Genomic DNA, 55519 nt, shown 5'->3' with positions numbered 1-55519 from the left:
GGACCAGATTGCCCGGCTGCAGAACCAGGCCCACAACCTCGGGGCGGCCGAGCTCTCCCGCGCCGCTGACGTCACTAATACCGCGCTCACGGACATGACCGGGGCCACCTCTCCGCGCCTGCACCTGGAACTGCTGTGCGCCCGCATCCTGCTGCCCAGCTCCGAGCAGACCGAGCGCGGCATTGCGGCCCGGATCGACCGCGTCGAGCGGCGGTTGAACTACGCCGGTAACGACGTCGGAGCTCCCCTCGCCGGCGCCCCCGCACCTGCCACCGTTCCGCCTGCACGCACGGAGCAGGCAGCCGCGCCACAGTTGCCGGCAGCGCACGTGCCCGCCGCACCTTCGCACGCCGCGCCGGCTGCCACGACCACCACCCCCTCCGGCCCGCGTCAGGACGAGCAGCCGCCGGCCACAGTCTCCGCGACCGCCAGGCAGGACGAGCCCGTCCGAGAACCGCTGACGGCACCACGGGTCAGCACCAGCGACTGGCCTGTGGACGAACCCGCGGCGGCCAGCCGGCCCGCCCCTGCCGCAGGTCCCGCCGCCGCGCCTCCGTCCCTGCCCGCGTCGGCGACTGCCCCAACGGTTGCCCCATCCGCCCCTGCACCGTCTGCCCCTGCACCGTCTGCCCCGGCGGCATCTACCCCAGCACCCTCCGTCCCCGCGCGTCCCGAGCCGGCCGAGCCCGGCCGGGCGCCTGCCGCTGTTCCCAGCCCCGCTCCCGGCTCCGCCGCCGGACCCGGAGCCGACGTGGAGGTTTTGCGCCGCGCCTGGCCCGAGATCCTGCAAACGCTCACCAAGATCAAACGCAGCACTTGGGCGCTGGTGGAACCCAACGCCCAGGTCGGCCACTTCGAAGACCACGTCCTGACCCTCGCGTTCACCACCGCCGGGCTGGCGGGCGCCTTCGGCCGGGCCGACCACGCCGAGAACCTCCGGCAGGCGATCCACAAGACCATCGGCATCGATTGCCAGATCCGGGCCGTGGCCGGCAGCAGCAACAGCCCAGCGAGCTCTGAGCCAAACCCAAAAGCGCCGCCGGCTAGCCCGGAGACCCCGGCATCGTCCGCAAGCCAGGCGACGTCGGCCGACGTCGCCTGGGGCCTGAGCCCGGCTCCCCAGCAGGCCCCATCTCCGGCCAACGATGCCGCTGAAGCCGTCCCCTCGCGGGTGGCCCAGGCGCACGTTCCCGCCGCCTCAATGCCTTCGACGCAACCCACTCCGGCCCCCGCGGCCCCGGCTCAGGTCCGTGCCGCCGCGCCGGCAGCGGAACCGCAGGCGCCTGCCCCCGCGATCCAAACTCAGGTCCGCGCAGCCGAGCCAGCAGCCGAATCGGACGGCCCTTCGGAGCCTTCCGGGTCCTACGCCGACGCCGATGACGACTGGGGACCGCCCCGGGACGAGGACGCCCCTCCGCTGGACGAGGAACCACCAATGGATTGGGACCCCTCGCCCGTAGCCACGCCGCGCCGCCCCGAGCCCGCGGCTGCCGCTACCGCTCCGGCCCGCAAGTCCCCTGCCGCGCCGGCGTCCAAAACCGTTGGTTCCCCGGCCCGGACACCGGGCGCAGACCCGGACGCGTCGGATGACGCGTGGGCCCGCGCCGTCGAGCAGTCACCCGGCGTCTGGACGGTCGGCACAGATTCGAACCTCGGCCGGTACACGAGCCCGGATGTCGAACCCGCTGCGCCCGAGCCCGAGCCGAAGCCTGTGCACTACGAGCCGGCGGCGGCACAGATCCCGGAGTACGCGGGTGTCGTGTCCGCGCCGTCCGGACTGGCCTCGGACCACCCGGCCCGGGCCGAAGCGGCTCCGGCTCCGGCGCCGGCGGTTGCGGAGTCTGTTGCGCCGCGTGTGGCCGCCGCTGCCGTAGCTGCCGTCGCGGAGGCTGTTGCGGTCACTGCCGTTCCCGAGGCCGCCGCCCCGGCAGGCCGGCAAAGCCTGTACCAGCGGCTGTCGAACAGTCCCGAGGCCGAGGCCGGGCGGGCGAAGGCCCCCACCCGAGCTGCCGCCGCGACCACCGTCTACGTACAGGACATCCCCAGCGCCGACGACGAAACGATCGAGGAATCGGGCGTCTTCGGCCGGGCCGCCGTCGAGCGTATTCTGGGCGGGAAACTGGTGGAGGAGCGCTCCCTGGATGGAAGCCCCCTTCCGCCCCGCTTCTAGCAGACCCCCTGCCGGCTGGCCCCGGCCCCACTCCAAACGAACGAGGACATTGTGTACGAAGGCGCAGTTCAAGAGCTGATCGACGAGCTCGGACGCCTTCCCGGAGTGGGGCCTAAGTCCGCCCAGCGGCTGGCCTTCCACATCCTCGAGGCTGATCCCCAGGACATGAAGCGGCTTGTCGATGCCATCACCACAGTGAAGGAACGTGTCAAGTTCTGCACGGTTTGCGGGAACGTGACCGAGCAGGAACTGTGCAACATCTGCCGCGACCCGCGCCGGGACCCCACGGTGATCTGCGTCGTCGAAGAATCCAAGGACGTCCTGGCGGTGGAGCGCACGCGGTCCTTCCGCGGCAGGTACCACGTCCTGGGCGGCGCGATTAATCCGATCGCCGGGATCGGTCCGGAACAGCTCCGGATCCGTGAGCTGCTGACCCGGCTCAACGACGGCGCCATTCAGGAAATCATCATCGCCACCGACCCCAACCTCGAGGGCGAGGCCACGGCGACGTATCTGGCCCGGATGCTCAAGTCGATTGGCATCGCCGTCACCCGGCTGGCGTCCGGCCTGCCCGTGGGCGGGGACCTGGAATACGCCGACGAAGTCACGCTCGGCAGGGCCTTCGAGGGCCGCCGCAACGCCCTGAGCTGAGCTGACGGATTCGTGGCAACCACCGGCAGCGGCACCCCGGCGCCGCTCCTCACCGGGCGCTTGCTGTTGCGTCCGTTGACAGCGGACGACGCCGGCGCCCTGCTCCGGTTCCGGGCCCATCCGGCGGCCACGCGGTACCTGTCCCATGGTCCGCTCACCCCCGCGCAGAACAGCGCCCGGCTTGAGCAGACACTGTCCGCGGCGGCATCCTCCACGGCCGAGTGGTTTCACTTCGGCTGGGCGATCGAGCTCCGGGCCACCGGTGAAGTCGTTGGCGACGCCCGGACCTGGAACACGCAGGAACCCCCGGCGCCCGGCCGGATTCCCGCAGACTCAGCCAGCCTGGGCTACGTTCTTCACCCGGAGCACCACGGGCTCGGTCTCGGCCGGGAGGCCGCCGGCGCCCTGGTCGACTGGCTTTTCGGCGCCCGCGGCAGCGAGACCATTTTCGCGGGAGTCTACGAGCCCAATCTCCCGTCCCGAAGGCTGCTCGAGGGCCTGGGCTTCCGGAAGGACCGCTTCTTCCCCGTTGCCGAGGACACAGCGGGAAAACAGCTACCGTCCTGGCGCTACCGGCTGGACCGCGGCTAGCGGACATGCCCCGCGCCCGCGCCCACGCCCAGCGGACATGCCCCGCGCCCACGCCCACGCCCAGCGGACATGCCCCGCGCCCGCACCCAACAATGGACACAATGCCCTCACGCCCACTCCTGCCCGCCAAGAATGAGCATGTCCCACGGAACGGGAGAGCATGCCCGCTCCTGGCCCGAGCTCCCCCACCTTGCCCGGCGGACATGTCCAGCGCCCCTGCCCGGGAATGGACACAATGCCCTCATGCCCACTCCAGCCCGCCAAGAATGAGCATGTCCCGCGGCAGCACTGAGCATGTCCACTCCTGGCCCGAGCTCCCCCACCCTGCCCCGGCGGACATGTCCAGCGCCCCTGCCCGGGAATGGACACAATGCCCTCATGCCCACTCCAGCCCGCCAAGAATGAGCATGTCCCGCGGCAGCAGTGAGCATGTCCACTCCTTGCCCGCAGCACTGGGCATGTCCGGTGGAGACAAAACCCGGAGTGTCTGCCATTCGGTCACAATTCAACGGCGCGGGCGGCACGGCGATAAACTGGGGTGAGAAGTTACGCCGTCGCGCCGTTTGGTTGCCTGGCCCAGAACCCCGATGATCCAGTGAGGGTGCGCGAATGAGTTTGCCCACTACCGAAGTCCAGCCCGGATCGCAGACGTTGCCCGTCTCGGCCGCCGCCACCAAGCACCTTGTCGTGAAGAAATTTGGCGGTTCCTCGGTGGCTGACGCAGAAGGCATCAAGCGCGTCGCCCGGCGGGTCGTGGATGCCCAAAACGCCGGCGACGAGGTCGTCGTGGTGGTTTCCGCCATGGGCGACACCACCGATGAGCTCCTTGACCTCGCCGGCCAGGTCACCGATTCCGCGCCCGCCCGCGAAATGGACATGCTCCTCTCCGCCGGCGAACGAATCTCCATGGCGCTGCTGGCCATGGCCATCAACAAGTTCGGCGCCTCGGCCCAGTCTTTCACCGGGTCCCAGGCCGGCATGATCACCGACGGCATCCACGGCAAGGCCCGGATCATCGACGTCGACCCGCACCGCATCCGCACCGCCCTGGACAAGGGGCACATCGCGATCGTGGCCGGGTTCCAGGGCATGAGCCACACGACGAACGAGATCACGACGCTCGGGCGCGGCGGGTCGGACACGACGGCGGTGGCCCTCGCCGCGGCGCTCGACGCCGATGTCTGCGAGATCTTCACCGACGTCGACGGCGTGTACACGGCCGATCCGCGCGTGGTCGCGTCCGCCCGGAAGATCGACCGCATCTCCAGCGAGGAAATGCTGGAACTGGCCGCGTCCGGCGCTAAGATTCTGCACCTGCGCTGTGTTGAATACGCTCGCCGCTTTGGGGTGCCACTGCACGTCCGTTCCTCATTCAGCCAGAACGAAGGCACCTGGGTTCTGCCCGGCGCCGACGACAAGATCACGACTCAAGAGGGAGTTGCCTTGGAGCAGCCAATCATCTCCGGTGTGGCACACGATCGGTCCGAAGCCAAGGTCACGGTTGTCGGCGTACCTGACATCCCCGGCAAGGCAGCGGCGATCTTCCAGGTCATCGCGGACGCCCACTCGAACATCGACATGATCGTCCAGAACGTGTCCACCCACGGCACGGGCCGGACCGATATCTCCTTCACCCTCCCGATCGTCGAAGGCGCCGAGGCCCTGGCCGCCCTGCACGCCGCGCAGGACCGGATCGGCTTTGAGAGCATCGAATATAACGAGAAGATCGGCAAGCTTTCGCTGATCGGCGCCGGCATGCGCTCGCACCCGGGTGTGTCCGCCCGCTTCTTCGCGGCCCTCTCCGAGGCCGGCATCAACATCAACATGATCTCCACCTCGGAGATCCGGATCTCCGTGGTCACCCACGCGGATCTGCTCGACGACGCCGTCCGCGCCATCCACAGGGCCTTTGACCTCGACAGCGAGGACGAGGCCACGGTCTACGGCGGCACCGGCCGCTAGCCGCACCTGCGCATCCGGGCGGACCCCGGACCGCATAAAGACGGGGAAGGGAGCGGCACCTGCCGCTCCCTTCCCCGTCTCCGCCCGTCGTCGGCCGCTTCCCCACAACTCCGGCCGAATTCCCACGTTTCCGGCCGCGTACCACGCGGCCGCCCGGGACGCCCCCGGCACCCGGAACCGGCGAAGCGGGCCTCGTCAGACCTCTTCTTTCCCGAGATCCGTTTTCCGGACAGCGTAGTGGTGTCCGTGGTCGTCCGTCTCGATTTCGAAACCTGCCAGGTCGTCTTCCGAGGCGTGCTCGAAGTCGTCGTGCTTGTGAACTACAGGCGCCGCGGTGTCGCCTCGATTTGCGGGCCCGAACAGCAGCCTCAGCTTGTCGGTCTTTTCCATGAAAGCTCTGACAGCACGTGTCACTAGTCCCACCCCCTTTCCTCGTCCCGGATGGTTCAGGATGCTGCACAGCGGTGTGTCAGTGCCCTCATTTTACGCCCGGCAGCGGGAAATGGCCCGGGTGGGGTGGCGCTAAAAGGGACCTAGCGCAGGGATTTGTCGTCAGGGTTTCGGGGCACCACATAAGTGCTGCCGTCGGGCCGGTGCAAGGTCTCCCACTGTTCAGTTTCAGCCTGCCGCGCCGCCAGCAGCCGCCTGTTCTGGTCGGTCATCTCGTGGCCGAGTGAACTGCGGTTGGCCGGCCCGAACACCGCCCGGAACTTCCCGGTGGCCCGCATGAACCTCTCGACGGCGTTTTCCTTGGCCATGGCTATCCTTTCCTGGGAGCAAGACAATGCTCCCAGTGTACGCTAATCATTAGTGCACTAATCATTCGAAGGAGTCGGTGTGACCCAAGGAACCCCAGCAATTCAGGGCGGCCACGCCACGAACGGCCTGCCGGACGCCCAGGCAGCGCAGGACGACCTCCTGCTGGAACAGCAGCTCTGCTTCGCCCTGACGGTGGCCTCCCGCAGCGTCGTGGGCGCTTACAAGCCCGTCCTGGACAGGCTCGGCCTGACCCACCCGCAGTACCTCGTGATGTTGTGCCTGTGGGAAGCGAGCCCGCGGTCGGTCCGCGACATCAGCGACGCCCTGGCCCAGGAGCCGGCAACCATCTCGCCGCTGCTGCGCCGGCTCGAGACGGCCGGCTTCATCACCCGCCAGCGGATGGAAGGCAACGAGCGCACCCTGGATGTCCGGCTGACGCCGCGCGGCGCCGCCCTTCGGGAGCAGGCCACCGAAGTCCCGGGCATCATGATGGCCCGGCTGGGCCTGACCCGTGAACAGGTCGGCCAGCTGCACGCCACCATGATGGACCTGATCGCCGCCACACGGCCCGGCCCGGAGGACGCGCCCCGGCGGTAGACTGGGCAAAACAGAGGAGGACTGCTGATGCGCACGCAATCGGGCCGCCCGGCACTTGTCCTGGCGGCCGTCCTGATGGCCGTGGCCGGACTGGCCGCCTGCACGCCGAACGGCGGGCCCACACCTTCTCCCTCCCCCAGCACGACGTCGGGCACCCCCTCCAGCCCGTCACCCACAGCGCCGTCGGGCTCGCCGTCACCGGAGACGGAGACGACCTCGCCGGCACCGTCCCCCTCCGCCGTCCCGCTGCCGTCCGGACCGGGCAAGGGCAACGCCGAACTCGCCATCATGGTCAAGCCGAACGAAGCCGGCACCGCGGCCAACTTCACGCTGGTGTGCCAAAACGGGGTTCCGGCGGCCGAAAGCCAGCACCCCAACGCCGCCGCCGCGTGCATCGCCATCAAGAACAACCCGGCCATCCTCAGCCCCGCCCCGCCCGCCAAGAACCAGACCTGCACCCAGCAGTACGGCGGCCCGCAGGTGGCCACAGTCACCGGCGTCGTGGATGGCAGGGCGGTTCAGGCGAGCTTCAGCCTGACAAACGGCTGTGAAATCGCCGCCTGGAACGCCGCCAAAGATGTTCTGGGCTCATCCGGCGGGGCGAGCTAAGCCCTTGCACCTCCAGCAGGAAGAATGGCTGCCGCGCCAGACCGCCCACGTCCAACATGTCCGCCGCTACGCGGACCCCTACCTCGAGCGGCGCTCCGCCGGCCGGAAGCACCCGGTGGAGGACTTCCTGTTCACCTACTACACCCAGAAGCCCGGTCAGCTACTGCGCTGGCACCCGGGCGCCGGCGTCGTGCTCTCCGGCCCCGAGGCTGAGGCGCGGACCGGGTGGAAGTATTACCGCGCGGCCGACGCCGCAGAACTCGCGGCCGCCGGGCTGCCGGCCGAGTCGCCGGCGGTGACGGTCGACGTCGACGCCTTCCTGAGGGAGCGCCGGGAGGCACTGCAGTTCGCAGGGATCATCCTGGCCGGGACTGCCGCGCGGCCGGCCCAGTTCGGCTGCTTCGGGCTGCACGAGTGGGCCATGGTCTACCGGCAGGACAAGTTCGATCTCCGGCACGAGTACCTGCAGCTGCGGCTGGGGTCCGGGCGCACCGACGAGGTGGTGGAGGAGAACCGGATCCGGTGCTCGCACTTCGACGCCTTCCGCTTCTACACCCCGGACGCCGTTCCGCTGAACAGCATGGTTCCCAGCCGGGAGAACCAGCGCACCATGGAGCAGCCGGGCTGCCTGCACGCCAACATGGACCTATACAAGTGGGCCTACAAGCTGTCCCCGTTGCTGCCCAGCGAGCTCGTCATGGACTGTTTCGAACTCTCGTGGCGGATCCGGGCCATGGACATGCGGGCGTCGCCGTACGACCTCGCCGACTGGGGGTATCCGGCGATCCGGATCGAGACACCGGAAGGTAAAGCCGAGTACGTTGACTATCAGCGGGCGTTCGCGGCCGAATCGCAGCAGCTGCGGGGGCGGCTGCTGCAGGAGCTAACGCCGCAGCTCAACGCCGCGGCCGAGTCCGCCCCCACCACCGCAGACCGGCACACGGAACCGGACAACAGCTTGAAGGGACCGTCATGACAGACACAGCCAGCCCCCGCGACGACCGGCACGGGCCCAACGACGTCGAGCTGACCATTCGCCTCACCGAGGCTCCCGGCGCGCCCGAATACACCTTCAGGCTGGAAGCCGGCGACGGCGCCGCCTCCGCCGCATCCACCCTGCCGGATCCCGCCGCCGCCCTCGCGGCCGTCCGGCGCCACGGCGAGGCGATCTTCTTTCCCAAGCCGGGGCCGCCGAAGATGTGCACGCAGCAGTACGGGGGTCCGCAGGTCGCCGTGGTGACCGGCTGGTTCCTGGGCCGGGAAGTCCACAGCACGTTCAGCCGCACCGATGGCTGCGAGATCGCCCGCTGGCGGGCGATGGCGCCGCTGCTGGGCGGGGTTGCGGGATCCACCGGGGCAATCTGAGCCTTCACGGCACGGACGCCCGCGGCCCCTGGGCTCTCCCGGCTCCGCCGGCCGGCCCGGGACCGGGTCCGCCCCGACCTTTCCCGCGCGCTCGGCTCTCCCGGCTCCGCCCCCGGCGGATTAAACGGCAACGGCCGGCGGTGTGAGCCGCCGGCCGATGCCGTATTTTGGTGCTGCTTCTGCCTAGATGGCGTAGTTCGGGGCGAAGGACTGATCGCTGTTCTGCATCTTGCCCTGCTCCTCCTTCACCTTCTTGCCCTTGTCCTTCTTGTCCTTGTGGGAGTTGTCGCCATCGGCGTCGTCACCCGGACCGTCATTGGAATCCTGGTCCTCGGAGGTCGGCGGGACCACGACGGTCCCGGCCGGGGTCACCAGGACTGAGACGAACGTGGGATCGCTGGCACCGGCGAAGGTGACCCGGCCGATGTACGAACCGACCTGAAGCCCATCCCAGCTCAGCGTGACCTTGCCGGCCTTGCCGTTGGCGAGCCGGAGCGGGTTCGGGCTCAGCGAGGCCTTGCCCTCGACCTTGCCGAGCACGGCGGCGTCGACCGAGGCCTTGGTGGCCTGGTTGTTCGGGCTGGCGTACAGGTTGGCGTAGATCGTGTACTTACCCGGGGTCGGGTTGGGGATGGACACCGATTCGCTGGCCGACGACGTCGCGACCGTCAGCGGACCGTTCGGGGTCATGACGTACATGTCGAAGTCAGCCTTCGGATCCGCGGAAATGACCGAGAACTTGGCCAGCGGGGAGCCGGCCACGACTGTGACGTCCTTGACTACGTTGGAGGCATCCGGGCCGCCGGTGAACGGACCCGGGACGAGCTCGGCGGCCGTGGAGTCGGCCTTCGAAAGACCGTCGAGGGTCATGTTGGTCGGCGCGTTCGTGCCCGAGACCACCTTGATGGCACCGGAACCGCTGCCACCCTCGGAGGTGAAGGCGACGTCGGACAAGGCCACGACCGACTGCGGACGGACCGCGATCGGCGACGCCACATTCTTGTTGGCGCCCTGCCAGCTCAGCGAACCGGTCGCGAACTTGCCCAGGGGCGCGCCCTGGTTCTCAAAGGAGACCTTGAACGTGCGCTTCTCGCCGGCGGCGCGGAAGTTCAGAACAGCCGGGGTCACGCTGACCTTGATGCCGGGAACGTTGAACTGGGCCTTGTAGACCCCCGGGGTCAGGGCGGTCAGCGTGCGGGTGACCTCGATCTTCCCGGCCAGGTTGCCCAGGGCGAAGGAGGGCAGGTTCATGTCCCGCGCCTTGGTGGTTCCGTGGATGAACTCCAGGTAGTCGGCCTCGCTGGCGTCGTAGACGAGGCCCGGATCCAGCACGCGGGCCGGGTCCACCTGGCCTGCGCCGGTGGCAAAGACATCGGTGTTCTTGGATCCGTCGGCGTTCTTGACGTCGCTAGTGGTGGTCATCATCGCGGATTTGACCGCCGCCGGGGACCACGTGGGCTTCATGGCCAGGATCAGCGCGCCGAAGCCGGCTACGTGCGGGGAGGCCATTGAGGTGCCGGAAAGGAAACCGAAGTTGTCGCCGCCGGTGCCGATCGGCGAAACGCCGGCCAGCACGGCCACGCCGGGCGCCGCGACGTCGGGCTTGAGGAGGTCGGAGCCTTCAGCGAGCAGCGGGCCGCGGGAGGAGAACCCGGCGATCTGCGGCTGCGCCTCGAGGGGCAGTCCGGTGGTGTCCTTGTTGACCAGGGAAACCGTGATGGCCGGATTGGCCGTGACCTTGGCCTTGATGGCCTCGGTGGCGGGCGGGTTCACGTGGACGGTGGGGACCGAGTGCTTGTCCGTGTCCAGTGAGGAGACGGACAGGTTCACGAGGATCATGCCGACGCCGCCTCCGCGCTTGACTTCGGCGCTCTTTGCGACGCGGTCCACGACGCCGCGGTCACAGACCACAACCTTGCCGGCGATTTTGGCCGGGTCCAGCGAATCGGGGCCGCACAGATTCGGGCTGGCCTTCCCAGCGGCTCCTGAGTTGGCTGCCAGCACGACGCCGGCATTGGAAACCTGGCCGTTCATGATGCTGGCGCCGCGGTATTTACTGCCGTCGGAGAACTCGACCGTGCCCTGCAGTTCCTGCGAGAAGCTGGTGGCCGCGACAGTGGTCAGCCAGGGCGCGCCATGGTTGACAGTGCTGGCAGTCGGGCCGGAGTTGCCGGCGGAGACGGCGACGAAGATCCCGGCCGAGGCGGCGGACATGAACGCCAGGGAGACCGGATCGGTGGTGGTATCCGTGGCGCCGGAGATGGAGTAGTTCAGGACGTCCACGCCGTCCTCGATGGCTTTGTTGATGGCCTCGACAGACGCGGACGAGTAGCACCCACCGGAGTTGGGATCGTTGTCTTCCCAGCAGACCTTGTAAACGGAGAGCTTGGCGGCCGGCGCGATGCCGCTGGTCTGGCCGAAGCTCCTGCCGTCAACCATGGCCTCGACATTGGCGTTGCCGGCAGCCGTGCTGGCGGTGTGGGTTCCGTGGCTGGCGGCGTCGACCGGGGACAGCCGTTCGCCCGGAGCCCAGTCTTCCGGCGGGACAGTGGCCGCGAAGTCTTCGCCAAAGTAGCGGGCGCTCAGGACCTTGGAGTTGCAGGCGGTGCCGTCGAAGTCGGTGCCGACCTGGCATTCGCCCTTGAAGGTTTCGCCGTCGGCTTTGAGCATCGCGATCTTGCCGTCCGGGGTGCGGTACGGCACGCCGACGACGGGATTTCCGGTGAGGGGCTTGACCTCCTGGCCGGCAAAGTAGGCGCTGGAGGGGGTGTAGCCGGTGTCAATGACGCCGACCACGACGCCCTTGCCGGCCGCGTCCTGGCCGCCGAACTTGGTGTTCCACGTGCCGTTGGGCCCGCTGAGCTTCAGGAAGTCGGCGGTGGAGTAATCGGGTGCGTTCTCCGTGTCCGGCGCGACGACGAGGACCGACGGGTCCCGGGCCAGTTTCACGGCCTGGTCCGCGGTCAGCTTGGCGCTGAAGCCGTTGAGGGCTGCGGTGAACTGGCGCTGCATCTTGACGCCCTGCTGGCCGGCCACCTGGGCCTGCTTCTGTTCCAGGTGGGCCTTGTACTGCTTGACTTCGGCCTTGGTGGCATCCAGTTTCTTGCCGGAGGCAGGCTTGGTGGCCGGCAGGCCGGCCGTCCCGCCGTCGTAAGTCGCGGAAGGCTTCTCCGCCATGACCACTATGTAGCGGCCGTCCTTGTAGTTGTTCGGATCAATATTCTTCTGTGCGACGCCGGCTACGCCCGGGCCTTGCGCCGGGGCCGCATTGGCGGGGGCGATCGCGATGCTGGACAGAAGAACCGGCAAGCCCAGGGTCAGTGCCGCGGCCCTCCGGAGTCCCCCGCTTCGAAGGAAGCTCTTTCCTGGTGATGTCACGAGTGTTTGAACCTTTCGTAAAGGAACGGCCCGACTCCAACGCCGGGCCCAACGGACTGGCGGGAACTCACCGGGCGGTCGCCCGGCCCGCCCCCACGGATACCAGCCGATTCATACAGTACAGACCGAGAGCGAGATATGACATAGACCACAAGGAGGTATTTAAAATTTGTCACGCAATACGACACGATGCGATGGCGAGGATGCTGAACTGCGTCAATTGGACTCCGGCGGGCACAGTGCCTACGCCAGCATGCGCCGGCTCAGCGCCGGAGGCCGCGACGACTTACGATCTTCGGGCCCGCCGCCGGCCCGCTCGTGTTCCGCCGGCCTATTTTCGGGGAGTCCGGACCACGTCGCTGATCCATGCGCGGGTCTTCTCATCCAGGGGGCCGGCCACCTTGGTCGCCTTCGCCGCACGGTCAGCCTTGATCTTCTGCAGAACCATCCGGCCCAGCCCGGCGAACACTGCGACGGCCACAACAGACAACACCACGGATTTCGGTTTCTCAGCCATGCGCACATCCTACTGACCCGCGGCAGCCCCGACCATAGGGCGCAGCCGCCCCCGCGACGCCATCTCCCCAGCTCAAGGACCTGCCGAGGAGGCCGCGTTCACACTCCCCGCCCGAATACGGCCGGACGCACGGTGGCCGGTAGAATGGGCATGCAAGCTCGCGGAGCGCCCTTTCACGCTGTATTCACCAGTCCAACACACAGCGGATCGGCGTGAGACGGCACCACTCCGCTGCGCCCTTACCCAACGCTCACGCACAGGAGTTGCCGGATGCCCCGGATCGTTGTCGACGTCATGCCCAAGCCCGAGATTCTGGACCCGCAGGGGAAGGCCATCGTCGGTGCTCTGCCCCGGCTGGGCTTCACCGCTTTCAGCTCTGTCCGCCAGGGCAAGCGCTTTGAACTCACGGTCGACGGCGAGGTGACCGAGGAGATCCTGGCCCAGGCCCGCGACGCCGCGGAGACCCTGCTGTCCAACCCGGTCATCGAGGACGTCGTCAACGTCGAGGTCGTTGAGGCCTGAAATGACTGAACTCCCCCTGATCGGCGAGGCCGTCGCCGTCGCCGCCAACGCTCCTGGTGCTCGCAGGCTCGCGGGTGCGAAGATCGGCGTCGTCACCTTCCCCGGCACCCTGGACGACCGCGACGCCGCCCGTGCGGTCCGTCTGGCCGGCGCCACCCCGGTGGAGCTCTGGCACGCCGGCACCACCCTGGGTGACGTTGACGCCGTCGTGATTCCCGGCGGGTTCTCGTACGGCGATTACCTCCGCGCCGGCGCGATCGCCCGCTTCGCGCCGCTGATGTCCAGAATCATCGACGCCGCCAATTCCGAGGCCAAGCTGCCCGTGCTGGGCATCTGCAACGGCTTCCAGATCCTGACCGAGTCGCACCTGCTGCCCGGTTCCATGATCAAGAACGACCACCTGAAGTTCATGTGCCGCGACCAGGTCCTGCGCGTGGAGAACAACACCACCGCCTGGACCGGGGACTACGCCGCCGGCCAGGAAATCACCGTGCCCCTGAAGAACCAGGACGGCCAGTACATCGCCGACGAGAAGACCCTGGACGCGCTCGAGGCCGAAGACCGCGTTGTGTTCCGCTACGTCGGCTTCAACCCGAACGGCTCCCGCCGCGACATCGCCGGCATTTCCAACGCCGCGGGCAACGTGGTGGGCCTCATGCCGCACCCCGAGCACGCCGTGGAGGCCGGCTTCGGTCCCGAGCTCGGCTCCGGCACCGAGGGCCTCGGGTTCTTCACCTCTGTCCTGAACAAGATCGTGGGAGACAACAAATGACGGAGACACCCGCAGTGGCGGCACCCGCGGAGACCGCCCGGAAGTTCAACATCGACACCGTCGAGAACGCGGCCAAGACCCCGGACACCGAACTCCCCTGGGCCGAACTGGGCCTGAAGCAGAACGAGTTCGACGAGGTCGTCAAGGTCCTGGGCCGCCGCCCCACCGGCGCGGAACTGGCCATGTACTCGGTGATGTGGAGCGAACACTGCTCCTACAAGTCCTCGAAGAACCACCTGCGCCAGTTCGGCGACAAGGTGACCGAGGAAATGAAGAAGGACATGCTCGTGGGTATCGGCGAAAACGCCGGTGTCACCAACCTGGGCGACGGCTGGGCCGTGACGTTCAAGATCGAGTCCCACAACTCGCCGTCCTTCGTGGAGCCCTACCAGGGCGCCGCAACCGGCATCGGCGGCATTGTCCGCGACATCATCTCCATGGGCGCCCGCCCGGTAGCGGTGATGGATCCGCTGCGCTTCGGCGCCATTGACCACCCGGACACCGCCCGCGTCATGCACGGCGCCGTGGCAGGGATCGGCGGCTACGGCAACTCGCTGGGCCTGCCCAACATCGGCGGCGAAATGGTCTTCGACTCCGTGTACCAGGGCAACCCGCTGGTGAACGCGCTGGCCGTCGGCGTGATGCGCCACGAGGACATCCGCCTCGCGAACGCCTCCGGCAAGGGCAACAAGGTGGTGCTGTTCGGTGCCCGCACCGGCGGCGACGGCATCGGCGGCGCCTCCGTGCTGGCCTCGGAGTCCTTCGATGACACCAAGCCGTCCAAGCGCCCCGCGGTCCAGGTGGGCGACCCGTTCGCCGAGAAGGTCCTGATCGAGTGCTGCCTCGAGCTGTTCAAGGGATCCCTGGTGGAGGGCATCCAGGACCTCGGCGCCGCCGGCATTTCCTGCGCCACCTCCGAGCTTGCCTCCAACGGCGACGGCGGCATGGAAGTCGAGCTGACCTCCGTGCTGCTCCGCGACCCCACCCTGACCCCGGGCGAAATACTGATGTCCGAGTCGCAGGAACGCATGATGGCCGTGGTCACCCCGGAAAACATCGCCGCGTTTGAAGCGGTCATGGACAAGTGGGCGGTGGAGTACTCCTGGCTGGGCGAGGTGACCGACACCGGCCGCCTCATCATCACGTGGGAAGGCGAGGTCATTGTCGACGTCGACCCGCGCACCGTGGCCCACGACGGCCCGGTCTACGACCGACCGTATGCCCGCCCCGAATGGCAGGACGCCGTCCAGGCCGACTCCTTCACCGGGTCCGTGCAGGACGCCGGCCGTCCCTCCGCCCCGGCGGACCTGGCCGCCGCCATCACCGAGCTCGTCGCCTCCCCGAACACGTGCGACAAGTCCTGGATCACCAAGCAGTACGACCGCTATGTCGGCGGCAACACCGCCATGGCGTTCCCGGACGACGCCGGTGTGGTCCGGGTGGACGAGGAAACCGGCCTCGGCGTGGCCCTGGCCACCGACGCCAACGGCCGCTACACCTACCTGGACCCGTACCACGGCGCTCAGCTGGCCCTGGCCGAGGCCTACCGCAACGTCGCCACCTCCGGTGCCGTGCCGATGGCCGTCAGCGACTGCCTGAACTTCGGCTCCCCCGAGGACCCCGACGTCATGTGGCAGCTCGCCGAAGCCATCCGCGGCCTGTCCGACGCCTGCATGGTCCTCGGCATCCCGGTCACCGGCGGCAACGTCTCGCTGTACAACCAGACCGGGACCACCCCCATCCACCCCTCCCCCGTGGTGGCAGTGCTGGGCAAGTTCGACGACGTCGCCCGCCGCACGCCGTCGGGCTGGAAGGAAGACGGCCAGGCCATCTACCTGCTGGGCACGACGGCGGCAGAGCTGGACGGTTCGGAATGGTCGAACATGCGCGGACACCTGGGCGGCCTGCCGCCGAAGGTTGACCTCGACGCCGAGCGCGAACTGGGCCAGATCCTGATCAACGCCTCCCGCGACGGCATGGTGGATTCCGCCCACGACCTCTCCGAAGGCGGCCTCGCCGCGGCCCTCGTGGAGTCGTCCCTGCGTTACGGCGTGGGCGCCCGGATCGCCCTGCAGGACGTCCTGGACCGCGACGGCGTGGACCTGTTCACGGCGCTGTTCTCCGAAACCCAGGGCCGCGCCGTCGTCGCTGTGCCCCGCTCGGAGGAAATCCGCTTCACGGACATGTGCACCGCCCGCGGCTTCGCGCACGTCCGGATCGGTGTGGTGGACGCCGAGGGCGGCACGCTGGAGATCAACGGTGTCGAGACCATGAGCCTCGACGCGCTCCGCGAAGCCCACGAGGCGACCCTGCCGAAGTACTTCGGCTAAGCCCCACCGCTCAAAGCAACGCGGGGTCACTTACCGCCCATAAATCCCCTCGGGATGGGCGCTAAGTGACCCCGCGTTGTTTAATCGTCGCTGCGGAGCTCCCGTTGCCGTGCGCTGAGGAGTTCGAGTTCGGGCCGGGCCGCCACGAAGCGTTCGACGGCGGTCAGCACCTCCACGACGTGTGCCCGGTCTGCTGCCACCAGGCCGGCGCCCAACTGCGTGCGCCGGTACTGTTCGTGGTCCCCGACCTCGGCCACGGAGACATCAAAGCGGCGCTTCAGCTCCGCAAGCAGCGGCCGCACCATGGAACGTTTCTCCTTCAGGCTGTGAACGTCGCCCAGAAGGATGTCGAATTCAATCCAGCCGATCCACATGCCATAAGCGTATCCATTGCTCCCCAGCTGCCCCCTAGCCTCGCAAGCCCGGCCAGGGAACCCTGCCGGCGTGGGCCCACTGCAATCGATGCCGGTTAGATGGTGAGCTCGCCCATCCGGTCCCAGCCGTCGCCGTCGAGCTGCCGGCTGATGATCCGGGGCGTCTCGGCCAGCGCCTGAGGCATGTCCGCCATAGCCTGCTTGAAGTGGGCGCTGTTCACGTGGGCCCCGGCGGCGTCATCCTTGAAGGCCTCAACCAGGACGAATTCATTGGGGTCCTCCACACTGCGGGACCAGTCGAACCACAGGTTGCCGGGCTCCTGGCGGGTGGCCTGGGTGAAATCGTTCACGAGTCCCAGCCAGCGCTCCGACCAGTCCGGCTTGACCTTGAATTTGACGACGATGAAGATCATGGGCTAAAGCCTTTCATTGGTTTTCCGGAGGTTCCATTCTTCCAGCATGACGATGCCGGGTCACATGGCCAGTTGGCGGGTCAACAGGCCTTGATGGCCTCGCGGGCCAGTTCCTGCTGCCGCGGGGTGCCGATCCGGTCGGCCCACTGTTCGGCGAGCTGGAACTCCACCATGGCCTCGGTGCACCGGCCGGCGTCATGCAGCGTCCAGCCGAGGTTGTTGTGCAGCGAAACCACCCACCGCTTGGTCCGCTCATCGTGAACCGTGGACGCGTACTCCAAGGCGCTCCGGGTCCAGGTCTCGGCGTGGGCGGAGTCGGCAATGGCGAGCATGTGCAGCGCGTCCACGGCCAGGAATTCCTCGACCAGGTAGTCAGCCAGTTCGGCCGCCTGTTCAAACAGCGGCACGGCCATCTCGGGGTGGCCGCTGGAATTGAGCACCCGGCCGCGTTCGAGCAGCACCCGCACCGCGACGGTCGGCTCGTCGGCATCGACCGCATCCAGCAGGGCGTCGGCTTCCTCGTAGCGGCCCTGCAGCCCGATGGCCCGGCCCAGCTGCGTGGTGAGTTCGGCGCGTTCGTCGGCGTCGTAGCGTTCATCGGCGGCCGCCGCCCGGAACCGGGCTTCGGACCCGGCGGGGTCGTCGAAGTTCCACAATTCGTCAAGGGTTTTCTGTTCCAGCATCCATCTGCTCCTGATCAGCTTTCACCTGCGGCCAGTTCGTGTGCACTCCCAATGTAGCGGGAAGTGACATGCCTTTGTGCCCGTCCCGTGAGGGCGCGGCCGGCCGCGTAGAACCAGTTGGACGGCCGGCTGAAGGCCGTGATTTTCAGGAACACCCGGCCGGCGGCGTCGACCTCCACTTCGAAGGCCTCCTCGCCCCGCACGGGATGACCGGGCAGTGTGCCGTACCCGAACCCGGCTCGTTGCGGCCCGTCGCCGGGCACCGGCCGGCGCACCCACACCACCTCGCAGGGCGCGTTGATCCGGAAGGGTCCGACGCCGAATCCGCTCACCACGCGCGCGCCGGGCACGACGGCGTCGGAGTCGGTGCGGACGCGCAGCCCGGAGCGTCTCTGCAGCTGCCAGGTCAGAATCCCCTGCGCCACCCTCCGGTACAGTGCCGGGCCGTCGCCGAGGTACGCCCGGGACACCAGGCGGGGAAAGCCCGCCGGAGCCTGGCCGTGCTCAGTGGAGCCAATGCCCGGATAGTTCAGCCCGTCCCGCGCGCCGGCACCGGGATCACCGCTCATGTGTCCTCGCCCCTGGCCAGTCCCGCCCAGCCCAGCTGTTCCCGCTGCTTCCGGCTGAACGAGGCGACCACCAGGTCATAGGAATCCTCCACCATGTCCCGGATCATGCCGTCCGGTAACGATCCATCCAGCCGGACCCCGTTCCAGTGCGTCTTGTTCATATGCCAGGCGCCGGTGATTTCCGGGTGGATGGCCCGCAGTTGTTCGGCCAGGGCCGGCTCGCATTTGAGGCTCACGGACCAGTCTGCCGGGTCCATGGCCGACGCCGCGAACATCTTGGCGTCCTGCCTCGTGCCGCCGGCGATCCCCGCCCGCACCTTGAAAACCGATGTCTCCGGGCCGAAAGGAAAGTCCTCAAACGCACCGGGGAAGCTCAGGCAGATCTCGCGGAGGGTGGCAACGTCCATGGCACGAGCCTATCCGGCTGCGGCCTGCCCGGCTGCGCGGGCTATCCGGCTGCGGCCTGCCTCACCCTGCCTGCGCGGCGGTGCGGGCGTCGCCGATGCTGTGCAGCCCTTCCGGGGTGGTGCCGTTGACTTCGTAGTCGCCCACGGTGCGGGCCTTGAACACGGCGGGGTTGTGGGTGGAAACGGTCCTGGCGTTGCGCCAGTGCCGGTCCAGCGATTTCGACTTCGACGTGGCGGACGCCCCGGTGACGTCGAAGAGCTGCTGGGCCGCGAACTGGACGAGTTCGGGCACCAGAAGCTGCGCCTTTTCCACCGCGATCTCGCCGCGGACGTAGCGTTGTTCCGGGGTGAGATCCAGGTTCTGGTCCGCGCCGGCGTCGAGCTCCCGGGCGGCGGCCAGCACCACGGATTCCGCCGCGAAGACCTTGGCCGAGAGCTGGCCGATGAGCTGCAGGATCAGCGGGTCGTGGCGGAACAGTTCGCCGGAGCCGGTGTTGAAGGTGCGCTTGCGGTCGCGGACCAGCGCCCTCGCGTCGGCCAGCGCCGCCCGGCCGATGCCCGCCAGGACGGCGAGCAGGACCAGCTGGAAGAAGGCCGGCTCGTGTGTGGTGGATTCCGAGCGCCGGATGATGTTGGTGTCCGGCACCACGGCGTCACGGAAAATCGTGGTGCCGGTGCCGGTCAGCTGCTGGCCGAACCCGTCCCAGTCGTCGAGGATTTCCACTCCGGGCTGGGTGGTGCTGACCACGGCGTACTGGCGGCCCTCCACGCCCTCGGTGCTGGCCATGACGGCAATCCACTCGGCGAAGATGGTGCCGGTGGTGTAGTACTTCCTGCCGTTCAAGAGCCAGTCCCCGCCGTGGCGCGTCAGCTTGGTTCCGGTGGTGCCGAGGACATTGCCGGATTTCTCCGTGGCGGCGTTTCCAAAGATCTCGCCGGCCACCACTTTCGGGTACCAGCGGTTCCGGAAGTCCGCGGATTCCAGGCCGACGGTTTCCACGAACGCGAAGTGCGAGCGGTAGAGGTGGGCCACGGAGGAATCCGCCTCGGCGAGTTCGATGAGCAGCCGGAAGAAGGGCTCAAAGCCGATGCCGTCGCCCCCGTGTTCCGTGGGCACCCGCAGCCGGCCGAAGCCTTCCTCGTTCAGCCAGCGGACCTGTTCGAAGGGCAGGACCCTGTCCTGCTCGCGGGCCAGCGCGCCCTCCGCGATCCGGGCAAACACGGGCCGGAAACGCTGCGCCAGCCTCTCGTAGGCGGCTTCGGCCGACGGCGCTGATGGTGCTGATGGTGCTGCGGGGGCTGTGGTCTCTGGTGCGTAGGACATGCGTTCCCTTGGTTGCTGGTGGCCGGGCTAGAGCTTGGCGGCGTCGGCGGCGGGATCCTGGTCCCAGGGGGTGGGCAGGATGCCCTTCTGGTAGCTGGCAAACCAGGCCTTGACCTCCGGTGACTGGAAGGCGGCCTTGAGGGCCGCGGCCTTCTCCGACCCGGCAAAATCCTTCCGCCCGGCAACCACGATCCGGAACGGGACCTGGTCCGCATCCGTTTCGAAGGCCAGCGCGTCGTCCTTGCTGTGCCCGGCATCCGCGGCCATCCGGGCGACCAGGAAGCCGGCGTCGACATCAGGAAGGGTCTTGGCGAGGGACTGCTGGTCCACTTCCACGAACTGCAGCTTCTTCGGGTTGGCCGCGATGTTCTTTTGCGAGGTGTGGATCACGGTGGCGTCAGACAGCTCCAGCAGGCCGGCGTCGCGCAGCATGAACAGGGCACGGCCGTTGTTCGCCGGGTCCACGGGAATGCCGATCTTGGCGCCGTCCGGGAGCTCGTTCAGGGACTTGTACTTGTCAGACCAGATGCCGCCCGGGGCGCTGTAGACGTAGAACAGTCCCACGTTCTCCAGGCCCTTGTCCTGGTTGAACTGCTTCAGGTAGGCGTTGTGCTGGAAGAAGTTGGCGTCGAATTCGCCGTTGGCCACGGCCAGGTTGGGCTGGATGATGTCCGTGACGTACGTGGGCTCCAGGGTCCAGCCCTGGGCCGCGAGCAACTTCTGGGCCAGCTTGGTCGGTTCCTGGTACGGGGCGGACTCGGTGACGATAATCTTGATCGTCTTGCCGCCGCTGGCGCCGGCGCCGCCGGGGTTGGTGAGGCCGCAGCCGGTCAGTGCCGCGGCGGAGACAGCACCGGCACCGGCGAGGGCATATTTGAGGAAATTTCTACGCTGCATGGTCTTGGTCCTTTGTGGTGGTTCGCGCTGGGCTATGACTGGGCGGTAACGCTGGCGGGCTGGTTTTCGGCCGCCGCGGAGAATTCGGTGAAGGCTCCCCGGAAGGCCGCCGCGGGGTGGCGTCCGTTGAGCCGCGGCCCGGCGCCGAAGAGCTTCTCGCGCAGGGTTCCCGGCGCGTAGCCGGTCTGGGCGAGGCCGCGGCTGCGCAGTTCCGGCAGCACACCGTCGATGAAGTCGGTGTAGGAGCCGGGGATGGTCTGGTTGATGATGTTGATGCCGTCGATTCCGGCGTCCTGCCACTGCTCGAGACGGTCGGCAATCTGGTCCGGCGTTCCCACCACCCGGTTGGCCCGGCTGCGGTAGAGCGCAATGTCGCGGAGGGTGGGGTTGCCGCCGCGGACGGAGGCGCGGATAGCCGTGAGATGTCCCTGGCTGCCTTCCGTTTCAAGGTCCCCGAGCGGGGTGTCCAGCGGCAGGCCGCCGAGGTCGACGCCGAACCCGCCGCCCACGTGGGCCAGCAGGGCCTCAATGTCCAGGCTGTCCTCGAGCTCGTCGGCCTTGCGGTGCGCCTCGGCTTCGGTGCCGCCCACCACGAAGTGCATGCCCTGGAGGAACTTCACGTCATCCGGATGGCGGCCGGCGGCAACGGCCTGTTCCCGGACGGCCGCGGTGTACTTCGCGGCCACCTCGGTGCTCGGCGCGAGGGTGAAGGTGGCCTCGGCGTTGGCGGCGCAGAACTGCTGGCCGCGGCCGGAGCTCCCGGCCTGGAAAAGCACCGGGGTGCGTTGCGGTGAAGGGGCCGCGAGGTGGGGTCCGTCGATCGAGTACCGGGGCCCGCGGTGGTAGATCTTGCTGACCTTCTCCGGGTCCGCGTGGACCCCGGTCGCCTTGTCCCGGAGCAGCGCGTCGTCTTCCCAGGACCCTTCCCACAATTTGTAGGCGGCCTCGACGTATTCGTCCGCCCAGTCGTAGCGTTCGTCATGCTTGGTCAGCTCGGTGGCGTTGAAGTTCCGGTGCGCGTTTTCCAGCACGCTGGTGACGATGTTCCAGGCCACGCGGCCGCCGCTGATGTGGTCCAGCGTGGACATCTGCCGGGCGAACTGGAACGGATGGCTTTGAATCACCGACGACGTCGCGGCCAGCCCGATCTCCCGCGTTCCCGTGGCGAGCGCGGACAGCAGAATGAGGGGGTCGTTGGACGGCACCTGCAGGCCCTTTTTCAGCAGAGATGCCCACCCGCCGTCGTAGTCGCCGTAGAGACCGACGACGTCGGCGAAGAAGATCGCGTCAAACTTGGCGTCTTCGAGCTGGCGGGCCAGGTCGATCCAGAGCTGGAGTTCGTTGAACCGGTGCTGCTGGGCTTCCGGGCGCCGCCACTGGCCGCCCATGATGTGGCTGGACGTGTTCATCACGAAGGCGCTGATCAGCAGGCGCGGACGGGGTCCGTCGAAACGGATACTGGGTGTTGAAGTCATGGGATGCTTTCCGCTGTGGGAGGTGGGACGAGGGTGCTGCCGGCGCTCAGAGGCGCTTGTCCAGGCGCCGGGCAACATAGGATCCGCCCAGCTGAACGATGGTGACCAGCAGGATCATCAGGACAATGGCGGTGATCATGAGCGGCGTTTCGTAGCGGTAATAGCCGTACCGGATGGCGAAGTCGCCGATTCCGCCGCCGCCCACCAGTCCGGCCATCGCCGAGTACGAGATGAAGCTGACGGTCATGATGGTGATGGAGCTGACGAGTCCGGGCTTCGCCTCCACAATCAGGACGTCCCGGACGATCTGGGACCTGCTGGCGCCCATGGACCGTGCCGCTTCGACCACTCCGCCGCCGAGTTGGCTCAGGTTCTGTTCCACGAAGCGGGCGAAATACGGAATGGCGTTGAGGGTCAGCGGGACAATGACGGCGGCCGTGCCGATGGTCGTGCCGACAATGAACCTGGTCACGGGAATGATCGCGATCAGCAGGATCAGGAACGGGAACGAGCGGAGCAGGTTGACCAGCCCGTCCAGGACCCGGTGCAGCTTTGGCCTGTGCTTGAGCCCGTTGGGACCGATGGTGTAGAGCAGGACACCCAGCGGTGTCCCGAGCAGCACTGCCAGCGGGATGGCCACCAGCAGCATGGTGAGGGTCTGTCCCATGGCGACGCCGATTTCGGGCAGGACTTCCAGGATGCGGTCAAGCATTGATCAGGCCCTCCGACGCGGCTGTGGTGTGGGTGCCCCTCCCGGAGCGGTCCAGCTGGATCTCATCGGAGACCAGGTAGCGGCCGATCGACGTCGCCGGGTGGAAGCCGGGGCGCTGGAGTTCGGCGAGGTCGAGCTGCTCCACCACCCGGCCTTCTTCCATGACCGCGACGTTGTCCGCGATGGCCTTGATGACATTCATCTCGTGGGTGACCACCACGATTGTGATGCCGAATTCGGCGTTGACGTCGGCCAGGTATTGCAGGACCGATGACGTCGTCCGGGGATCCACGGCCGACGTCGGCTCGTCGCAGAGCAGCACTTTGGGCCCGGTGGCAAGGGCGCGGGCGATCGCCACCCGCTGTTTCTGGCCCCCGGAGAGTTTGGCCGGATACGTTCCCGCTTTGTCGGCGAGGTCCACGATTTCCAGGGTTTCGGCGGCCCGCCGCCGGCGTTCCGCCTTCCCGACGCCGGCGAACTTCAGGGACAGCTCCACATTTTCCTGGGCTGTGAGGTTGTTGAGGAGATTGAAGTGCTGGAAAATCATGCCGATGTCATGCCGCTTGGTCCGGAGCTCGGCGTCGGACAGGGTCACCAGGTCCACGCCGTCCACCAGGACGCGGCCCGACGTCGGGCGCTCGAGGAGGTTGATGTTGCGCAGCAGCGTGGATTTGCCGGCGCCGGAGAACCCGATGATGCCCTGGATGGTGCCCCGCCTGATGTGCATGCTGACGTCATCGACGGCCGTGAAAGGTCCCGCGGCCGAAGCGAATGACGTGCTGACGTTCTGGATCTCGATCACAGGCCCCCACCTGCTCGGGGCCGCGGCGCTGCCGCTGTCTGCGTGTTCATGATTTCCTCCGGGCTCGCCCGAGGAAAGCCCTGGGTCCTGGCTTCCGGGCAGCGCTGAGCGAAGCCGGGGAGCCTCAGAACACAGTGGTTCTCCATCGGTCCTGGCGGTAGCACCGTCCTCAAAGGAGGGGGTTGCTGCGGCGTCACGGAGCCAGATCTCTCAGCCGCTCGGGATGGTTACGAGTCCATCTCACACGGCAGGAGGCCGGATACAGAAAAAGCCGGTCACATTTTGTAACCGACTCTTCCCGATCTGTTGATCGTCATTCCCGGGCCGTTAGATGCCCACGCGCCAGCCTTCGCGGGCGGGGCACGCGTTCACGACGACGTCCAGCCCGGCGGCCTTGGCCCGGTCCGTCGCGGCGTCGTCGAAGACGCCCAGCTGCAGCCAGACGGCCTTGGCGCCTACTGCGATGGCCTCGTCTATGACTGCGCCCACCCTGTGGGAGTTGACGAAGCAGTCCACGACGTCGATCGGGTGCTTCTCCGCCGGGATGTCAGACAGGGAACGGTACCCCTTCTCGCCGTGGACATCGTCGCCCGGAAGGTTGACCGGAATGATGGTCATGCCCATCCGGTCCCGGACATAGAGGGAGACCTCATACGCCGAGCGCCATTCGTTGGTGGTGAGGCCGACCACCGCCCACGTGCCTTTGGTTCGCATGAGGCGGTCAATGACTGCCGGATCGTTAACATGGGCCATGCATCAACCTTACTCCTGCGACCTTTCCGGGCAATTGTCGAATAAATGAATGATTTGGGCAGGACCCACGCCGGGTGAACGAATATTACGGCGCTCCCGGACGCCGATTTTGCGGAATCGTGCATCTGAAGTTCTAGTAGGTAGTGACCATCCCGAGCGGCCGAGAGACCTGGATCGATGACGCCGCAGCAACCCCCCGGTGACGTGAGACGACCATTCCCACGCAACCGCTCCGCCCTCCTTCGGTGAAATTCGAGGGAGCCGGAGCAACCAAGGGTGCTACTGCCAGGACCGATGGAGTGCAGCAATGACCCCTGAGAATTCTTCCGCCCTGCCCACCTTTGCCCGGACTGCGTCCGAGGCATTCCCACAAACCACTTCGGACGCGACGGCGAACGAAGCAGGGCTGCGTGACGCGCCCGGCTCCTCTCGCGGCTCTTCGGGGTGGTCCCTGAACGAGTCCACGGACGGCGCAGTGCACGGCGTCCCCGCCGATGGGCCGGCGCGTCACCGCAGCACCACCTTCGGAAACCACCTTCCCCGGCACGGCGGCGCCGTGACCGCGGGAACTGTCCAGGCAGAGACGGTTGCGTTCTGGGAAACCCAGGCTCTCCGCCTCGACTGGGCGGACCTGCCCGGCGGCGCGACGGAGCAAACCAAGCCCTGGCACACCGCGCACCGCCGGATCCCGGCCGACGTCGAGGCCGGCACCGGACCTCAGATCACCTGGTTCGAAGGGGGCAGGCTCAATGTCGCCTACAACTGCGTCGACCGCCACGTAGCGGCGGGGCGCGGAGACAAGGTGGCCCTGCACTTTGAGGGCGAGCCCGGCGACCGCCGTGCCGTCACCTACGCCGAACTCCAGCGCGAGGTCTCCAAAGCCGCCAATGCCCTCCTGGATCTCGGTATCACCAAGGGCGACCGGGTGGTCATCTACCTCCCCGTCATCCCCGAAACCGTGATCATCACCCTCGCGGTGGCCCGGATCGGTGCCATCCATTCCCTGGTCTTCGGCGGATTCTCCGCCGAGGCCCTGAAGTTCCGGGTGGAGGACACCGGCGCCAAGCTCCTGGTCACCACCGACGGCCAGTTCCGCCGCGGCACCGCCGTGCCGGTCAAGGACAACGCGGACGCCGCCGTCTCCGGCGACAACGCCATCGAACACGTCCTGGTGGTCAACCGGACCACTCCCGCGGACGAACTGGACACCGTTCCGATGACCGCCGGCCGCGATGTGTGGTGGCACGACGCCGTCGGCACCGCCTCCGAGACTCACGAAGCCGAGGCGTTCGATGCCGAGACGCCGCTGGTCATCATGTACACCTCCGGCACCACCGGCAAGCCCAAGGGCCTGGTCCACACCTCCGGCGGCTACCTCACACAGGCGTCATGGAGCTTCGAGCACCTGTTCAGCAACCCCGACCCCGGGCTGCGGGAGGAGGACGTGCACTGGTGCACGGCCGACCTCGCCTGGGTCACCGCGCACACCTATGAGCTCTACGGCCCGCTCTCCAACGGCGCCACGCAGGTCATCTTCGAGGGCACGCCCAACACCCCGCACCCGGGCCGGCACTTTGAGATCATCGAACGCTACGCGGTCACGCAGTATTACACCGCGCCCACCCTGGTCCGCTCCCTCATGGGCTGGTTCCCGGACGGCGTCCCGGACACGTACGACCTCTCCTCTATCCGTCTTCTCGGCACGGTAGGCGAGGCCATCAACCCCGAGGCCTGGCGCTGGTTCCGGACCAACATCGGTGCCGGCACCGCCCCCGTGGTGGACACGTGGTGGCAGTCCGAAACCGGCGCCACCATCCTCTCCCCGGCACCGACGGACGCCGCGTTCAAGCCCGGCTGCGCGGCCCGCCCGCTGCCCGGCGTCAGCACGCGCATCGTGGACGACGCCGGCAACACGGTGCCGCCCGGCGTCCAGGGTTTCATCGTGGTGGACTCCCCCGGCCCGGCGATCGCCCGGACGGTCTGGGGCAACCCGCGCCGCTACTTCGATTCGTACTGGCGCCAATACGCCGAGCAGGGCTGGTTCCTCGCCGGTGACGGCGCCAAGTATGACGACGACGGCGACATCTGGATCCTCGGGCGGGTGGATGACACCCTCAACGTCTCCGGACACCTGCTCTCCACCATCGAGGTCGAATCGGCGCTCGTCACCCACCCGGACGTGGTGGAGGCCGGCGTCTGCCCGGTCGCGGACGCAAAGACCGGCCACGCGATCGTCGCGTTCGTGGTGCTGAAGGATTCGGCGGCCACCCCCGACATCCAGGGTGTGCTGAAGGCGCACGTCGCGAAGCAGATCGGGCCGATCGCCAAGCCGCGGGACGTCGTCGTCGTTCCCGATGTGCCGAAAACCCGCAGCGGCAAGATCATGCGCCGGCTGCTGACCCAGCTGTTCGAAGGCACAACGCTCGGCGACACCACCTCGCTGCAGAACGAACCATCCATCGCGGGCATCCAGGATGTGCTGCGCGACCGCGCCGCGGAATTCCTGGCAACAGCAAGCCCCACCCGGAAGTAAAGGAACACCCATGACTGAGATCAGCAACGTCGCCCGTCTTTCCGAACCGCTCAAGTTCGCCTACTGGGTCCCCAACGTCTCCGGCGGCCTGGTGGTGTCCACCATCGAACAGCGCACCGGCTGGGACTTCGAATACAACAAGAAGCTGGCCAGGATCGCGGAGAACTCCGGCTTCGAATACGCCCTGACCCAGACCCGGTACGCCGCCTCCTACGGTGCGGACAAGCAGCACGAGGCCACCTCGTTCAGCCTGGCGCTGCTGGCCGCCACCGAGCGCCTCAAGGTGATCTCCGCCGTCCATCCGGGCATGTGGCACCCCGGGGTGCTGGCGAAGTACATCATCACCGCGGACCACATCTCCAACGGCCGCGCCGCCGTGAACATCGTCTCCGGCTGGCTCAAGGACGAATTCACCAACTTCGGCCTCGAATGGCTCGAACACGACGAGCGCTACGTCCGCACCGAGGAATTCATCAAGGTCCTCCGCGGGCTCTGGACCGAGCAGGGCTACAGCCAGTCCGGCAAGTACTACAACATCACCGACTTCACCCTGAACCCGGCACCCGTGGACGTGCCGGGCCGGGCGCACCCGGAGATCTTCTTCGGCGGCAACTCCACGGCCGCGCAGGCCACCGCCGGCCGGGTGGCTGACTGGTACTTCTCCAACGGCAAGGACCTCGACGGGTTCAAGGAGAACATCGCCGGCGTCGTGGCGGCGTCAGGTGCCGCCGGTCGCGGCACGGAAGGTGCGCTCCCCTCTCCCAAGTTTGGCCTCAACGGCTTCGTGATCGCCCGGGATTCCGAGAAGGAAGCCCGCGACACGCTCCGCGAGATCGTCGAGAAGGCGCACAAGCCCGCCGTCGAGGGGTTCCGCGCCGCCGTCCAGGAAGCCGGGGCGGCCACCAAGGACGGCAAGGGCATGTGGGCCGACTCGAGCTTTGAGGACCTGGTCCAGTACAACGACGGCTTCAAGACCCAGCTGATCGGCACCCCGGAACAGATCGCCGAGCGGATCGTGGAGTACAAGAAGATCGGCGTGAACCTGTTCCTGACCGGCTACCTGCACTTCCAGGAGGAAGTCGCCGCGTTCGGCCAGGACGTCCTGCCGATCGTCCGCGAACTCGAGGCCGACCTCGCCCGCAAGAACGGCACCGAACTGGACCTGTCCCGGACCCCGGCGGCAAACGCCGGCACTACCAGCAAGCTGGTGAACGCGTAATGGCTGACCGCAAGTTCGGATTCCGCACCCGCGCGCTGCACGCCGGCGGCACCCCCGACGCCGAGCACGGCGCCCGCGCCGTGCCGATCTACCAGACCACCTCCTTCGTGTTCAAGGACACCCAGGACGCCGCGAACCTCTTCGCGCTTCAGAAATACGGCAACATCTATTCCCGGATCGGCAACCCCACCGTGGCCGCGTTCGAGGAGCGCATCGCCTCCCTGGAGGGCGGAATCGGCGCGGTGGCGACGTCGTCGGGGATGGCGGCGGAGTTCATCACCTTTGCCGCTCTGACCCAGGCCGGAGACCACATCGTGGCCGCCTCCCAGCTCTACGGCGGCACGGTGACCCAGCTGGACGTCACGCTGCGCCGCTTCGGCGTGGACACCACATTCGTCGCCGGCACCGATCCGGCGGACTACGCCGCCGCGGTGCGCGGGAACACCAAAGCGATCTTCGTGGAGGTGGTGGCCAACCCGTCCTCGGAGGTCCAGGACCTTGCGGCCCTCGCGAAGGTGGCGCACGACGCCGGCGTCCCGCTCGTCGTCGACGCCACCTTGAGCACGCCCTACCTCGTGCGGCCGATCGAGCACGGGGCGGACATCGTGATCCACTCCGCCACCAAGTTCCTCGGCGGCCACGGCACCACCCTCGGCGGCGTGATCGTCGAAAGCGGCCGCTTCGACTGGGGCAACGGCAACTTCCCGACCATGACCGAGCCCGTGGCCTCCTACGGCAACGTCTCCTGGTGGGGGAACTTCGGCGAGTACGGGTTCCTCACCAAGCTGCGCTGCGAACAGCTGCGCGACATCGGACCCGCACTGTCCCCGCAGTCGGCGTTCCAGCTGCTGCAGGGCGTGGAGACGCTCCCCCAGCGCCTCGACGAGCACCTGAAGAACGCCCAGGCCGTGGCCGAATGGCTGGAAGCGGACGAGCGCGTGGCCTACGTGAACTTCTCCGGCCTGCCCTCGCACCCGCACTTCGAGCGGGCGCAGAAGTACCTGCCGCTGGGTCCGGGCTCGGTGTTCTCCTTCGGCGTCAAGGGCGGGCGGGCCGCGGGGCAGAAGTTCATCGAGTCCCTGCAGCTGGCCTCACACCTGGCCAATGTGGGCGACTCCCGGACCCTTGTCATCCACCCCGGGTCCACCACCCACCAGCAACTGAGCCCCGAACAGCTCGAGTCGGCAGGTGTCCCCGAGGACCTGGTCCGCATCTCCGTGGGCCTCGAGGACATCGATGACATCCTCTGGGACCTGGACCAGGCGCTGGACGCCGCCTCGGAAGCAGCAGCCCCGGATGCATCCGCAGAGGCTGAAGCCTGCACGATCGGAGCGAACTGATGAGTGTTGAAGAACGGACCTGGACCGGCCCCTCGGCGCCGGAGCGCCTGAACCTGCTGCGGCAGGCGAAGTCGATCGCGATTGTGGGCGCATCGGACAAGCCCTCGCGCGCGAGCTATTTCGTGGCCACCTATCTGCAGTCCTCCACCCGGTACAAGGTCTATTTCGTGAACCCGGTGGTGAAGGAAATCCTGGGTCAGCCGACGTATCCGTCGCTCGCGGACCTGCCGGAAAGCCCGGACATTGTGGACGTTTTCCGCAAGCACGGCGACTTGCCCGGCGTCCTGGACGAGGCCATTGCCGCCGGCGCCAAGACCCTCTGGCTGCAACTGGGCTCCTGGCACGAGGACGTTGCCAAGGAGGCCGAGGCCGCCGGACTCGACGTCGTGATGGACCGCTGCGTGAAGATTGAGCATGCCCGGTTCCACGGCGGCCTGCACCTGGCCGGGTTCGACACCGGCGTCATCTCTTCGAAGCGGCAGGTCCTGGCCTAAACAGCAGCAACAGCCCAACTCGAGCCGCCGCGAACCAACCACCCGCCAACCAACCCGTTGCGCTATCACTTTGGGTCGTTCTGAGCGCTCAGAACAGCCCTAAGTGATAGCGCAACCGGGTTAACAAAGTGCTTTAAGGGCGGCTTATGGCTGGCCGGGCGCCTTGGTCGGAACGACGCCCGGCAGGGTTGGCGTGATGTGGCCCGGAACGCGCGGCAGATCCTTGCCTGCGTTTCCGCCGCCGCCCGGAAGGTCGGGTGATCCGGGCAGCCCCGGCGCTCCGGGCCGCTGCCCGGGGGTCGGCAGGATGCCGTCGCGGCCGACGGCGGGCGGCGTGGCGGGGGGCGCGTGTCCGGCCGCCGGGGCGCCCGGGGCGCTGGAGCTGCTGGGCGTCGATGCTCCGGACGGGTCAGCACCGGGCGTGCCGGGCGCGCCGTGACCCGGCGTGGCGACAGGCGCGGGAAGGGCGGGGATGGTGGACGGCGAGGGCTGGACATGCTCGGGGGCCGGTGCGCCGCCGTGGCCCGGAGTCTGGAAGATGACCCCGACGGTGTGGCTGACGCTGTGCCGGAAGTCCTCGCTGGATGCCGCCACGGCGCCGGCACCAAGGGTCATGGCACCCACGACGGCGCCACCGACGATTGCCAGCCGGCGCTTCCGGCCGCGGCGCTCGGCCAGGCTGGTGACCCCGACCGGCAGCGATTCATCGGCATCATTCTTCGCGGACACGACGGTGGGCAGCGCCGTCGTCGTGGCTGTGTCAGGGGCGGCGGCAAGACCGGTTGCTCCGGCTGTTCCGGCCGCGAGCAGGGCCGCGAGGTCGGCGCGGGGCGCGGGAGCGGCATCCGGGACCACGGCGCGGAGCTGTTCCAGCGCGCTCCGAAGCTCGGCCGCGGATTCGAGGCCGGAATCGCCCAGCATCGCCTGGATGCTGCCATCCTGCTGGGGGTCGCGGGTGCCGGTCATGATGCTGCGTGGTCCTTTTCGGTTACGAGTTCGCGCAGGGCACTGAGCCCGCGGCGCTGAAGCTGCTTGATGGCACCCGGCGTCTTGTCCATGATGCCGGCCACCTGTTCGATGGAAAGGTCCGCGACGATCCGCAGGACCAGAACTTCGCGCTGCTCCTCATTGAGCCTCGCGAGGGTGTCCGAGATACCGCCCAGGGATCCGAGCGCTTCGTCCTCGGCGGATGCCGAGTACCGGGCGTCGTTCAGGGGATCGTATTCGGCCAAATGCGGAGTGCGTTCTGCCCGCCTCCTGTAGTCGACCAGCCGCGCGTGGGCGACGGAGAAAATGAAGGTCCTCAGACCTGCGTGACCGCCGCTGACGCCGGCCAGCTTTGGCAGGACGTCTACGAACACATCCTGGGTCAGGGCCTCGGCGTCGTCCACGCCCCGGGCCCGGAAGTAGCCCAGCACGGCCGGGGAAATAACCGTGTACACCGCGCTGAAACCTGAAGGGTCACCAGCTAAGGCGGCTGACAATTCGTCATCGCTTAGCTGCTGTGCCAAGAGGCTGTCCTTCCGTTACTGCTGGGGTGCGGCCCCCGCAAGTCTAGCGGCCGCACCTCGGAGCCCTCCAAAGTGAGGGCTCCCTCCTTGCTTTCAGACCCGTGCCGGGTCCAGGCTAAACAGCCGAAATTTACTTGTCGTGCTGGGGCAGCTCGACCGACGGCTGGGCCGGAACAGCCGGCTGGGCCGGAACAGCCGGGGTTGCCGGTATAGCGGGGGTTGCCGGAACGCCCTTGGCACCGGGGACGGCCGGTGTCGCCGGGGTCGCCGGAACTGCGGCGTGGATGTTGGCGTTGGCGCGTGCCTCGCCGGCAGCACCCTTGACGCTGGCGTCGCCCTTGACGGTGGCTCCGTCCTTTGCGTCGGCGGAGCCGTCGACGGCACCCTCGGTGCCGTCCACGTCGGCTTCGGCGTCGCCCTTGGCCTTGCCGTCAGTCGACGGCGCGGCCGGAACTGCGGGGACGGCCGGCTTTGCCGGGAGCGTAGGCGTGGCCGGGACAGCCGGCGTGGCGGGCGTAGCGTGGCTCACTTCAGCCTGCTCGGTGCCGGACATCTGAGCGGCATTGGCCAGTCCGATGCCGGAGAAACCTCCGACTGCCAGAATGGCGGCGCCGACAGCGATCTTGGTGGTCTTGCTAACACTCTTCATTACAGACGTACATCCTTTGTTTTTTTGGTTTGAAGGCGGGCTGAGGCCTCATGGGGGCAGTTGACAGCCCACTCTCGCCAGAAAAGGCTGGCCGGCGCCCATGGGGGCAGGCGCCGGCCGGCACTTACGGTGGAAGGCCAGCCGGTGTCTGGTGGGGGGTCCAAGACTCCGGAGGCGCTTACAAAGGAGTAATCGCTGGGCGGGCCCGAAAGGTTACGCACCAATCGGAAATTTCTTGATTTCTTTTTTGAGCCGGCGCTGCAGGGGCTTAACGACGACGGCGGCGGGCCCGCCAAGGAACCCGCCGCCGTCGTGCGCCGCGTCAGGACCGGAAGAGCCCGCTGTAGGCATTCAGGGCGATCTGGCCACCCAGGTGGGCGTAGAGGACATTGCTGCCGGCCGGAATTTCCCGGCTTTTCACAAGGTCGATCAGCCCGGCCAGGGACTTGCCCTCGTAGACGGGGTCGGTGATCATGGCCTCGAGCGAGGCGCCCAGCCGAATGGCCTCCAGGGTGGAATCGACGGGAATCCCATAGAGGTCCCCGGCCCAGCCCTCCATGACGTTGATTTCCTCGTCCCGGAGTTCCCTGCCCAGGCCGATCAGCTCGGCGGTGTTCCGGGCGATGCGTTCCACCTGGTCACGGGTCTTCGCCAGGGTTGCCGACGCGTCGATGCCGATCACGCGGCGCGGTTTGTCCTGGCCGGCAAAACCCGCGATCATCCCGGCGTGGGTGGAGCCCGTGACGGTGCAGACGACAATCGTGTCGAAAAAGATGCCGAGCTCGCGCTCCTGCTCTTCCACCTCGTAGGCCCAGTTGGCGAAGCCCAGACCGCCCAGCCTGTGGTCGGAGCCGCCGGCCGGGATCGCGTAGGGCTTGCCGCCGGCGGCCTTGACCTCTTCGATGGCGGTCTCCCAGCTGCTGCGGATGCCGATGTCGAAGCCCGCACTGTCCAGCCGCACGTCGGCGCCCATGATCCGCGAGAGCAGGATGTTGCCTACCCGGTCGGACAACGGATCGGGCCAGTCGACCCAGTTTTCCTGGACCAGGCGTGCTTTGAGGCCGAGTTTCGCGGCCACCGCCGCGACCTGGCGGGTGTGGTTGGACTGGTAGCCGCCAATCGAGACGAGGGTGTCCGCACCCTGCGCCAAGGCCTCCGGGACGAAGTACTCCAGCTTGCGCGTCTTGTTGCCGCCAAACGCGAGGCCGCTGTTGACGTCCTCGCGTTTCGCCCAGATCTGCGCCCCGCCCAGGTGTGCGCTGAGCCGCGGCAGCGGATGGATGGGGCTCGGGCCAAACATCAGGGGGTAGCGTTCGAAATCGGTGATGGCCATCGTCGGTCCTTCGCTCGCGGTGGGAAACAATCACAGCAAATATGCAATATATTGCATTGTCGGACACTGGCTCCGGAAGGGCAAGAGGGATATACGATATGTTGCATGCCCGTACCCTCGCTCGCCGGAGTCCACAAGCGGCCGCTGCTGCGGGACAACGTCTTTGAATCGATCCGTAACGCGATCGTCGACGGCACCTTCGAGCCCGGCGAACGGCTGAAGGACGCCGAACTGGAAGCGTGGCTCGGCGTCAGCCGGACACCCATCCGCGAGGCGCTGCTGCGGCTGGAACGCGCCGGCCTGGTGGTAGCGCTGCCGGGCAAGGCGACCATCGTGGCCCCGTGCGACCCGGCGTCGACGCTCAGCACGCAGCAGGTGGTGGCGGGACTGCACGAGCTGGCCGGACGCCTGGCGGTCCCGCTCCTGGCGGAGGAGCACCTCGCCGCCATGGCCGGGGCCAACGCGCGCTTCGAACAAGCCCTGCAGGCGGCGGAGGTCGAGTCGGCACTGCGGGCCGATGACGATTTCCACGCCGTCTTTGTCACGGTCAGCGGCAACCCGGTGCTCCGGGAACTCCTGGAACAAACCACTCCCGTCCTGCGCCGGGTGGAGCGGATGCGTTTCGGCTCCTTTGCCGCCCGGGAATCGGTGGCTCAGCACGCTGAAATCATCCGGCTCGCCCGCCTTGGCGACGCCGAAGCGGCCGCCAGGGCGTGCCGGGAGAACTGGCTCTCGCTGCGGTTCACGTCCGCGGAAGACCCCGCCTAGGACCGTTGTGGTCCCGCCTGGGCCAGGCGTGACTGCTGCCCTAACTGCGACGGCTGCGGCCTTAACCGCGACGGCGGCGGGCCGCCCCTGCAAGGGCGACCCGCCGCCGTCGTACGCCGGTTGGTGACACGTCAGTCGGTGCCGGCCAGTGTCAGTCGTTGATGAGGTCGTTGACCACGATCGTCTGGTCGCGGTCCGGGCCGACGCCGATCGCGGAGAACCGCGTGCCGGAGAGCTTTTCCAGGGCCAGGACGTAGTTCCGGGCGTTCTCCGGCAGGTCCTCCAGGGTACGGGCGCCGGTGATGTCCTCGGTCCAGCCTTCGAAGTATTCGAAGATCGGCTTGGCGTGGTGGAACTCGGTCTGGGTCATGGGCATTTCGTCGTGCCGCACACCATCGACGTCGTAGGCCACGCAGACCGGGATCTGTTCGATGCCCGTCAGCACGTCCAGCTTCGTGACGAAGTAGTCCGTGAAGCCGTTGACCCGGGAGGCGTGGCGTGCCAGCACGGCGTCGTACCAGCCGCAGCGGCGGGGACGGCCGGTGTTGACGCCGAACTCGCCGCCGGTCTTCTGCAGGTACATGCCCATCTCATCGAACAGTTCCGTCGGGAACGGCCCTGCGCCCACGCGGGTGGTGTAGGCCTTGATGATGCCGATGGAACGCGAGATCCGGGTGGGGCCGATGCCGGAGCCCACGGAGGCGCCGCCCGCGGTCGGGTTCGAGGACGTCACGAAGGGGTAGGTGCCGTGGTCAACGTCCAGGAAGGTGGCCTGGCCGCCCTCCATGAGGACCACCTTGCCCTCGTCCAGGGCGGTGTTCAGGACGTAGGTGCTGTCGATGACCAGCGGGCGGAGGCGCTCGGCGAAGGACAGGAAGTACTCCACGATCTCGTCCACCTCGATGTCCCGGCGGTTGTAGACCTTGACCAGGAGCTCGTTCTTCTGGCGCAGCGAACCCTCTACCTTCTGGCGCAGGATCGAGGCGTCAAAGACGTCCTGGACGCGGATGCCGAGGCGGGCCACCTTGTCCATGTAGGCCGGGCCGATGCCGCGGCCGGTGGTGCCGATGGCGCGGCTGCCGAGGAACCGCTCGGTGACCTTGTCCAGGACCTGGTGGTAGGGCGCCACGAGGTGCGCGTTGGCGGAGACGCGCAGCTTGGAGGTGTCCGCGCCGCGGGCCTCCAGTCCGTCGATCTCCTGGAACAGGGCTTCCAGGTTCACCACGCAGCCGTTGCCGATGATCGGAACCGCGTTCGGGCTCAGGATGCCGGCCGGAAGGAGCTTGAGCTCATACTTCTCACCGCCTACGACGACGGTGTGCCCGGCGTTGTTGCCGCCGTTGGGCTTGACGACATAGTCGACGCGGCCGCCAAGCAGGTCAGTGGCCTTACCTTTGCCTTCGTCGCCCCATTGGGCTCCGACGATCACGATTGCTGGCATGGGATCCTCCCCCATTCGTTCGGGCCGAACTGCGTTTAGTGACCAGGCGGTCACCGCAGTTCAGCGCCGTTCATGAGAATGCCCCGAATCTATCGCTGTGTTCGTATCCAACGCCAGAGTTCCGGGGCTCTTACCACCCAAGTTTAGCCGAAATCGGTGCCCGGCATCGCTTTGGGTCCTTGCTTGGACGCGCCGCCTAGGTGGTGAACGCCAGGGCGGCTTCCGCGAGGAGGGCCACGCGTCCGCCGCGGCGGACGAGCCGTTCTTTTTTCCTGGCTTTCGTCGTAGCTGCATCATCCACCAGCTCAGGCCCGACACATAGCGGGCACCACTTGCGGGACGGCGCGAGGTGGAATTGAGTGGGAGTGAGAATCCCGAGCGGCCGAAAGGAAACCGCGCCATGCCCCGGACCACTGACCACATCCGTGTGACCCATGCCGGCTCATTGCCCCGCACGCCGGAGCTGATCGCCGCAAACGAGGCCAAGGAAACCGACGGCATCACGCCCGAATTCCTGGACCTGCTCGAAACCTCGGTAGTGGACGTCGTCCAGCGCCAGAAGGAGCTGGGCATCGACATCCCCAATGACGGCGAGTACGGGCACACGATGTCCAGCTCCGTGGACTACGGTGCCTGGTGGAATTACTCCTTCTCACGGCTCGGCGGCCTGGAACCGACCGACGTGGACCGCTGGGCCGACGCCACGGTGCACCGCTCCTCACCCGGCCACATCGTCCTGACCTCCTTCCCGGACCGCCGGGACCGGCAGAAGTTCGATGACGCCTACAACGACCCCTCCTCCGGGATCCTGGCCCACCGCAAGGCCGTCACGCAGCCCAAGGTCGCCGGGCCACTGACGTACACGGGCCAGGAGCTCGTGGCCTCGGACGTTGCCAACCTCAAGACCGGCCTGGCCGCGGCCGGGCTCGCCGAGGGGTTCATCGCCTCCCTCTCGCCCGGTTCGTGCGCCCGGGTGGCCAACGATCACTACGGCAGCGACGAGGAACTCCTCTACGCCTGCGCCGACGCGATGCGCGAGGAATACAAGGCCATCATCGACGCCGGCCTGACAGTCCAGCTCGACGACCCCTCCCTGGCCGAGAGCTGGGACCAGATCAACCCCGAGCCGAGCCTGGCGGACTACCTGAAGTTCATCCAACTCCGGGTCGAAGCAACGAACTGGGCGCTGCGCGGTCTTCCCCAGGAGCAGATCCGGCTGCATGTCTGCTGGGGTTCCTGGCACGGCCCGCACACCACGGACATCCCGTTCGCGGACATCGTCGACTCAGTCCTGCAGGTCAATGCCGGCGGCTACTCCTTCGAGGCGGCCAACGTCCGGCACGAGCACGAATGGCGCGTCTGGGAGGATGCGAAGCTTCCCGAAGGGAAGGTCATCATCCCCGGCGTCGTCTCACACGCCACCAACGTCGTGGAGCATCCGGATCTCGTGGCCGACCGGATCGTGCGCTTCGCCGAGCTCGTGGGACGTGAAAACGTGATTGCGTCCACCGATTGCGGGCTGGGCGGCAGGGTGCATCCCCAAATCGCCTACGCCAAGCTGGAGGCCCTCGGCGAAGGCGCACGCCGCGCCACCCAGCGGCTCTGGTAGCAGCACCTGGCTGGCGGGGTCCAGGCCGGCGCCGCATTTCGCGGGGCTTGATAGACTGATAAGGATCGACCAGGAATCGGTCCACACCACATTTTCAAACCACACCATTGCTCCGCATGCCCGTATTCGGCGTGCCTGCATCCGGTGTGGCAGCTTTGCCAATCCCGCAGGAGACCCAGCAACATATGACAGCCCTGGCCACCGAAAATTTCCGCGAAGAGCTTCTGAGCCGCCGGTACGAACCTAACGTCGCCCCCGTCAACGAGCTCCTTGACGTCCTCCAGGCAACCAAAGCTGGCACCGCTGTCCCCTACGTGGACCCCATGCACGACGTCGACGAGTGCCGGATCATCAGCCTGTACTCCAACATCGGCACCGCTGACGCGTCAGGCTTCATCACCGCCGGCGACGACGAGGCCGCCACCCGCATGCTGGGCATCCAGTGGAAACTCGGCCTGCGCCCCGAATTCGTCATGCCCTGGAACGTCCACCCGTGGCACGTCCCCGGCGAGCCGAACGGCAAGTTCACGCCGGACCAGATTTCCGCGGGCCTGAAGCCGCTGCTGAAGTTCCTGGCCCTCGTTCCCCGCGCCTCCGTGATCGTCGCCCACGGCACCGAGGCCAACCGCCTGGCCAACCTGCTGCTCAAGACCGAAGTGCCCATGATCTGGCGCCGCGGCCTGAAGACCTACAAGGTCCGCTCGCTCAGCGGCCGGGCGTTCGCCGGCACCCCGGCCCGGCAGGAAGAGTACCTGGCGGAGATGCACACCGCTTACGCGGACGCCATGGCCCGCACGGGCCTGGCCAAGGCAAGCTGACCCACGCACGCACAAACGACGGCGGGCTCCCACCTCAAGGTGGGAGCCCGCCGTCGCACGTTAACGCGTTAACACGTTAATCCGTCGCTTAAACCGCAACGCGGGGTCACTTACGGCCCATCCACCGTGGTGGGATGGACCGTAAGTGACCCCGCGTTGCGTCGCCTGGTGGCGCCTCAGCCCTCGGCTTCGATGGCCGCCTTCGCGCCGGGATCGGAATCCTTGAGGAACTTTTCAATCCGCTCCGGCTCCTCGGGCTCGCCGATCGCCGCGGACGCACGGCCAAGCGAGTAGAGGGAGCGCAGGAAGCCGCGGTTGGGTTCGTGCTCCCACGGGATCGGCCCGACGCCGCGCCACCCGTTGCGGCGCAGCGAATCCAGGCCGCGGTGGTAGCCGACCCGCGAGTACGCGTAGGAATCGATGGTGCGGCCCTCGTTCCAGGCCTCCTCGGCGAGGATGGCCCACAGGAGCGAGGAGGTGGGGTGCTTCGCCACGAGGTCCACGGCTTCCTGGCCGAGCGCGAGATGCTGGTAGATTTCGCTCTCGGCAGGCAGGAGCGTGGGCTCGGGACCCATCAGGTTTTTCCGGAACTCGTCGGACATGGCTAGAAGGTCTTGCCGGTGGAGCCCAGCTGCTGTGCGGCCTCGACCACGCGGGCGGCCAGGCCGGCCTCCGCCGAAGCGCCCCAGACGCGGGGATCGTAGAGCTTTTTGTTGCCGACCTCGCCGTCGACCTTCAGCACGCCGTCGTAGTTGCGGAACATGTGGTCCACCACGGGGCGGGTGTAGGCGTACTGGGTGTCGGTGTCGATGTTCATCTTGATGACGCCGTAGGAGACGGCGTCCGCGATTTCCTTGTCCGAGGAGCCGGAGCCGCCGTGGAACACGAGGTCGAACGGGTTGGCTTTGCCGATCTTGGCGCCGACCTGTTCCTGGATGTCCTTGAGGATCTCGGGGCGGAGCTTGACGCCGCCCGGCTTGTAGACGCCGTGCACGTTGCCGAAGGTCAGCGCCGTGATGTAGCGGCCGTTTTCGCCGGAACCGAGCGCGTCGATGGTGGCCAGGGCGTCCTCGACCGTGGTGTAGAGCTTGTCGTTGATGGCGTTCTCGACGCCGTCTTCCTCGCCGCCCACGGTGCCGATCTCGACCTCGAGGATCATCTTGGCGGCCGCGGTGCGCTCGAGCAGTTCACGGGCGATCCGCAGGTTTTCCTGCAGGGTCTCGGCGGAGCCATCCCACATGTGCGAGTTGAAGAGGGGGTTGCGGCCTGCCTTGACCTCGGCCTCGGAGGCGGCGAGCAGCGGGAGCACAAAGCCGTCCAGCTTGTCCTTGGGGCAGTGGTCCGTGTGCAGGGCGATGTTCACGCCGTAGTTCTTCGCGACTTCGCGGGCGAACGCGGCAAAGCCGAGGGAGCCGGCAACCATGTCCTTGGTGGCGGCGCCGGACCAGTAAGCTGCACCACCGGTGGAGACCTGGACGATGCCGTCGGACTCGGCCTCGGCGAAGCCGCGCAGGGCGGCGTTCAGGGTCTGGGAGGACGTGACGTTGACCGCCGGGAAGGCGAAGCCGCCCGTCTTTGCGCGGTCGATCATCTCGGAGTAGATCTCTGGGGTTGCAATGGGCATGCTGACTCCTAATGTGAATTTCGTCTACGGGCTGGTGATCCTGGAGGGAACCTCGTCGGCTAGGAACCATCCTAGTCATTCCTGCGCCGGGGCCGTGTCTCCGGTCACGTGGCCCCTGTAACACTCGCGGCCGGGCGCTTCGGTCATGGTTCCGGCCTGCCGCCGGACTGGCCGGCGCCGGCCCCGCCGCCGGCGTTGCGCCCGCCGCCGGCGTTGCGCCGGGCGCGGGCGGTGCGCCGGCCGCTCGCGGTGCGCGTGGCGCGGGCTTTCCGGATCCGCAACGTGATCACGGCTGCCACGACGACTACCGCGACCACCGCGGCGACGCCGCGTCCGGCAGATGTGGCTGCCGCTTCGTAGGAGTTCCCGGCCAGGTAGCCGAGCAGGACAAATCCTGCACCCCACACCAGGCCGCCGGCGGCGTTGAAGGCCAGAAACTTCAGGTAGGGCATCCGTGAGCTGCCGGCCAGTGCGGGCATGACGGCGCGGAAAAATGCCACAAACCGGCCCAGGAACACCGCCGAACCGCCTCGGAGGCGCAGGAAATCCTGGGCCTTTTCAAGTCTGGCCAGACGCCTGTTCATGACTTTCAGACCCAGAAGTCTCGGTCCCAGGTGTTTGCCGACCTCGTATCCGGCCGAGTCCCCGATGATCGCGGCCAGCACGACCACGACCATCACGGACCACAAGGGCAGGACCCCGCGGCCGGCCACGACCCCGCCCAGAACCGCGGCGGTCTCCCCGGGCACAACGAAGCCGACGAAGAGGGCGTCCTCGGCGAAGACCAGCAGGCCCACGATGATCAGGGCCAGCAGCGGGTCTACATTCAGGACGCTGTCCACAAACCCGCTCACCGGGTTTCCGCTCCCCTGCCGAACGGGACGGCTTCATCCGACGTGCAACGGTGATGTCTTCGGTTCCGGTCCACATCCTTCTCCTCGCGCGTTCGCCTTGCACCGACAGCGTCTGCTGGTTTGCGATCCACGTCAACGGCTCGCTTGTCGGCACGGAACCCCGGGCCACGGACGCCTAAGAGTGGCTTTAGCCCGGGAGCTGGCCGAACACGTGGCGGCGGATCCAGGCGTGCATCGCGATCGCGGCGGCGGAGGCTGCGTTGATGGAACGGGTGGAGCCGAACTGCTCGATCGACAGGGTGTCCAGCGCCGCTTCGTGGACTTCAGGGGTCAGGCCCGGGCCTTCCTGGCCGAACACCAGGACGCAGTCCTTGGGCAGTTCGTAGGTCTCCAGCGGCACCGAGTCCGGGAAGATGTCGATCCCGATGATCGCCAGCCCCTCCCCCTGCGCCCAGGCCACGAAGTCCTCAACGGTGGGGTGGTGGCGGACGTGCTGGTAGCGGTCGGTGACCATGGCCCCGCGGCGGTTCCACCGGCGTCGTCCGATGATGTGGACTTCCTTGGCGAGGAACGCGTTGGCGGTCCGGACCACGGTGCCGATGTTGAGGTCGTGCTGCCAGTTCTCGATCGCGATGTGGAAGTTGTGCCGCTTGGAGTCCAGGTCGGCCACGATCGCCTCGTGCTTCCAGTAGCGGTATTTGTCCACCACGTTGCGCCGGTCGCCGTCCGCCAGCAGGTCCGGGTCCCAGTGCCCGCCCTGGGGAAGTTCGCCTTCCCAGGGTCCGACGCCGACCTCCGCCTTCGGTTCCGGCCCTTCCTCTGCGGCGGGGAGGGACGGGGCGGGGATCTCGGGTTCAGTCACGCCTCAACATTAGACTGGGTGACAGGAAGCGGCACACTTAGGCGGAGGACAGCATGGCAGATCAGCGCGAAGAGCATGGTACCGATTCAGACGAGGGCCGTTCGTACGCCTCGATGTACCGCAGCGGCCAGGAAATCGAGTGCTGGCTCACGGACATGGACGGCGTGCTGGTCCACGAGAACCAGCCCATCCCGGGCGCGGCGGAGCTGATCCAGCGCTGGGTGGACACCTCCAAGCGGTTCCTCGTGCTGACCAACAACTCGATCTTCACGCCCCGGGACCTCGCGGCCCGGCTGAGCTCTTCCGGGCTGGAAATCCCGGAGGAGAACATCTGGACCTCGGCCCTGGCCACGGCCCAGTTCCTCAAGGACCAGGTCCGCGGTTCGGAGTCGGGGAACCGCGCCTACACGATCGGCGAAGCAGGACTCACGACGGCGCTCCACGAGGCCGGCTTCATCCTCACCGACCAGAACCCCGACTTCGTGGTGCTCGGCGAGACCCGCACCTATTCGTTTGAAGCCATCACCATGGCCATCCGCCTGATCCTCGCCGGCGCGCGTTTCATCGCCACCAACCCGGACGCCACCGGGCCCTCGAAGGACGGACCCATGCCTGCCACCGGGGCCATCGCCGCCCTCATCACCAAGGCCACGGGGCGCGAACCGTACATTGTGGGCAAGCCCAACCCGATGATGTTCCGGTCGGCGATGAACCAGATCGACGCGCACTCGGAAACCACGGCCATGATCGGCGACCGCATGGACACCGACATCATCGCCGGCATGGAGGCGGGCCTGCACACGGTGCTGGTGCTCAGCGGCATCACCCACCGGGACGATATCGCCGCGTATCCGTTCCGGCCGAACCAGATCCTGAATTCCGTGGCGGACCTCAAGAACCAGATCTGAGCAACACCCCAGAACGCGATACCTCAGAACGCGGTCTTCTTCCCGCCGCCGCCCGGCAGCGGGAAGAGGTCGTCCTGGAGTTTTTCGATGATGGGCCGGTAGATGAACGGGCTCCAGCCAGGGCTCGCGTGCTCCGGCCTCGCCCCGTCGGTGCGCAGGTCATCCGAGACCATGTTGGTTTTGAAGGACAGTGACCAGGTGTCCCGGGCGGTCTCGTAATCCACCGTCTTGTCCCGGGGGTTGCCGACGAACGCCATCTTCGTTTCGCCCAGCTTCCCGACGAAACGGCTGGCCTCAAAGTGGAAGATGAAGGCGGATTCGGACTGGATCAGCACGCTGGACGGTGCGATCGGGGACAGCTGTTCCAGTGTCTGGTCCACCACCTGGCCCCAACTGCGTTCATTCTTGTGCAGCATCCTCTCGCCGAGCTCATAGCCGCCGCGCAGCACTGTGGGGAAGCGGAACCCGCTTTCGTAGAGCAGCACCACGCCCTCGAACCAGCTCTGGTCCAGCACGTCGTGCCGGCTCGCCGGGCTGGAGTCGAGCAGGATGAACGCCACTTCGACGCCGTGCAGTTCGCGCAGCCGGGCCGCTACCTGGGTTGCCACCATGCCGCCAAAACTATGGCCGTAGAAGTAGAGGGTGGTGAGATTGTGGGCGCGGACGTGCTCGATCACGGCGATGACCACCTCGTCGATGTCCAGGCCTTCGTTGGAATACCCGACGGCGGCGAGCTGGCCCCTCTTGTTCAGGGAGCCGCGCAGCGCGTTCAGGATCCACAGGGCTTCTTCCCAGCTCGTTTTGTAGCCGGGGAACAGGATCCAGCTGGCGTGGGGGTAATACCGTTCGGCAACGTCATCAGGTACTTCGAGGATCCGGCTGACACGCCGCTCGGCCTGCACGCGCTGAGTGAACAGCATGTCCGCCGCCAGCAGCGACGCGGACCCTGCGCCGATCAGGAACGATCGCCGGGAAACCCGTTTAAGCTCGACGGCGCGGCGGAGCATGCGGGCCTCGGAAGCACCGGGGCCTCGCGGATGGTTCGGATCCATCTCGGCCGGCACATCTCTACCGTATCCACGCTTCGGCGGGGATGAGAAACCGGACCATACAGCGGTCCCGAAGCTCAGCGTGGAAGCGCGGTTGGCGGGCCGCTGGCGCGGTTGGCGCCGCTGGCACGCCGTTGAAGCGCCGTTGCCGGTTACGCGGGTTCGGGCTCGCGGCCGACCTCGCGGCGGCTGATTTCCATGCCGATCTCGTCATAGGTCGCCAGGAGTTCCGAGCGGGCCATGTCAGCGGGATCATCGAGAAGGCCGAACACAGAGTCGCTCGCGGCGAAGAGTTCGTCGTCGGAGAACCGGTTCAGCTTCCGGGTGCCTGAGGGATCGATCGAGGCCGTAAATTCCCCGGCCATGTCCAGAGGTGGCAATGCAGCGGAATCGTCGCGGTGCGCGGTCAGTTCCAGGGAGACTCCACCGGGAGCCGGCATGCCGGCGACCTCCGAGCCGGAGGCCCCGCCGTCGATTGCGTTGAGGTCGTTGCGCAGGCCGGCCAGCGCCGCTGATTCCACGAATGCGGCCAGGCCGAGGTCGACGCGGATATGCGAGATGATCCCCATGCGGCGGATGCGCTGGATAATTTGCATCAGGGAGGGGCGGGAGGCTTGTGTGAGGCTCCCCCGGACACTAATCCGGACGACGTCGGAAACGACATCGAGTTTGACGTGGGCTTGCAGTGTTTGGTCCATAGGTACTCCAAATAAGGATGTCTATGGCCGACGGCTCAACCTCATTCAGCGTATCCGCGCTTGTGGTCGCACACAAGTCATAGGCCGCTGCCGGTTCAGCCAGCCTGCCGCCGGTTCGGCTCTTCGTAGTGCGTCCTGGTAGCCGTTCCGCCGACAGATTGCACCAGTGAGGCGGCGATGTCGCGGAGTTTGACGTTGCCGTTGCTGGAGGCATCGGTGAGGATCCGGACCGCGGTTTCCTGGTCGCAACGGTTCTGGGCCATGACGATCCCGATGGCCATGTCGATCACGGTCCGGGATTCGAGCGTGGCGCGCAGGTTCGTGGCGCTGTCCGTGTGCAGTGAGAAGCGGACTGCCAGCCGCAGCGCCTGGGAGATTTCACGGGTGTACCCGCGGGCCCGGACCGCGACGTCGCCGTCGAACTTGTGCGGGACATCGGAGTACAAGTTCAGGGCCGCCTGGGCTTCGCCCTGGAGGTGGAAAGGCACCGACAACACCGAGCGCAGGCCGTGCGAGGCGACGGCGGAGGCGTAGTCAGGGCCCCAGCGGTCCTCGTCGAAGAGGTCCGGGACGTAGACTTCCCGTTCCTCCTTGGCGGCGGTCAGGCAGGGGCCCTGGGACAGTGAGTACTGGATCTCGTCCACTTCGCGGGCGGAGTCGCTGCTCCACCCGATCGTGGCGGCCTTACGGTCCCGGAGCAGGGTGATTCCGCACAGCGCGTCGTCGCCGGAGCCGGCCACCTGGTGCGCGGAAAAACGCGCGAGCTCGTTCAGGAACACTTCGAAGTCCGCGCTGTCCAGGATCAGGTTCTGGATCTGGTCGACAGTGTTGACGGAGTCAGCGGTCAAGTCTTCAGGGGGCGGGAGCATGTCGCGTTTCTCCAGATGCGGGTACGGACGGGGGGTATTTAAGAAATGATAAGTCACCCCCTAGGCACCGTCCACCCGCGTCAGCTGAGGGAGAAACGCTAGTTGAGGCCCAGTTCGTCCTTGCCGAAGGCGAAGAGGTACGGAACGCCGGCTTCGGCCTCGATCTTTTCCTTGGCTCCGGTGTCGCGGTCCACGATCACGGCGACGGCCACCACGTTGCCGCCGGCCTTGCGGACGCCTTCGACGGCGGTCAGCGCGGACCCGCCGGTTGTTGAGGTGTCCTCCAGGACCAGGACCTTGCGGCCCTCGACCGAGGGGCCTTCCACCTGGCGTCCCATGCCGTAGGACTTCTGCGCCTTGCGGACGACGAACGCGTCCACCGGGCGGCCGGCGTCGACGGCGGCATGCATGACGGCCGTGCCCACCGGGTCCGCCCCCATGGTGAGTCCCCCGGCGCACTCGAAATCGATCCCGGCGTCCTCCATCAGCGAGAGCATGACCTGCCCGACGAGTTTGGACGCCTCGTGGTGCAGGGTGATGCGGCGCAGGTCGATGTAGTAGTCGGCCTCGGCGCCGCTGGAGAGGATGACCTTGCCGCGGACTACGGCCAGTTCCTTGATCAGTTCCAGCAGTCGGGCACGGGCAGCGGCAGCGTCGGCTGCGAAGTCACGGGTGGCAGTCATGGCTCCCAGTTTAGTGGCTGGTCCGCCGCGGATTCCCAGCCGGGGTCTTGCACGTCGGTCCGGGACCTTTTGCTCTGGGCGGCACCGGCACACGGGAGTCGGATGGAACCATGACGGCAGGAACCGAACCATCCATCCGCTGGCCTGCGATCACCAAAGACATCGGCAGTTTCCGGGTCCGGCCGAACCTGGTGGATTATGACGCGGCGTGCGCGGCCTTCACCTGGGATGAGGCCCGGCGAGCCCTATCCGGACTCCCCGGTGGCCGCGGCCTCAACATCGCCTACGAAGCAGTGGACCGGCACGCGGCCGGCAGCACGGCAGGACGTGAGGCCTTGCGGTTCGTCCGGGCCGATGGCAGCACCCACTCCTTGAGCTACGCCGAACTCGCCGAACAGACCAGCCGCTTCGCCGGCGTCCTGCGCAGCCTTGGCGTCGGCCGCGGGGAACGGGTCTTCTCCCTCACCGGCCGCGGCCCCGCCCTGTACATCGCGGTGCTCGGCACGTTCAAGAACGCGAGCGTGTTCTGCCCGCTGTTCTCCGCTTTCGGTCCCGAGCCGGTGCGGCAGCGCCTCACACTGGGCTCCGGCCGGGCGCTGGTCACCACGCGGGCGCTGTACCGCAAGAAGATCGTCCAGCTGCGCGGGCAGCTCCCGGAGTTGCGCCACGTCCTGCTTATCGACGCCGACGGCGATCCCGAGCCCGGAACCCTCGACCTGGCCGCCCTCATGCGCCAAGCCCCGCCGGACGGGGAGATCGCGGCCACCCAGCCGGAGGACATGGCCCTGCTGCACTTCACGTCCGGCACCACCGGCACTCCCAAGGGCGCGATACACGTGCACGACGCCGTGACCGCCCACCACGCGACCGGAACCTTCGCCCTGGACCTGCAACCCGGAGACGTCTACTGGTGCACGGCCGACCCGGGCTGGGTCACGGGCACCTCGTACGGCGTGATCGCGCCCCTGAGCCACGGCGTGACGGCCATCGTGGACGAGGAGGAAATGGACGCCGACCGGTGGTACCGGATCCTCGCCGAGCAAGGAGTCACGGTCTGGTACACAGCCCCGACGGCCTTGCGCATGCTCATGAAGGCCGGAGCCGACCGCGCCGCAGGACACGACCTCTCCGCCTTGCGCTTCGTCGCCAGCGTCGGCGAGCCGCTCAACCCGGAGGTTGTGGTGTGGGGGCAGGAGGCCTTCGGCCAGCCGGTGCACGACAACTGGTGGCAGACCGAAACAGGCGGCATCATGATCTCGAACTACGCCGCCACCGAGATCCGGCCCGGCTCGATGGGCCGTCCATTGCCCGGCGTCGAGGCCGCCGTCGTGGCCCGGGATGCGGACGGCAAGCCCGTCATCCGCGACGGCGAAGCGGTGCTGGTCACGGACCCCGACTCCATGGGGGAACTGGCCCTCCGGCCCGGCTGGCCCTCCATGTTCCGCGGCTATCTGCACGAAGAGGAGCGCTACCGCCGCTGCTTCGCCGGGGGCTGGTACCTGACCGGGGATCTCGCCAAACGCGACGCCGACGGCTACTACTGGTTTGTGGGCCGGGGCGACGACGTCATCAAGTCGTCGGGGCACCTGATCGGCCCGTTCGAGGTGGAGAGTTCCCTCATGGAGCACCCGGCCGTCGCCGAGGCCGGCGTGATCGGGGTCCCGGACCCGGTGGCCGGCGAGGTGGTCAAGGCCTTCGTTGAACTCCGGACCGGCTGGGAACCGTCCGGGGAGCTGGCCCTGGACATCATCGGCTTCGCCCGCAAGCGGCTGGGCCCCGCCGTTGCGCCGCGGCTGCTTGACTTCACCGCCGCACTGCCCAAGACCCGCAGCGGGAAGATCCTCCGGCGCCTGCTCAAGGCCCGCGAGCTCGGCCTGCCCGAGGGCGACACCTCCACCATCGAGACGCCCCCGGTTCCGCCAAACCCGGCCCGCATAGAGCCGGCCAGCACCGAACAGGCACCGAAATGACCGGTACAGCGAGCCCACGCGGAGGCCCTTTGGACGCGGCCCACGGCCAGCACCTGCTGCTGCAGATGTTGCGCGTCCGCCAGCTCGAAGAGAAATGCGTCGAGCTGTACAGTGCAGCCAAGATCCGCGGCTTCCTGCACGTGTACATTGGCGAGGAGGCTGTCGCCGCCGGCGTCCTGGCGTCATTGGGACCGGAGGACGCCGTCGTCGCGACGTACCGGGAGCACGGGCACGCGCTGTTGCGGGGCGTCTCGGCCGAGGCGATCCTCGCCGAAATGTACGGCTACGTTGAGGGGTGCTGCCGTGGCCGGGGCGGGTCAATGCACCTGTTCGATGCCCCCACCCGCTTCTTCGGCGGCAACGCGATAGTCGCCGGGGGCCTACCTCTCGCCGTCGGCCTGGCACTGGCCGACAAGATGGCGGGGCGCTCCAATGTCACGGTGTGCTTCTTCGGCGAAGGTGCGGTGGCCGAAGGCGCATTCCACGAGAGCCTGAATCTGGCGGCCCTGTGGCAGCTGCCCGTGCTGTTCTGCTGCGAGAACAACCTCTATGCCATGGGTACCGCCCTGGCCCGTTCCGAATCGCAGACGGACATCGCCCTCAAGGCTGCCGGCTACGAGATCCCCGCGTGGGCCGTGGACGGCATGGACGTCCTGGCCGTCGAGGAGGGTGCACGCCGCGCGGTGGATGCCGTCCGCTCCGGAGGCGGTCCGCACTTCCTGGAGCTGCGGACCTACCGTTTCCGGGCCCACTCGATGTTCGATCCCGAACGCTACCGGACGAAGGAGGAGGTGGCGCGGTGGATGGAACGGGACCCGATCACGCTGCTGCGGACCGCGCTGGAGTCCGCGGGCCACCTCTCGGCCGCCGAGTGGGAGCAGCTGCAGGCGGACGCGCAGGCGGAGATCGCTGCCGCCGTCGAGTTCGCCGAGGCCGGAACCCCGGAACCGGTGGAGGAACTGACCCGCTTTGTCTACAGCGAGCGCGGCGCCGAAGACGGCGCGGGCACAGCCACTGGCGCGGGCACAGCCGGGCAGCCTGCCGGGAAGGCCGGAGGCACGCCATGAAATCGAGCTACCGAGAGGCGCTACGGGCGGGCATCCGCGACGCCATGATCCGCGACGAACGCGTATTCCTGATGGGCGAGGACGTGGGCGCCTATGGCGGCTCGTTCGCGGTCAGCCTGGGCCTGCTGGAGGAGTTCGGCCCGGACCGGATCCGCGACACCCCGCTCTCGGAATCCGGGTTCGTCGGTGCCGGGATCGGCGCGGCCCTGGGCGGCATGCGCCCGATCGTGGAAATCATGACCGTCAACTTCAGCCTCCTGGCGCTCGACCAGATCGTGAATAATGCCGCCACCTTGCTGCACATGTCCGGCGGGCAGTTCCACGTCCCGCTCGTGATCCGTATGACCACCGGTGCGGGGCGCCAGCTCGGCGCCCAGCACTCGCACAGCCTCGAAGGCTGGTACGCGCACATCCCGGGGCTGCGGATCCTGGCCCCGGCCACCCTCGAAGACGCCCGCGGCATGCTCTGGACGGCGCTGCAGGACCCGGACCCCGTGCTGATCTTCGAGCACGGCTCGCTGTACAACGTCCCCGGGGAACTGGCCGACGACGCCGGCCCGGTGGACATCGGCACGGCAGCCATCCGGCGCACCGGCAACGACATCTCGCTGATCACCTACGGCGGGACCCTGCCCGTGGTGCTCGACGCCGCGGAACAGCTCGCCGCCGAAGGGATCGACGCCGAGGTCCTGGACCTGCGCACGCTCCGCCCGCTCGACGACGCCGCCATCCTCTCCTCCGTGACCAGGACGCACCGGGCCGTCGTGGTCGATGAAGGCTGGCGCAGCGGCAGCCTGTCGGCCGAGGTGAGTGCGCGGATCACCGAGCAGGCGTTTTTCGACCTCGATGCGCCGGTGGCCAGGGTCTGCAGCGCCGAGGTGCCGATCCCCTATGCCAAGCACCTGGAACTCGCCGCCCTGCCGTCCGCGGAACGGATCGTGGCCGCGGCCAAAGCAACAGTAGGCGCCGGTGGGTGACTTCCTGATGCCCTCGCTCGGGGCCGACATGGAGCACGGCAAGATCGTCGAATGGCTGGTCAAGCGCGGTGACTATGTGCGCCGCGGCGATCTCGTGGCGGTCGTGGACACGGACAAGACGGTCATGGACGTGGAGTCCTTCCAGGAAGGCGTCGTGGCGGACCTCCTGGTGGGCATCGGCGAAACCGTTCCGGTGGGAACCCCGCTGGCCGTGATCACCCAGACCCCTGCCGAGGTCGGGGCTCCAGTTCGTGCGGCTCCCCCGGCGGGGGCGCCGTCGAAACCCGCTGCTCTCACGCCGCGGCCCCCTGAGCCGGTCGGGCCGACGGCGGGTCCCCCGATCGCCCCTCCCGTGCGGCACCTGGCGCACCGGCTGGGCGTGGACACCGGCAGGATCCAGGGCACCGGCAAGGACGGGGCCATCACCCGCGCCGACGTCGAACACGCGGTGGCGGCCCGGACCGGCGGGACGGGCAGGGTGCGTTCGTCGCCGCGGGCGCGGCGGCTCGCCGCGGAACTCGGGATCGGGCTTTCCACCGTGACCGGCACCGGCCCGGACGGCGCCGTGACGGTGGCCGACGTGCAGCGCGCAGCAGCCAGAGTTCCAACGCCGGGTCCCCCGGAGCCCGGTCGGGTTGCATCCGCGACGGAACCCCCAGCTCCGGAACGCGTCGCGGCCGTACTGGAAGCGCCGGAGACACCAGCTAGAGGGAGGCCGACGTCGGAAGCCCGCGAGCGCGTGGCCAGCCTGCGTCGGGCCATCGGCGCCCTGATGACGCGCTCGAAGCAGACCATCCCGCACTACTACCTCAGCACCACGCTGGATCTGCGCACCGCCGTCGGGTGGATGCAGTCGGTCAATGCGCACCGGCCCGTCGCCGGCCGGCTGGTGCCGTCGGCGCTCCTGCTAAAAGCCGCGGCTCTGGCGGCACGGGACGTCCCCGAGGTCAACGGCTTCTACGTTGACGGCGGTTTCCGTCCCAGTGCGGCAGTGCACCTGGGCGTCGCGGTGGCCCTGCGCCAAGGCGGTCTGGTGGCCCCGGCAATCCACGACGCCGACACCCTGCCCCTGGACGTGCTCATGGAGCAGCTGCGGGATCTTGTCAGCCGGGCACGTGCGGGGCGTCTCCAGCGCGCCGAAATGGCCGATCCAACCTTGACCGTGACCAACCTCGGAGACCTCGGCGTAGACAGTGTCTACGGCGTGATCTATCCGCCCCAGGTGGCCATGGTGGGCTTCGGCCGGGTGATGGAACAGCCCTGGGCCCAGGACGGGCTCCTTGGGGTCCGGCATGCCGCCATCGCTACGCTCTCCGCGGACCACCGGGTCAGCGACGGCCTGCGCGGCGCCCGTTACCTCGCCCGGATCAACGAGCTGTTGCAGGAACCGGAGCACCTGTGACACCCAAAGCCAGGAAACCGGAGGAACCATGAACGAACAGGACGCCCGCGCGGCGGTGCACGCCGCGATCGGCGCGGTGGCCCCTGACGTCGAACTCGACGACGTCGACGAGAACGCCCGGCTGCGCCAGGATTTGGAACTCGATTCGCTTGATTTCCTGCGGCTCGTGGAAACGATCGACGCGGCCACCGGCGTGGACATTCCGGAGCGCGACTACTCGGCGGTGGCTACCGTCAAGGGCCTGATCGGCTACCTCACGGCGCACGGCTAACCGCGTCGGTTAGGGCTGCGGCTGGGGTTCGGCCCGCCGCGCGAAGGCCGGTGCGTGCTCGGGGCGCGGGCCAAAGGCGATGAAGCGGGGAATGATGGTGCGGAACACCGGAACGTGCCGGGCAAAAAACAATGCCGCGGCCGGAGCCTTCGACCGCTTCCCGGTCAGGATCGGGCCGAAGACTGCCCTCTGCATGAGCCGTTGGACGCTCTGCACAATGACGGTGGGCAGCCGGCGCCGCCGCTCGACTTTCTCCAGGTCTGCCGTGGTCACCCTGCCCCGGAGCAGTGCGGGGGCAAGGTACTCGGCGGCGGCGGCCGCGTCCTGGATGGCGAGGTTGATTCCGACGCCGCCGGCCGGGGACATCGCGTGCGCGGCGTCCCCGATGAACAGCAGCCCGTTGATGTGCCACGAGTGCAGCCGGTTCAGCCGCACGTCGAGCCAGTGGAGGTCATCAAGGGATTCGATGGCGTCAACCCGGTCCGCAAGATCCGGGCGGAGAGCCGCCACCCGCCGTCGGAAGCCCTCGACGCCTTCCGCGCGGATCCGGGCGTCGGCGCCCTTGGCGGCGAGGTAGCCCATTTGGTAGTAGTCGTTGCGGAACAGGGCCAGCAGCGCCTCGCCGGGGCCGAACGCCGGCACGAGCCCGGCCACCTCACCCGTTTCGGAGGGATAGCGGGGCAGCCGGAACCACCACGTGTCGAAGGGCACCGGGAACTCCTTTGGCGCCAGCCCGGCCGCGGTGCGCAGCGCGGAATGGCGGCCGTCCGTGGCAACCACCAGGTCCGCCAGGAGCTCGTCCTGTGTGCCGTCGGCGGTCCGGAAGCGGACTCCGCGGACACGGCCTCCGTTGCGGACCACGCCCGTGGCGGTGTGGCTCATGAGCAGCGTAAACCCCGGCTCCTGGGCTGCGGCCTCGGCGAGGAAGCTCAGGAAATCCCACTGCGGCATCATGGCAATGTAGTTGTAAGGCGGCGGCAGGGCGTCAAAGTCGCCCATGGTCACGGGCGCCCCGCCCGGGACCGGGAAAACGACATTCTTCAGGCGGCTCTGCGGCAACCGGCGAAACTCCCGGCCGAGTCCGAGTTCGTCAATGAGCCGGATCGTGGACGGGTGCACCGTGTCGCCGCGGAAGTCGCGCAGAAAATCGGCGTGCTTCTCCAACACCGTCACCCGCACCCCGGCCCGTGCCAGGAGCAAGCCCAGCATCATCCCCGCAGGTCCACCGCCCACCACCGCGCATCCGGTCTTCTCCATGGCCCCACGCTACGCCTGCGCGGGGTGCCGCGGGAGGGGGTTTCGCGCCGGTTTCGGGCTTTCGCGGAGCAAAATACCCTGCGCTACGGGAATCCTCGTAGCGCAGGGTATTTTGCGCCGCGTCAGGTCAAGAACGCAGCGTGGCTCAGAGCCGGGTGTCGAAGGAGTCGCAGAAGACGTTCTCGTTGAACGTGCCCTGGAACTCCGACTTGCCCTGGATCTTCTCGATGGCGGCCCGGATGGCTGCCGGCGTGCCCGCGTGGGCGTGGATGGCGGTCTTGACCATCGGCACGTCAATGAGGTGGTTCGGCTGGTTGAGCGAGACGAACACCGTGGGGACCTCGGTGGTGTACCACGGGATCTCGGCGGCCATCGGCGTGGACCACTTGATCCGGATCGCCGCCTCCTGCGCGAAGCCCTTCACATTGGCAAACACGAACGCGGCGTCATATTTGTCCGCGTAGTCCCCGGTGGCTTCCTCGGAGATGACGGACATGAAGTTCACGCCTTCCTCCCCTGCCGCCTTGCGCTGCGCCGCCGTCTTGAAGAGGTGCACCTCAAAACCAGCTCGCTCCAGTTCCTCGGCCACCACATCGAGGTAGGCCAGGGGATCCGCCATGGTGAAGTCCGAGCCGCCGGAAATGCCGTACAGCCGGATCCGCTTGTGCGTCCGCGGAGTGATGGGCAGGTTCTGCGCAGTGTCCTTCACCAGGGTGACGGTCTTGTCCGCAATTTCGGCGGCGATGGCCAGGTGCGCTTCGCTGCCGATCCGGGCCAGCGCCTCCGCCGGCGGAACCAGCATCCCTCGGGACTTCAGGTGCAGTCCGAGCGAGGCCTTGAGGGCCAGGATCCGGCGCAGCGCGTCATGCAGCCGCGCTTCGGTGATGACCCCGGACTTGTAGCCGTCCAGCATGTACCCGAAGTCCTCGGCCGGGTTCCGGAAGAACAGGAACATGTCGCACCCGGCCGCAATGGTGGCCGGGACGAGCTCGCTGCGCTTCATGGCCTGGGTGAGGCCGATCATCTGGGACGCATCGGTCAGGATCAGCCCGTTGAAGCCGAGCTCGCCGCGCAGCAGGTCCTGGAGGAGTTCCGGCGCCAGGGTCGCGGGCAGGATGTCCTCCGCCGCGAGGCCCGGACGGAAATGCCGTGACAAGTCCGGTGCACCGATGTGCCCGACCATGATGGACTGCACGCCGTGGCCGATCATCTCCCGGTACACGTGCCCGTAGGTCGCGTTCCACTGCTCGTAGCCGAACGTGTTGTAGGACGTGACCACGTGCTGGTCCCGCTCGTCCAGGCCGTCACCGGGGAAGTGCTTCATGGCGCACACGGTGGGCGATTCGCTGATGCCGTCGAAGTACTCCTTCGCCCGCTCCACCACGATTTCCGGGGTGTTGCCGAAAGCCCGGGTGGAGATGACGGTGTTGCGCCAGTTGTAGTGGATGTCCACGATCGGCGCGAAGGCCCAGTTGCAGCCCAGCGCGGCGGTCTCCACCCCGGCAACGCGCCCCATCTGGCGGGCGATGCCCTTGTCCGGGTGCGAGCCCGCCTGCAGGTGGGTCGAGACGAACGTCCCGTCGTCGCAACTGCCGGCGCCGCCCATTTCCGGGTTCGATGCGATCAGCAGCGGCACCCGTGTCTTGGACTGCGCGTACCGGATGTGCTCCTGCACCTCGGCCGACGGCCCCGGCCGGTACCGCATACCGCCCACGTGATACTGCTCCAGGACACCGTCGAGGTATTCCGGGGAGTAGTCGTTGTTGTGGTTGATGAACAGCTGCCCGATCTTTTCCTCGTCCGACATGGAGCCGATGGTGGACTCCACCCACGCAATCGCGGCATCGTCGAGGTTGAACGGCGCGGCCTTCAGGTCCACCAGGAACCGGGTGGCTCCGCCCTGCAGCCCGTCAAGGGCCGCAACAGTGTCGTCAACGATCTGGTTCACTGGCGTGGCGATATCCACTACAACACTCGCTTCATCCGTTTGGAGTTCTTCCAGGGTTTCGAGCTGCGAATCCAGCAGCGAGAGCGGCATGAAATGGCCCGGACGCGCTGCCATGCGGCTGCCGAGCAGTTCCCGGGTCCCGTGCAGGTGCACGAACACCACGGAGGAGTCCCCGCTGCGGATGATGTCGCGGTAGGAACGCTTGAGCGCGCTGCACGCGATGACCAGGCCGGAGTCCGACGCCGCGAAGCGCCTGCCGACCTCGGCCAGCCAGGGTGCCCGGTCGTCGTCGTCCAGCGGGGTACCCGAGGCCATCTTGTCGATGTTCGACTGCGGGTGCAGCGAGTCGCCGTCGAGGAATTCCGCCCCCAGGCGGCCGGCGATGGCCGCGCCCACGGTGCTTTTGCCGCAACTGGTCACGCCCATGACGACAATGTGGGCGGGACCGGCGGACTTCAGCTCACCAGTCATGGACGGTGCCGTCGACGAGGCGGTTGTAGGGCAGGTAGGCCTGCTGGTAGGGGAACGCGGCGGCGGCTTCTTCGTTGAATTCGACGCCGATGCCGGGCTTGTCGCCCGGGTGGAGGTAGCCGTCGACGAAGGTCATGGATTGTTCGAAGACCTCGTTGGTCGCATCCGAGTGCTGCATGTATTCCTGGATGCCGTAGTTGTGGATCGCCAGGCCCACGTGCAGCTGCGCGGCGAACCCGACCGGGGAGATGTCGGTGGGGCC

At 67.7% G+C, this 55519-nt stretch carries 55 protein-coding genes and 1 riboswitch (1 of these 56 cut by a window edge); of the genes, 24 read left to right on the top strand and 31 right to left on the bottom strand.

Annotated features, from left to right (window positions below):
• The 4 genes from AC1DN2_RS12210 to AC1DN2_RS12195 all read left to right on the top strand — a co-directional run.
• Positions 1 to 2170, top strand: the 3' portion of a protein-coding gene (locus tag AC1DN2_RS12210) for a DNA polymerase III subunit gamma and tau (protein WP_476850516.1). The gene continues 944 nt to the left of window position 1, outside the view; 2170 of the gene's 3114 nt are visible here — the last part of the coding sequence; its start codon lies off the left edge, out of view; the stop codon is at positions 2168 to 2170.
• A gap of 51 nt (positions 2171 to 2221) precedes the next feature.
• Positions 2222 to 2821, top strand: coding sequence for a recombination mediator RecR (gene recR / locus AC1DN2_RS12205; protein ID WP_018774392.1), 600 nt, complete (start codon positions 2222 to 2224; stop codon positions 2819 to 2821).
• Positions 2822 to 2833: 12 nt separating this feature from the next.
• A complete protein-coding gene (locus AC1DN2_RS12200; RefSeq protein ID WP_476850515.1) occupies positions 2834 to 3412 on the top strand; it encodes a GNAT family N-acetyltransferase in 579 nt (192 codons plus the stop codon).
• Between the two features lie 609 nt (positions 3413 to 4021).
• Positions 4022 to 5374: an aspartate kinase gene (locus AC1DN2_RS12195; protein ID WP_018774393.1), complete on the top strand. Its 1353-nt coding sequence runs from the start codon at positions 4022 to 4024 to the stop codon at positions 5372 to 5374.
• 195 nt (positions 5375 to 5569) lie between these two features.
• On the opposite strand, the gene AC1DN2_RS12190 is transcribed toward AC1DN2_RS12195, so the two are convergent.
• Positions 5570 to 5764 (bottom strand): hypothetical protein, encoded by a 195-nt coding sequence (locus AC1DN2_RS12190; protein WP_476850514.1) that lies wholly within the window; start codon positions 5762 to 5764, stop codon positions 5570 to 5572.
• Positions 5765 to 5907: 143 nt separating this feature from the next.
• Positions 5908 to 6132: a hypothetical protein gene (locus tag AC1DN2_RS12185; RefSeq protein WP_028278007.1), complete on the bottom strand. Its 225-nt coding sequence runs from the start codon at positions 6130 to 6132 to the stop codon at positions 5908 to 5910.
• Positions 6133 to 6259: 127 nt separating this feature from the next.
• Between AC1DN2_RS12185 and AC1DN2_RS12180 the strand changes: the two genes are divergently transcribed.
• Genes AC1DN2_RS12180 through AC1DN2_RS12165 form a run of 4 tightly spaced genes read left to right on the top strand, consistent with a single transcriptional unit; the run spans position 6260 to position 8704 of the window.
• Positions 6260 to 6730 carry a MarR family winged helix-turn-helix transcriptional regulator gene (locus AC1DN2_RS12180; RefSeq protein ID WP_476850579.1) on the top strand — a complete coding sequence of 157 codons (471 nt, stop codon included), beginning with the start codon at positions 6260 to 6262 and terminating at the stop codon, positions 6728 to 6730.
• Positions 6731 to 6757: 27 nt separating this feature from the next.
• Positions 6758 to 7339, top strand: coding sequence for an SSI family serine proteinase inhibitor (locus tag AC1DN2_RS12175; protein WP_476850513.1), 582 nt, complete (start codon positions 6758 to 6760; stop codon positions 7337 to 7339).
• Positions 7308 to 8315, top strand: a complete 1008-nt coding sequence (locus tag AC1DN2_RS12170; protein ID WP_476850512.1) for a 3-methyladenine DNA glycosylase — start codon at positions 7308 to 7310, stop codon at positions 8313 to 8315. Before AC1DN2_RS12175 ends, AC1DN2_RS12170 begins: the two co-directional genes overlap by 32 nt.
• Positions 8312 to 8704, top strand: coding sequence for a serine protease inhibitor (locus AC1DN2_RS12165; RefSeq protein ID WP_476850511.1), 393 nt, complete (start codon positions 8312 to 8314; stop codon positions 8702 to 8704). The genes AC1DN2_RS12170 and AC1DN2_RS12165 overlap by 4 nt, the downstream gene beginning before the upstream one ends.
• 183 nt (positions 8705 to 8887) lie before the next feature.
• On the opposite strand, the gene AC1DN2_RS12160 is transcribed toward AC1DN2_RS12165, so the two are convergent.
• Together AC1DN2_RS12160 and AC1DN2_RS12155 are read right to left on the bottom strand one after the other, a co-directional pair.
• Positions 8888 to 12082: a S8 family serine peptidase gene (locus AC1DN2_RS12160; protein ID WP_476850510.1), complete on the bottom strand. Its 3195-nt coding sequence runs from the start codon at positions 12080 to 12082 to the stop codon at positions 8888 to 8890.
• A 331-nt stretch (positions 12083 to 12413) separates the two neighbouring features.
• Entirely contained in the window at positions 12414 to 12599 is a 186-nt protein-coding gene (locus AC1DN2_RS12155) for a hypothetical protein (protein WP_028278002.1), read from the bottom strand.
• 270 nt (positions 12600 to 12869) lie between these two features.
• On the opposite strand from AC1DN2_RS12155, the gene purS reads away from it, so the two are divergent.
• Genes purS through purL form a run of 3 tightly spaced genes read left to right on the top strand, consistent with a single transcriptional unit; the run spans position 12870 to position 16223 of the window.
• Positions 12870 to 13121, top strand: coding sequence for a phosphoribosylformylglycinamidine synthase subunit PurS (purS, locus tag AC1DN2_RS12150; RefSeq protein WP_018776110.1), 252 nt, complete (start codon positions 12870 to 12872; stop codon positions 13119 to 13121).
• 1 nt (position 13122) lies between these two features.
• The gene (purQ, locus tag AC1DN2_RS12145; protein WP_476850509.1) at positions 13123 to 13893 is read left to right on the top strand and encodes a phosphoribosylformylglycinamidine synthase subunit PurQ; all 771 of its coding nucleotides are present in this window, start codon (positions 13123 to 13125) and stop codon (positions 13891 to 13893) included.
• Entirely contained in the window at positions 13890 to 16223 is a 2334-nt protein-coding gene (purL, locus tag AC1DN2_RS12140; RefSeq protein WP_476850508.1) for a phosphoribosylformylglycinamidine synthase subunit PurL, read from the top strand. Before purQ ends, purL begins: the two co-directional genes overlap by 4 nt.
• Positions 16224 to 16303: 80 nt before the next feature.
• On the opposite strand, the gene AC1DN2_RS12135 is transcribed toward purL, so the two are convergent.
• The 11 genes from AC1DN2_RS12135 to AC1DN2_RS12085 all read right to left on the bottom strand — a co-directional run bounded on the left by AC1DN2_RS12135 (position 16304) and on the right by AC1DN2_RS12085 (position 24632).
• Complete coding sequence (locus AC1DN2_RS12135) at positions 16304 to 16597, bottom strand: DUF503 domain-containing protein (RefSeq protein WP_223914525.1); 294 nt, start codon at positions 16595 to 16597, stop codon at positions 16304 to 16306.
• 95 nt (positions 16598 to 16692) lie between these two features.
• On the bottom strand, positions 16693 to 17010 hold the full coding sequence (locus AC1DN2_RS12130; protein WP_079555298.1) for a putative quinol monooxygenase: 318 nt from the start codon (positions 17008 to 17010) through the stop codon (positions 16693 to 16695).
• An 80-nt stretch (positions 17011 to 17090) separates the two neighbouring features.
• Complete coding sequence (locus tag AC1DN2_RS12125) at positions 17091 to 17693, bottom strand: hypothetical protein (RefSeq protein ID WP_476850507.1); 603 nt, start codon at positions 17691 to 17693, stop codon at positions 17091 to 17093.
• Between the two features lie 14 nt (positions 17694 to 17707).
• On the bottom strand, positions 17708 to 18262 hold the full coding sequence (locus AC1DN2_RS12120; RefSeq protein ID WP_476850506.1) for a DUF1990 family protein: 555 nt from the start codon (positions 18260 to 18262) through the stop codon (positions 17708 to 17710).
• A complete protein-coding gene (locus AC1DN2_RS12115) occupies positions 18259 to 18669 on the bottom strand; it encodes an MmcQ/YjbR family DNA-binding protein (RefSeq protein ID WP_476850505.1) in 411 nt (136 codons plus the stop codon). The genes AC1DN2_RS12120 and AC1DN2_RS12115 overlap by 4 nt, the downstream gene beginning before the upstream one ends.
• Before the next feature lie 61 nt (positions 18670 to 18730).
• Positions 18731 to 19993, bottom strand: coding sequence for an acyl-CoA dehydrogenase family protein (locus AC1DN2_RS12110; protein WP_476850504.1), 1263 nt, complete (start codon positions 19991 to 19993; stop codon positions 18731 to 18733).
• A gap of 27 nt (positions 19994 to 20020) precedes the next feature.
• Positions 20021 to 20890, bottom strand: a complete 870-nt coding sequence (locus AC1DN2_RS12105; RefSeq protein ID WP_476850503.1) for a MetQ/NlpA family ABC transporter substrate-binding protein — start codon at positions 20888 to 20890, stop codon at positions 20021 to 20023.
• A gap of 32 nt (positions 20891 to 20922) precedes the next feature.
• The gene (locus AC1DN2_RS12100) at positions 20923 to 22365 is read right to left on the bottom strand and encodes an LLM class flavin-dependent oxidoreductase (RefSeq protein WP_476850502.1); all 1443 of its coding nucleotides are present in this window, start codon (positions 22363 to 22365) and stop codon (positions 20923 to 20925) included.
• Positions 22366 to 22411: 46 nt separating this feature from the next.
• Entirely contained in the window at positions 22412 to 23077 is a 666-nt protein-coding gene (locus AC1DN2_RS12095) for a methionine ABC transporter permease (RefSeq protein WP_476850501.1), read from the bottom strand.
• On the bottom strand, positions 23070 to 23879 hold the full coding sequence (locus AC1DN2_RS12090; RefSeq protein ID WP_476850500.1) for a methionine ABC transporter ATP-binding protein: 810 nt from the start codon (positions 23877 to 23879) through the stop codon (positions 23070 to 23072). Before AC1DN2_RS12090 ends, AC1DN2_RS12095 begins: the two co-directional genes overlap by 8 nt.
• Before the next feature lie 139 nt (positions 23880 to 24018).
• A riboswitch (SAM riboswitch) is annotated at positions 24019 to 24109 on the bottom strand.
• Between the two features lie 97 nt (positions 24110 to 24206).
• Complete coding sequence (locus AC1DN2_RS12085) at positions 24207 to 24632, bottom strand: CoA-binding protein (protein ID WP_230008123.1); 426 nt, start codon at positions 24630 to 24632, stop codon at positions 24207 to 24209.
• 307 nt (positions 24633 to 24939) lie between these two features.
• Here AC1DN2_RS12085 and acs point away from each other — a divergent pair, with 307 nt between their 5' ends.
• From acs to AC1DN2_RS12065, 4 genes are read left to right on the top strand one after another with little or no spacing between them, the layout of a single operon-like run.
• Positions 24940 to 27165: an acetate--CoA ligase gene (acs, locus tag AC1DN2_RS12080; RefSeq protein WP_476850499.1), complete on the top strand. Its 2226-nt coding sequence runs from the start codon at positions 24940 to 24942 to the stop codon at positions 27163 to 27165.
• A 10-nt stretch (positions 27166 to 27175) separates the two neighbouring features.
• Positions 27176 to 28384 carry a dimethylsulfone monooxygenase SfnG gene (gene sfnG / locus AC1DN2_RS12075; RefSeq protein ID WP_476850498.1) on the top strand — a complete coding sequence of 403 codons (1209 nt, stop codon included), beginning with the start codon at positions 27176 to 27178 and terminating at the stop codon, positions 28382 to 28384.
• Positions 28384 to 29724, top strand: a complete 1341-nt coding sequence (locus tag AC1DN2_RS12070; RefSeq protein WP_476850497.1) for an O-acetylhomoserine aminocarboxypropyltransferase/cysteine synthase family protein — start codon at positions 28384 to 28386, stop codon at positions 29722 to 29724. The genes sfnG and AC1DN2_RS12070 overlap by 1 nt, the downstream gene beginning before the upstream one ends.
• Positions 29724 to 30218 (top strand): CoA-binding protein, encoded by a 495-nt coding sequence (locus AC1DN2_RS12065; RefSeq protein ID WP_230011882.1) that lies wholly within the window; start codon positions 29724 to 29726, stop codon positions 30216 to 30218. The genes AC1DN2_RS12070 and AC1DN2_RS12065 overlap by 1 nt, the downstream gene beginning before the upstream one ends.
• Positions 30219 to 30362: 144 nt before the next feature.
• Here AC1DN2_RS12065 and AC1DN2_RS12060 read toward each other — a convergent pair whose 3' ends face one another.
• From AC1DN2_RS12060 to AC1DN2_RS12045, 4 genes are all read right to left on the bottom strand, one after another.
• Complete coding sequence (locus AC1DN2_RS12060) at positions 30363 to 31184, bottom strand: hypothetical protein (protein WP_476850496.1); 822 nt, start codon at positions 31182 to 31184, stop codon at positions 30363 to 30365.
• Complete coding sequence (locus AC1DN2_RS12055) at positions 31181 to 31729, bottom strand: RNA polymerase sigma factor (protein ID WP_476850495.1); 549 nt, start codon at positions 31727 to 31729, stop codon at positions 31181 to 31183. The genes AC1DN2_RS12060 and AC1DN2_RS12055 overlap by 4 nt, the downstream gene beginning before the upstream one ends.
• Positions 31730 to 31859: 130 nt before the next feature.
• Positions 31860 to 32378, bottom strand: coding sequence for a hypothetical protein (locus AC1DN2_RS12050; protein WP_476850494.1), 519 nt, complete (start codon positions 32376 to 32378; stop codon positions 31860 to 31862).
• Between the two features lie 322 nt (positions 32379 to 32700).
• Entirely contained in the window at positions 32701 to 33711 is a 1011-nt protein-coding gene (locus AC1DN2_RS12045; RefSeq protein WP_476850493.1) for a 1-aminocyclopropane-1-carboxylate deaminase, read from the bottom strand.
• 105 nt (positions 33712 to 33816) lie between these two features.
• On the opposite strand from AC1DN2_RS12045, the gene AC1DN2_RS12040 reads away from it, so the two are divergent.
• A complete protein-coding gene (locus tag AC1DN2_RS12040; protein ID WP_476850492.1) occupies positions 33817 to 34479 on the top strand; it encodes a GntR family transcriptional regulator in 663 nt (220 codons plus the stop codon).
• A gap of 151 nt (positions 34480 to 34630) precedes the next feature.
• Here AC1DN2_RS12040 and AC1DN2_RS12035 read toward each other — a convergent pair whose 3' ends face one another.
• Entirely contained in the window at positions 34631 to 35920 is a 1290-nt protein-coding gene (locus AC1DN2_RS12035) for an adenylosuccinate synthase (protein ID WP_223983709.1), read from the bottom strand.
• Between the two features lie 400 nt (positions 35921 to 36320).
• Here AC1DN2_RS12035 and AC1DN2_RS12030 point away from each other — a divergent pair, with 400 nt between their 5' ends.
• Both AC1DN2_RS12030 and AC1DN2_RS12025 read left to right on the top strand, forming a co-directional pair.
• Positions 36321 to 37529, top strand: a complete 1209-nt coding sequence (locus AC1DN2_RS12030) for a cobalamin-independent methionine synthase II family protein (RefSeq protein WP_476850491.1) — start codon at positions 36321 to 36323, stop codon at positions 37527 to 37529.
• Positions 37530 to 37714: 185 nt separating this feature from the next.
• Positions 37715 to 38347 (top strand): uracil-DNA glycosylase family protein, encoded by a 633-nt coding sequence (locus AC1DN2_RS12025; protein ID WP_028277428.1) that lies wholly within the window; start codon positions 37715 to 37717, stop codon positions 38345 to 38347.
• Between the two features lie 176 nt (positions 38348 to 38523).
• On the opposite strand, the gene AC1DN2_RS12020 is transcribed toward AC1DN2_RS12025, so the two are convergent.
• From AC1DN2_RS12020 to AC1DN2_RS12005, 4 genes are all read right to left on the bottom strand, one after another.
• The gene (locus AC1DN2_RS12020; protein WP_476850490.1) at positions 38524 to 38949 is read right to left on the bottom strand and encodes a DUF3151 domain-containing protein; all 426 of its coding nucleotides are present in this window, start codon (positions 38947 to 38949) and stop codon (positions 38524 to 38526) included.
• A gap of 2 nt (positions 38950 to 38951) precedes the next feature.
• The gene (gene fbaA / locus AC1DN2_RS12015; protein WP_018776137.1) at positions 38952 to 39971 is read right to left on the bottom strand and encodes a class II fructose-bisphosphate aldolase; all 1020 of its coding nucleotides are present in this window, start codon (positions 39969 to 39971) and stop codon (positions 38952 to 38954) included.
• A gap of 143 nt (positions 39972 to 40114) precedes the next feature.
• Positions 40115 to 40825, bottom strand: coding sequence for a DedA family protein (locus AC1DN2_RS12010; protein ID WP_476850489.1), 711 nt, complete (start codon positions 40823 to 40825; stop codon positions 40115 to 40117).
• Between the two features lie 187 nt (positions 40826 to 41012).
• Complete coding sequence (locus AC1DN2_RS12005; RefSeq protein WP_476850488.1) at positions 41013 to 41687, bottom strand: TrmH family RNA methyltransferase; 675 nt, start codon at positions 41685 to 41687, stop codon at positions 41013 to 41015.
• A 53-nt stretch (positions 41688 to 41740) separates the two neighbouring features.
• Here AC1DN2_RS12005 and AC1DN2_RS12000 point away from each other — a divergent pair, with 53 nt between their 5' ends.
• Positions 41741 to 42595: an HAD-IIA family hydrolase gene (locus tag AC1DN2_RS12000; protein ID WP_476850487.1), complete on the top strand. Its 855-nt coding sequence runs from the start codon at positions 41741 to 41743 to the stop codon at positions 42593 to 42595.
• Positions 42596 to 42618: 23 nt separating this feature from the next.
• On the opposite strand, the gene AC1DN2_RS11995 is transcribed toward AC1DN2_RS12000, so the two are convergent.
• The 4 genes from AC1DN2_RS11995 to pyrE form a co-directional block, all read right to left on the bottom strand.
• On the bottom strand, positions 42619 to 43647 hold the full coding sequence (locus tag AC1DN2_RS11995; RefSeq protein WP_476850578.1) for a thioesterase domain-containing protein: 1029 nt from the start codon (positions 43645 to 43647) through the stop codon (positions 42619 to 42621).
• 149 nt (positions 43648 to 43796) lie between these two features.
• Complete coding sequence (locus AC1DN2_RS11990) at positions 43797 to 44342, bottom strand: hypothetical protein (RefSeq protein WP_223914539.1); 546 nt, start codon at positions 44340 to 44342, stop codon at positions 43797 to 43799.
• Positions 44343 to 44437: 95 nt separating this feature from the next.
• A complete protein-coding gene (locus AC1DN2_RS11985) occupies positions 44438 to 45211 on the bottom strand; it encodes a GAF and ANTAR domain-containing protein (protein ID WP_476850486.1) in 774 nt (257 codons plus the stop codon).
• 98 nt (positions 45212 to 45309) lie between these two features.
• A complete protein-coding gene (gene pyrE / locus AC1DN2_RS11980; protein WP_277528120.1) occupies positions 45310 to 45894 on the bottom strand; it encodes an orotate phosphoribosyltransferase in 585 nt (194 codons plus the stop codon).
• Between the two features lie 110 nt (positions 45895 to 46004).
• On the opposite strand from pyrE, the gene acsA reads away from it, so the two are divergent.
• The 5 genes from acsA to AC1DN2_RS11955 are packed head-to-tail and all read left to right on the top strand — an operon-like array spanning position 46005 to position 51581.
• Positions 46005 to 47864 carry an acetate--CoA ligase gene (acsA, locus tag AC1DN2_RS11975; RefSeq protein WP_476850485.1) on the top strand — a complete coding sequence of 620 codons (1860 nt, stop codon included), beginning with the start codon at positions 46005 to 46007 and terminating at the stop codon, positions 47862 to 47864.
• Positions 47861 to 48931 (top strand): pyruvate dehydrogenase (acetyl-transferring) E1 component subunit alpha, encoded by a 1071-nt coding sequence (pdhA, locus tag AC1DN2_RS11970; protein WP_476850484.1) that lies wholly within the window; start codon positions 47861 to 47863, stop codon positions 48929 to 48931. The genes acsA and pdhA overlap by 4 nt, the downstream gene beginning before the upstream one ends.
• Entirely contained in the window at positions 48928 to 49908 is a 981-nt protein-coding gene (locus AC1DN2_RS11965; RefSeq protein WP_476850483.1) for an alpha-ketoacid dehydrogenase subunit beta, read from the top strand. The genes pdhA and AC1DN2_RS11965 overlap by 4 nt, the downstream gene beginning before the upstream one ends.
• On the top strand, positions 49901 to 51310 hold the full coding sequence (locus tag AC1DN2_RS11960) for a 2-oxo acid dehydrogenase subunit E2 (RefSeq protein ID WP_476850482.1): 1410 nt from the start codon (positions 49901 to 49903) through the stop codon (positions 51308 to 51310). The genes AC1DN2_RS11965 and AC1DN2_RS11960 overlap by 8 nt, the downstream gene beginning before the upstream one ends.
• 28 nt (positions 51311 to 51338) lie before the next feature.
• Positions 51339 to 51581: an acyl carrier protein gene (locus AC1DN2_RS11955; RefSeq protein WP_476850481.1), complete on the top strand. Its 243-nt coding sequence runs from the start codon at positions 51339 to 51341 to the stop codon at positions 51579 to 51581.
• A gap of 9 nt (positions 51582 to 51590) precedes the next feature.
• Here the strand turns inward: AC1DN2_RS11955 and AC1DN2_RS11950 are convergent, their stop codons facing one another.
• From AC1DN2_RS11950 to AC1DN2_RS11940, 3 genes are all read right to left on the bottom strand, one after another.
• Entirely contained in the window at positions 51591 to 52838 is a 1248-nt protein-coding gene (locus AC1DN2_RS11950) for an FAD-dependent oxidoreductase (RefSeq protein ID WP_476850480.1), read from the bottom strand.
• 145 nt (positions 52839 to 52983) lie between these two features.
• Positions 52984 to 55257 (bottom strand): gluconokinase, GntK/IdnK-type, encoded by a 2274-nt coding sequence (locus AC1DN2_RS11945; RefSeq protein WP_476850479.1) that lies wholly within the window; start codon positions 55255 to 55257, stop codon positions 52984 to 52986.
• Positions 55247 to 55519, bottom strand: a 273-nt coding sequence (locus tag AC1DN2_RS11940; protein WP_476850478.1) for an enolase C-terminal domain-like protein, incomplete at its 5' end; no start/stop codon positions are given. The genes AC1DN2_RS11940 and AC1DN2_RS11945, both read right to left, overlap by 11 nt.

This window comes from Arthrobacter sp. 01L42 (genome assembly GCF_056400005.1).
This window is presented reverse-complemented; position numbering and strand designations above follow the sequence as displayed.

Excerpts from the sequence above, each read along its gene's own strand:
- AC1DN2_RS12195 (WP_018774393.1), top strand. The coding sequence starts at position 4,022 with ATGAGTTTGCCCACTACCGAAGTCCAGCCCGGATCGCAGACGTTGCCC.
- AC1DN2_RS12190 (WP_476850514.1), bottom strand. The coding sequence starts at position 5,764 with ATGGAAAAGACCGACAAGCTGAGGCTGCTGTTCGGGCCCGCAAATCGA.
- AC1DN2_RS12185 (WP_028278007.1), bottom strand. The coding sequence starts at position 6,132 with ATGGCCAAGGAAAACGCCGTCGAGAGGTTCATGCGGGCCACCGGGAAG.
- AC1DN2_RS12175 (WP_476850513.1), top strand. The coding sequence starts at position 6,758 with ATGCGCACGCAATCGGGCCGCCCGGCACTTGTCCTGGCGGCCGTCCTG.
- AC1DN2_RS12170 (WP_476850512.1), top strand. The coding sequence starts at position 7,308 with ATGTTCTGGGCTCATCCGGCGGGGCGAGCTAAGCCCTTGCACCTCCAG.
- AC1DN2_RS12165 (WP_476850511.1), top strand. The coding sequence starts at position 8,312 with ATGACAGACACAGCCAGCCCCCGCGACGACCGGCACGGGCCCAACGAC.
- AC1DN2_RS12155 (WP_028278002.1), bottom strand. The coding sequence starts at position 12,599 with ATGGCTGAGAAACCGAAATCCGTGGTGTTGTCTGTTGTGGCCGTCGCA.
- purS (WP_018776110.1), top strand. The coding sequence starts at position 12,870 with ATGCCCCGGATCGTTGTCGACGTCATGCCCAAGCCCGAGATTCTGGAC.
- purQ (WP_476850509.1), top strand. The coding sequence starts at position 13,123 with ATGACTGAACTCCCCCTGATCGGCGAGGCCGTCGCCGTCGCCGCCAAC.
- purL (WP_476850508.1), top strand. The coding sequence starts at position 13,890 with ATGACGGAGACACCCGCAGTGGCGGCACCCGCGGAGACCGCCCGGAAG.
- AC1DN2_RS12135 (WP_223914525.1), bottom strand. The coding sequence starts at position 16,597 with ATGTGGATCGGCTGGATTGAATTCGACATCCTTCTGGGCGACGTTCAC.
- AC1DN2_RS12130 (WP_079555298.1), bottom strand. The coding sequence starts at position 17,010 with ATGATCTTCATCGTCGTCAAATTCAAGGTCAAGCCGGACTGGTCGGAG.
- AC1DN2_RS12125 (WP_476850507.1), bottom strand. The coding sequence starts at position 17,693 with ATGCTGGAACAGAAAACCCTTGACGAATTGTGGAACTTCGACGACCCC.
- AC1DN2_RS12120 (WP_476850506.1), bottom strand. The coding sequence starts at position 18,262 with ATGAGCGGTGATCCCGGTGCCGGCGCGCGGGACGGGCTGAACTATCCG.
- AC1DN2_RS12115 (WP_476850505.1), bottom strand. The coding sequence starts at position 18,669 with ATGGACGTTGCCACCCTCCGCGAGATCTGCCTGAGCTTCCCCGGTGCG.
- AC1DN2_RS12110 (WP_476850504.1), bottom strand. The coding sequence starts at position 19,993 with ATGTCCTACGCACCAGAGACCACAGCCCCCGCAGCACCATCAGCACCA.
- AC1DN2_RS12105 (WP_476850503.1), bottom strand. The coding sequence starts at position 20,890 with ATGCAGCGTAGAAATTTCCTCAAATATGCCCTCGCCGGTGCCGGTGCT.
- AC1DN2_RS12100 (WP_476850502.1), bottom strand. The coding sequence starts at position 22,365 with ATGACTTCAACACCCAGTATCCGTTTCGACGGACCCCGTCCGCGCCTG.
- AC1DN2_RS12095 (WP_476850501.1), bottom strand. The coding sequence starts at position 23,077 with ATGCTTGACCGCATCCTGGAAGTCCTGCCCGAAATCGGCGTCGCCATG.
- AC1DN2_RS12085 (WP_230008123.1), bottom strand. The coding sequence starts at position 24,632 with ATGGCCCATGTTAACGATCCGGCAGTCATTGACCGCCTCATGCGAACC.
- acs (WP_476850499.1), top strand. The coding sequence starts at position 24,940 with ATGACCCCTGAGAATTCTTCCGCCCTGCCCACCTTTGCCCGGACTGCG.
- sfnG (WP_476850498.1), top strand. The coding sequence starts at position 27,176 with ATGACTGAGATCAGCAACGTCGCCCGTCTTTCCGAACCGCTCAAGTTC.
- AC1DN2_RS12070 (WP_476850497.1), top strand. The coding sequence starts at position 28,384 with ATGGCTGACCGCAAGTTCGGATTCCGCACCCGCGCGCTGCACGCCGGC.
- AC1DN2_RS12065 (WP_230011882.1), top strand. The coding sequence starts at position 29,724 with ATGAGTGTTGAAGAACGGACCTGGACCGGCCCCTCGGCGCCGGAGCGC.
- AC1DN2_RS12060 (WP_476850496.1), bottom strand. The coding sequence starts at position 31,184 with ATGACCGGCACCCGCGACCCCCAGCAGGATGGCAGCATCCAGGCGATG.
- AC1DN2_RS12050 (WP_476850494.1), bottom strand. The coding sequence starts at position 32,378 with ATGAAGAGTGTTAGCAAGACCACCAAGATCGCTGTCGGCGCCGCCATT.
- AC1DN2_RS12045 (WP_476850493.1), bottom strand. The coding sequence starts at position 33,711 with ATGGCCATCACCGATTTCGAACGCTACCCCCTGATGTTTGGCCCGAGC.
- AC1DN2_RS12040 (WP_476850492.1), top strand. The coding sequence starts at position 33,817 with ATGCCCGTACCCTCGCTCGCCGGAGTCCACAAGCGGCCGCTGCTGCGG.
- AC1DN2_RS12035 (WP_223983709.1), bottom strand. The coding sequence starts at position 35,920 with ATGCCAGCAATCGTGATCGTCGGAGCCCAATGGGGCGACGAAGGCAAA.
- AC1DN2_RS12030 (WP_476850491.1), top strand. The coding sequence starts at position 36,321 with ATGCCCCGGACCACTGACCACATCCGTGTGACCCATGCCGGCTCATTG.
- AC1DN2_RS12025 (WP_028277428.1), top strand. The coding sequence starts at position 37,715 with ATGACAGCCCTGGCCACCGAAAATTTCCGCGAAGAGCTTCTGAGCCGC.
- AC1DN2_RS12020 (WP_476850490.1), bottom strand. The coding sequence starts at position 38,949 with ATGTCCGACGAGTTCCGGAAAAACCTGATGGGTCCCGAGCCCACGCTC.
- fbaA (WP_018776137.1), bottom strand. The coding sequence starts at position 39,971 with ATGCCCATTGCAACCCCAGAGATCTACTCCGAGATGATCGACCGCGCA.
- AC1DN2_RS12000 (WP_476850487.1), top strand. The coding sequence starts at position 41,741 with ATGGCAGATCAGCGCGAAGAGCATGGTACCGATTCAGACGAGGGCCGT.
- AC1DN2_RS11995 (WP_476850578.1), bottom strand. The coding sequence starts at position 43,647 with ATGGATCCGAACCATCCGCGAGGCCCCGGTGCTTCCGAGGCCCGCATG.
- AC1DN2_RS11990 (WP_223914539.1), bottom strand. The coding sequence starts at position 44,342 with ATGGACCAAACACTGCAAGCCCACGTCAAACTCGATGTCGTTTCCGAC.
- AC1DN2_RS11985 (WP_476850486.1), bottom strand. The coding sequence starts at position 45,211 with ATGCTCCCGCCCCCTGAAGACTTGACCGCTGACTCCGTCAACACTGTC.
- pyrE (WP_277528120.1), bottom strand. The coding sequence starts at position 45,894 with ATGACTGCCACCCGTGACTTCGCAGCCGACGCTGCCGCTGCCCGTGCC.
- acsA (WP_476850485.1), top strand. The coding sequence starts at position 46,005 with ATGACGGCAGGAACCGAACCATCCATCCGCTGGCCTGCGATCACCAAA.
- pdhA (WP_476850484.1), top strand. The coding sequence starts at position 47,861 with ATGACCGGTACAGCGAGCCCACGCGGAGGCCCTTTGGACGCGGCCCAC.
- AC1DN2_RS11965 (WP_476850483.1), top strand. The coding sequence starts at position 48,928 with ATGAAATCGAGCTACCGAGAGGCGCTACGGGCGGGCATCCGCGACGCC.
- AC1DN2_RS11955 (WP_476850481.1), top strand. The coding sequence starts at position 51,339 with ATGAACGAACAGGACGCCCGCGCGGCGGTGCACGCCGCGATCGGCGCG.
- AC1DN2_RS11950 (WP_476850480.1), bottom strand. The coding sequence starts at position 52,838 with ATGGAGAAGACCGGATGCGCGGTGGTGGGCGGTGGACCTGCGGGGATG.
- AC1DN2_RS11945 (WP_476850479.1), bottom strand. The coding sequence starts at position 55,257 with ATGACTGGTGAGCTGAAGTCCGCCGGTCCCGCCCACATTGTCGTCATG.